A 55,089-nucleotide genomic window follows, 5' to 3' on the forward strand; every position below is an offset into this window, starting at 1 on the left:
GCCGAGATCCCTGACGGCTCTTATGCCAATGCCATTGTAATTGAGGGGCCGGGCCGGCCAATTCAACTGGCCGCCAACGTCAGAGTAAACGGCAGTCATGTCGCCATAGATTTCACCGGCACTGAAGGCCCTGTGCGGGCCTCAATTAACGTGCCGTTCTGTTACACTCGCGCCCAGGCCAACTACGTGATCAAGTGTCTGACGATCCCCAATCTGCCGAACAATGCCGGCGCGGCACGACCGATCGATATCTCGGCACCCGATCATTGCATCCTCAATGCGCAACCGCCGTGGCCGACCGGTGGGCGACATTCGGTGGGTCACTTCGTTGTCCCGCTCTTGATGGGTGCCATGGCGCCGGCCCTGCCGGACCGTGTCCAGGCCGACGCCGCCATGATGAATGTCTTCAGCGTCCAGGGACGTCACCGTGACGGCGAGGAAATCTCCTCACTCTTCTTTCTCGCCGGCGGGCTCGGTGCCATGCTGGGGCAGGATGGCCGCGCCGTCACACCGGCGCCGTCCAACATGACTGTGATCCCCACGGAGGTCTGGGAAAACCGCACGTCCATCACCATCGAAAAGCGTGAGATCCTACCCGACACAGGCGGCGACGGGAAGTGGCGCGGCGGCGACGGCCAGGAAGTGGTCTTTCGTAATGACACAGGTCATCTCCTCGAGATCGCCCTAATGGGTCAGCGAACCGAATTTGCAGCCAAGGGGCTACAAGGCGGCGACGACGGGGCACTTCGCCGGTACGAAGTCAATGGTCAACTGGTCGACCCCAAATCGCGTGTCGAGCTGTCACCCGGTGATCGGATTTCGATGCGCGAGGCCGGCGGCGGCGGCTTTGGCTCAGCCGCCGAACGCAGGGGTTGACCTCTAAGGCGAAGAGTCAACAGCCCGGAAGTTGATTCTCCTGGAGGATATCCATGGGTGAAACCTGAATGTGATGGCCTACAGGTCGTGCAGATTGCGCAGGAGAGCCAGATTTTCTTCGACCAGAACATCGTCGATGTTCTCCGCCAGAATGTACGCGCCGAAGGCTTTGGCCACCCAAACTTCGTACCCGCCGCGGTGCAGCGAATCCCGCGTGGCGAAATAGCCATAGCTGCCACACGAAGTACTGGCGCAAAGCGTATATTGAAAGGGACTGTACTGGCGCAATCGAAGTACGATTTCTGCGAATGGCTCGCCAGGGAAAGGAACAAACGCGATCGGCCCGAGAGCAGTGATCACCTGCCGGTAAGTTGTGCCAGGTAACGGTTCGGTTTTGTGGGCATGGATAACGGCTTCCCAGTGTTTGTACTCGCACATGCCCTTCCCTGGCTCATCCTTTTCGGATTTAGTCAAGGCGAACGTCCGCTCGGCTTCTTCCAGTGGAGGCAGCGACCGGTAGGGCATCATGATGTCCCCGTTGATAATGGACAACGGCAGGTCCTGGAACGTCTTGATGGACCGGTACGCACGCATCGCATCCATTCCGGCTCGCAATCCGACTTCCATGAGCGCCATTTCGCCATCTCCGACGGCGCGGAGGCTATTGGTGCGGGGGGCGATATCACCGACGGCGCCGTTGACAAAGAAAACCGGAGCGCCCGTGAGGTGTTCCACCCGGTCGATCATGACACCCGGCCAATCGCGGGACACTGCCCTGTTAGCACTGGAGAAAACGGTTGGATGCGCGCCGTAGTGGATCAATGAAACAAGCGGCCCATCCTTCCCTTCAAATCGCAAAAGGGTCATCTCGGGATCATAAGGTCCCCAGGGATTGACACCCAGGGCAACCTCGTGGTTTTCAAGGACCTCTCGTCGGTTGACGCCCACGTCACTCTGCGTTGTGCCGATGCCTACAGTTACAGGTATGGGTGATTGAGCAGCGGTGACGGCGGCTTCAATGCTTCTCTCGACGAGCCTATCGATATACGGTTTGTCCTTTTCGCTCCATCCCCAGCAATCAATGGTGCAGGGTCCACTGTGAGTCTGGATAGCACAGATAGTGATATGATCCGAAGGGATGCCTGTTCGATCATAGATTCCCTGGCGAATGGACTCGACTTCGACATCATCTACAATGCACACATCAAGGCTCAAAATGACGGCTCTCACGCTATTTTGTTCCAGGTAGAGCGCATTCGCGTTGAGTCGGTCACGTACGGATTCGGCTCTGCGGTCTGGATCCGGGTAGCCCAGCAGCAGACATCCCAGATCTGGGGTAATATCCGTTCGTGCAAATCCGGCCTGTAATCGAGTTCCCATGCGTTCTCTCCTATAAATGCTCAGACCGGGATCGTCGGCAGAAGTACGCCCGACGGGCGCTGCTTGTCCATATATACCGTGTTGCGTGCGGGTACCGTGTGTGTATGTCTCCCCATCGGTTCGCCCGTATTGGGATTCAGGTCCAGGCGGGGGAAATTGCTACTGGATATATCGATCCGAATCCGATGACCGGCTTGAAACAAATTACTGGTTGGGGGCAAAGGAATCTGAACCCGATAGACTGCACCGGGTTCCATGAGTTCTTCCTGTTCCCAGCTATTTCGATACCGCGTGCGAATCACGGAATCCACGAGGTTCATTGCATATCCATCCGGATAGTCATCATTAGACGGCGCAAGGTCGATGAGCTTCGCGGTGAAATCGGTATCGGGAGCCGAGGAAGAAATCCACAATGTGACGATGGCGGATCCGGTTACTTCCAGATCCTCCTCCAGAGGAGACGTCTGAAAGACCAGCACATCCGGTCGATCCGCCAAAAGCTGGTAGGGGGAATTCGCGCCGAATACATCGGCAGATTCCCTTTGATGGGCCGGCCCGGGAATGACGATGTTGCGCAGTCGCGTGACCGGAGAGAGAAACCGGCTCCACATCTGATCCAGGTCTCCATCATCCTCGGGAAGTTCCATGATACCGCACAGACTGCCTCCAATCGTGGGTACCGGATTGGTGGGATCGTAGGTGAAGGACAAGGGAGAGCTTTCCTCATCAGGCTCATCCGTACTCAGCAGGCCTTGCGAATGAAAGTGGTACTGAATGGAACGGGTACGGGCCAACGGCCACTCCCACTCACGGCGCCATCTTCCTCCGTGATGGTATTTTCCCTCGTCTGTTTTGCACCCTGTTCCTCCGCCCATCACAAATATACTCACAAGTGGACCGTCTTCCTTTTCCGAATCTCTTAGCCACGCGTCAAAAAACCGGCGTTGCTCTTCGAAGTAGCGGCTTACACCCCAAACACTATCAGATCCAAAATCTACATCTCCCGTGAAAGAAGAATCCCCTCTCATCCCCACGTGGTTCCAGGGGCCCATCACCAGTCGCTGCGGCGAAGAGTTTTGTTTGGCCATTGCGGCAAAATAGCCCGTGACGGCTACCGCGTACGGGTCGTACCAGCCACTTGAATAGGTGCCGGGAATGTCCGCGTGGCGTTCGAAATTCCGCTCAAAATCGTTGTATTCCCGCTCCCAGAAACTATCGTATTCTCCCCGACAATAGTAGTCAAAAAGCGTTTTTTCGAGATTGGGAATTGCGGATAGAGCAGTTTGACCGGGCTGAAACGGCATCGAAACGAGAAGCTCGCGAATCCCGCGGAGATCGTTCCAGACAGCGTTCTGCGCTTCAGGGTCATTCTGGATTTCCTGTGCGTCCTGAGCATGGAGGTAAAGCGCCCAGAACATGTGCATCTGCATGGCTCCGCCTTCTCGAGCCTGATGGTGATAGCTGTTAATAGGTGTTACGTCTGGCCAGATAGCGGTGAGATGCGGCGGACGGTGAAACGCCATTCGTGTCTGCACCAGAGCCGCGAAAGAACTGCCAACAGCCCCCACGCGTTTGTTTGACCAGGGTTGGGCAGCGATCCATTCTACCGTGTCATAGCCATCCAGACCATCGTTGATGTTGGCAACGTGGAAGTACTGACCCAAACCTTCGGAGCGGTATCGGCCTCGCAGGTCCTGGAGCACGGTCACATACCCGTGTGGCGTAAAGAAGTCTCCTATTTCTTCATAGCGTGCATCGGATTTGTCATACGGGGTGCGACACAAAATCGTGGGAAAGGGACCCAGCAGTGGGTCTCCATTGCGTGCCGGGCGGTAAATATCTGTAGCCAGACGAGTACCGTCCCGCATGGAGACCATGACGTTTTTCGACAGAATGATTCCGTATTCAGCTTCAGTATGAAGCATCCTTTGCTCCTCTGCCATTAGTGTATTCCAGAAGTCTCGCTCTGCTCTATACCCAGGTCAAAATCAGGTTCCCGTACGTATCTACGGTTCCTCGGTACCCGGGGTGGATAACGGTCGTGGAATCAATTTCTTCAACGATCGCAGGTCCATCCAAAATATTCCCCGCGGCGAGGGTATAGCGGTCGTAAATCGGACAATCCACAAATTCGTTGCGCTCGGAAAAGTAAACGGGCCGGCTGGTTTTGAGAACTGGAGCGTCTGAATTTGAATCGAGGCTACGGAGTCGGGGTTTTGCGATTCGGCCGATTGCTGAAAGACGAAGATTGACAAATTCCGCAGGTTCTTCAGGGGCGCTGTATCCGTAGGCCCGGTCGTGTTCCCGATGAAAGTAGATCAGCAGGGCTTCAATCTCGGCTGGTGTAAATTCAGTTCCAGAAAGCGGCACGGTCAGTTCATAGCTCTGGCCTACATAGCGCATATCTACCTGGCGGAGGAAGGCCTTGTCCCTGTCCTGCACCCCTTCTTCCTCCAGTATCACCCTCCCCTGTTGTTCCATATTGCGGAACGCTGTCGCCACCTCTTTGAGATCCAGCTTATCTACCCGGCATATGAATGTTGTCGAATAATCGTGCTTGAGATCTGTCACGAGCAGGCCCAGCGCCGAAGTGGTTCCCGGACTCATCGGAATCAGGGTAGTCGGAATTTCCATTTCTGCTGCCAGGCGGCAGGCATGTACCGGGCCGGCCCCGCCGAAGGCCACCAGCACGAATCCTCTCGGATCATATCCCCGCTGAACAGAAACCAGCCGAAGGGCGTTGACCATGGCCGCGTTGGCGATTTCCACAATCCCGTGGGCGGCTTCTACGGGATCCAGTCCCAGCGAGTCGGCGCATTTTTGCTGAATCGCCAGTCGAGCGGCTTCTGCGTCCAGTGCGATCTCACCGCCTAAAAAGTAATCCGGGTTGAGGCGCCCCAGCACCAGGTTGGCATCGGTGATCGTGGGATCTTCGCCGCCCTTTCCGTAGCACACCGGACCGGGATCGGCTCCCGCGCTGTGCGGTCCCACCCGCAACACACCACCCGGGTCTATCCAGGCGATTGACCCCCCACCGGCGCCGATTTCCACCAGATCGATGACGGGCGTGCGGATGGGATATCCCCCGCCTCTTGCTGCGCCCGCCTGAGCAATAGCCCCCACCTCGTAATCCTTAGTCACCTGGGGCCGCCCATCCTGTACGAGGCCCGCTTTGGCCGTTGTCCCTCCCATATCAAAAGAGATCACATTGGGATGCCCCAGTGTATCACCCAGATAGGTAGCTGCGATCACGCCAGCCGCGGGACCTGATTCGACGAGAAAAACCGGTTTTTTAGCCGCCGCTCCAAAGGTCAGAACTCCCCCACTGCTTTGCATAACCAAAAGTTGTGCCATTAACCCTTCTTCTCGCAACCGAGTCTGGATATTTTCCAAATAGCGCGCAGCAACAGGCCGGATACAGGCGTTGATGACGGTGGTGCTGGCCCGGAAATACTCTCGGAATTCCGGTGATACTTCCGAAGACAGCGACACCATCGCTTCGGGAAAGTCCCTCCTAAGAATCTCGCCGACTCGCTGCTCATGAACAGGATTGGTGTAGGCGTGAAGTAGGCAGACCGCGATCGATTCCACGCCCTCCCGGCGCAGTTGGCTCGCCGCGGCGGAGACGGCTTTTTCATCGAGAGGCTCGAGAATCTTTCCCCTCGCATCCAGACGCTCCGGCACACCAAAGCAGAGGTAGCGCGGTACCAGCGGCCGGGGCTTTTCAAACTGCAGGTCGTAAAGCGATGGACGGGTCTGGCGCGCGATTTCAAGCAGATCGCGGAAGCCACCTGTGGTGATAAAACCCGTCCGAGCGGTTTTGCCTTCGATAATCGCATTGGTGACCACTGTGGTTCCGTGTACGATATAGCCCACTTCAGCCGGTTCAATTTCTGCTTCGCCCAGAATTCGACGGGTGGCTTCCATAAATCCGAGAGAAGGATCCCGCGGTGTGGACGACACCTTACCGACACGGATGTTTCCAGTTTCTTCATCGATGAGCGTTGCATCCGTGAATGTTCCACCAATGTCAATGCCCAGCCGGTACGCCATTTTTATGTTTCTCCAAAACCGGGTAGATGATCAGGTAATCTCACTCCGCAACCTCATTGTTTCTCCATCGTTCACACGCCAGACCTCCGTATCGATCTCCGTTCGGTAGATCTCCCTTGCTCGCTCCCGGCTGACCATACCGTTTCGAACATCGCGCAACACGCGTTCGGGATCTCGCTCCGCGGGCAGACCGTAGCCACCACCACCGCAGGTACGGTAACTGACAATGTCTCCCGGTTGGAGATGAACGGTAGTTTTCGAACCAAGTCGGATAGTTTTTCCATTCGAATTGAGGAAATAACTGGCAGTGCGGCCAGATTTGCCGCCGAATAGGCCCCCGGGGCCCTTCCTGTCGCGGTCGGCGAGGATGGTGAAGGAGGTTTCATAGTCGGGGAAGAGGTAGTCACGCCGGAGGCCCAATCCGCCCCGGAATTTACCAGGACCTTCGGAGTTTTCGACCAGTTCGTAGCGCGCGATGCGTACCGGGTAATTGATTTCTGTTTCCTCGATAGGTGCGTTTTCGGTATTCTGCCCATGAGTCTGAACAGCATCCGGCCCATCGCTCGCGGCACGACCACCGTAGCCACCGGCCAGGGTTTCCAAAAAGCAGTAATACTCGCCTGTGCTGGCGATAATTCCGCCGAACCCCGCATGACATACCATGGCTTTGCTATCTGCTGGGATATGATCGGGAAATGCGGGTGCCAAAGCCCTTAGCATGACATCTGTCAGCCGCAATTGGGTCTCCCAGCCTCCGACAACTGGTGCGTGGGGTGAACAGTTGACAACCGTTCCCTCGGGCGCGACCATTTGAACCGCATTATAGAAACCCGCATTGACTGGCACATCCGGATCAATGAGACACTTGAGAACATAGGCACAGGCGGAAAAAGTCATCGCCGCGGTTGAATTCACCGGAGCGCTACGCTGAACATCAGAGCCGGTAAAATCGAAGCATATCTGATCATTCTGAATGCTAATTCGTGCGGCAAGGTGTACTGGTCGGTCCGTAAAACCGTCGTTATCCACCTGTCCATCCGCCGAAAAATCGCCATTCGGAAAATTTCCAATTTCCACGCGCGTGCGCCGTTCCGTGTAGGCAATCAATTCGCGAATGTAGAACGACACTGTGTCGCCGCCTATGCGATCGGCGAGAGCACATAAGCGGCGAACGCCTGTGTTATTGGCTGCGATTTGGGCACGCAGATCGCCTGCTATTTCGCGTTTCGCACGAATTTGCGCGAGGATGAGATCGAAGATATTGGGGACGAGTTCGCCCCGCTCAACGAGCTTGACCGGCGGGATGATGACACCCTCTTGAAAGACTTCCCTGAAAGCACCGATGCTCGCTGGGGCCCCTCCACCTACATCTACATGGTGAGCCAGGTTGGCAACATACCCCAGGCAAGTGTTGTTGTGGTACACTGGTGAAATGAGGGTGATGTCATTCAGGTGTACGCCACCCAGATAGGGATCGTTGGCCAGGATGGCGTCACCAGGGCCGAGATTTTCAGCCCCGTATGCTTCCACCATCCTGGGGACAAGCAAGGACAGGGAGCCGAGGTGGACGGGCTGCGCGAAGGCCTGGGCGACGACCCGAACCCGGCTGTCAAAAAGGACACAGGAGAAGTCGGCTCGGGTTTTGATATTGGTGGAGTAGGCACTGCGGCGCAGGGCAATCGCCATTTCTTCCGTAGCTTCAGACAGCGCATTTCGGATGACCTCAAATCGGATGGGGTCGATCTGGTCGGCGTATGGCATAGGCGTTCTTTCTGTATCAGTCCAAATGCTGGATGGAAGCGAAGGTGATCCAATATATGTGTTGGTGATGACATGCCCCATTCAATTCCGACGGAATACATCCGCTGCCGGATAAAATGCCATGACATCATCCAGCGGAAAAATCGGTCGATTACAGATCGTATGTCCGAGGCTCTGTAAGTTCGCGCTCGTCGCTCCGGGAGCGTCAACATTAATCAACTTCGCGCACCAGTCGGCGAACATATGGGGCTCGCAATGAGGCGACTTTACGACAACCAGGTCGAATTTCTTCGGATCCTGTCCATGAGCGTAAAACCACGATCGGTCAAACAGGCTGACTGGCCTTGTACCGACCACAAGAGTATAATTATCCACCTTGAGAACGGCGGTATTTCCCGAATTCCAGTGCCAGCCGAAGGTCTCGCTGCGAAAAACGCCATCTGAAAGCAGGTGAACCCGGGCCTCTATTTCCAGAGGTTCATACCTGGCCCTGTCGAACGCACCGCCTACGGTAGTGCGGATGGTGGCGCCTATGCCCGCGTCGAAAGCTTTCTGGACGGTAGCGGGATCCACGACCGGTGCAAGGACCCGCCTGGGATATTCCTGACACATCAGTTCTCGCACAATGGCATTGCTATCACCCGATGCACCGGAGCTGGTCGCGTCGGCTGCATCCATCATGACGACGGTTCCGGAATCGACTTCTGCAGCGAGCCGGACGCCTTCTCCGAGGCCAGTCAGGGGCACCTGCATCTTTTCGTGATGCTTCCAGAACCGGTTTGCCAGATCCACCGCGTATTGAGCGGCAGCGGCTTCATCGCCATCCATGACAACGATGCTATTTGTTCGAAGCTCCGGAACATCGGTGAACGGGTTTCCCCACATCACGCCCGCAGAAAGACCCGCTTTGCTGGCTTCAATCTGCTTCGCCAGTTGAATACATTCGCGAATCGCCCCGGTCTCAGTAATCATTTCATCGCCACGCACCAGTGCCGGGATCTTGACTCTTGCAGTCACGGGGCGAATATTTCCATCCAGCATCCTGGTCAACAGAAAGGCCGCGCGCTTTCCTGTTTCGACGAAGTCTATATGCGGATAGGTGTGGTACGTGACGACAGCGTCACAATGCTCAAGCATCCGATCGGTGAGGATACCGTGCAGGTCCAGGGATACCACAATCGGAATCTGGTCACCGAGGATGCGACGGGCTTCCTGTAGCAGGTAGCCTTCGGGATCATTTTCGCTCTCGGCCTGCATGGCACCGTGAAGCGAGAAATAAGCTCCATCCACTTCACCAGCATCCCGGATACTTTCGAGAAACTCATCGCTCAAACGGTCAAAGCCTTCTTTTGAAAGCACACCTCCAGACGTGTTCGCACATGCTCCGTATGTGGGCACGAGGTGAAACGATTCTTTCCGGTCCAAAACGCTCAGGGCACCGCCGACTTCGTGACCGACGCCGCGATGGAAATCGAGCATATCAGGCCCACGCACGATTCGAAAATCGTCGTACTGGCTGGATACGGGATTAAACGTCGAGACTTCCTGCTTGCACTCTGCAATGATCACTCTATCCATGATTTTCTCCATAGGCGGCGCAGAGCGAATCAGGACTCGACCCACACCGGGCTGGACCAGGCCATTTGACCGTCTTCTCGCATGAGGCGACCATAATAATAGTCCATGCCTCCCGAGCCTCCGTCTTGCGTCTCCCAGAGAATTTCGCATTCGCCGGGTTCAATCTTCTGGACGGTTTCGCCGTTTCGCACAATTTCAATAAGCGTAAAGGGGGACTCGCTGGCAGCTTCCAGGCGAATATGCCGGGGGCCGTCGTGCCTGACGGTGGATCCCATAAAAGCGCCACAGACTTCGAAGCGGAGGTACACGCGGACATTCATGGTACCAAAAACGCGGCGGTTCCACATGGCTTCGAATGCGGCTTCACGGGTGAGTTCCTTCGCCCAGAAACCCATGATGCCCTGCCGTGCGGTGAGGTGGGATTGCGCCATGTTTTGCAGGCTGGAAAGGTCGTCTCCGGGCCTTCCATCGTGGATGTCTCCGCTACCAATGATGCCGAACCGGTAGCCCAAGTTCAGAGCATCGATGACGTGCTGGCCGTCTGTCTCACCATCCTGAACTCTGATGGGATAGGGGTTGCCCTGGTGTTCGGCCCTTTCGCTGCATGCCCACACAGAGTGAATTTCTACAAGGCGTTCCATTTCGGGATCGTGCCCCGCGTGCCATTTGACGCCCATCTGGGTATTGGCCGAATGGTGCGGGACGAGGAGGGCGCCGTGCTCTCTGGCGGCTCGATAGAGACCTTCCAGGTCCTGATAGGGCGAGTCCGTAGCGCGAAGAATAGGACCGTAGTCTCCCGGGTAGTAAACGTTTCTATGGCCGACTTCGAAATTGGTCCACTCAAGCGCCACGAGTGTGGCAAACCGGCCCGGTTCATAGTGGTCGTTCGCGACGCTGACAAAGTAGTCCCACTGCCGATCAGTCAGGGCTTCGGCGTGATCGGTCATTGAAAACAGGTCCAGAAATCCTTCGTCGCGGGCAAAACCATAGACTTCCTCGGGAGAACGAATAGCGTCGCTAAAAATGGTGTGGGCGTGGGTGTCTCCCCAGAAGAGGCGTTCTACCGGGGGAGCCTGACAGACGCGAATGGGATTGCTGCGGGCCTGCTTTCCATTGGCCGTAACGGTAATATAGTGGAAGCCTTCCTGAGTATAGCGAATTCCCGGTATAGCGGCAATAGGCCGCCGCCCCCCTTCAAATGTATAGGTGGCCGGTCCTTCATAGCCGTCACCACCGGAGAGGTCAATCGAACCCTCGAATTCGGGCAGGACGTTGTCCTTGAAGGCCAATCCCCTTGGAGACAGATTGTACCGGCTGCTCAGTTGTGGTTCGGTCTGGTTGAGAGGGAAGCATTCGGGAGGAATCTCCCGAACCTCTCCGAGCAGCTTGAGCTTCAGCTCAAACGGCTCGCCGATTCCGACCACAGATGGGGCTACGATAAAAAAACCTGATAAGTCCATTGAAACATCTCCTCTCTCAATACCAGTGAATCATGTGGCCTTGACCGGGAAACCAGATGATATCTACCGCAAAAGATATTCCCACACCGACGGCCCAACCGACAACCAGGCCCAGTGCAAAGGGCTGAAATCGCCTGTAGAGGACAACGCCTCCGATCTTCATAACCAGCGCCTTTACCAACCAGGCCAGAAAAATAGTGAAACCGATCCTCCGCATTGGCCAGGAGGTGGAAAGCGGAAAGCCGATCGGAGAAAGGGGCCACCCTGGAAACCTGTAACGCAGAAAGGTCAACAAGGCAGAGACAGCCACTCCGATCCCAAAGAAAAAAAGGCGATTCCAGTCCGTGGAAAAGGGCGTTCGGATCTTCGTGAGTGTGTCGATAAAAGGGACCTGACTTCCCAGACCGAATACCCAGATGTTGAAGTTGTAGGCGCCCTGGCTGTATCCCAGATAGAAGGTAACCACTATGGAAATCACGACTCCAGCAATGATCGCACCACCCAGTGCCGACATCAGTCCTCGTCGAACCTGGGGAATTCGATCCGCGAGTTTGCCCATTTGCGTGAACGAGGGCATGAACATAGCTGCGCCCCGGGTAACGAGCATATAGGTGAATACCATGGCCGTCATGCTTTCTGGAGGCATACCATATGACCCCAGAAGATATATGGTAGCCGACTGACCCGTCACCGGTACGACGACATAAAGAAGGCCCGTCTCCGCTACGATACGGGCAACACCAAGGTATCCGACGAGAGTACAGGAAATCAGGACGATGGCCATCTTATAACTCATCCCCGCATGGTGCAGAAAACCGATCACATAGACGAGCCCGAAGACCAACCCGAAAATAGCTATGCGGTAGGACATCATTTCTTCTGAACGACCAGCCTGGGCGGAACGGAAGGCCTGGTAGAAGACTTGCTTGATGTGATTTCGCCCAACCCAGAGTCCCCAGAAGACGATAAAACACATCGCCCCCCAGCTTTGCCAACCCACTGCGGGATTTAGAGAGGACCAGGGATCACCACGGGTGCCTATGGTGTACCCAAACCGGTTGAAAACGCCGCTTTGTAAAATGAAAAGTAAAAAAAAGAACCAGGTACTGAACAGGGCCTCGAGATTGACGAAGAAGGCGAAGGCAAAGGCGAAAAAGCTGATGTGGAAATCAATTGTTGGAAAACCGGTTGCAAAGGTAAACCACTGAGGCAAGAGTGGGAAAGCGGGAATACCGGGCATGAAGTAGCCTGGGATATTCCAGCAAACGATGCCACAAGAAACCGCGAATCCACCCCAGAAAATGCGGCCGTGCATATATTCCGGTAACCAACCCACAGCCCGCGACCGCATCGCCATATCGATCCCTACCCCGATGATGGGATAATCGAGGCGTTCGTAATCAGTCCATTGTTTTCTCAAGCATACGACAATACATGCCGAGACCAGGGCAATACCCCCGGCAAAACTCAGCCACCAGAGAAGAGGACCAATCCAGACCTGCCAGGGAATCCGCATACCACCGGGCAATCCCTCAAAGAGATACCGCATGGAATCGCCGGAGTTCGATGGTGCCATCCAATCGGGAATGTAGGGATGAAAATAGATACCCCACCCGTTTTCCGGCGTCGCCAGATAATACGGCGTCGCCAGAATACCGAGAACATATCCGATGAATCCATTGGTGGGCACGACACTGCCGACCAGTCCCATACTCATTACTGTTGCCAATTCCGAAGGTGCAAGCGAAAACCGGGGGCCAAACACTCGTCCGGCCACAGCGGAAAAGACGGTCAACAAGAGAAAAAGAATAAAGTTGACCATCGGAAAATGGCTCAGGTTCCAGGTTGAGGAATGTATGATGTAGTCGGACCAGGTCACCCAGAAATTTGCCAGACCAGCAAAGCAAAACCCAATGAGTACCGAGCGAAGGGTCAACCCCCTAACACGAGAAGAGTCGGGCACTTGATCTCGACGGTCGCGTGGAGTTTCTAATGTTTGGGACACGTGATCACACTTAATTTGAATTCACCATCTATCGAAGTTCGATGTCTTCCACATCCGGCACGGCTACAGTGTCTTCGTGTATGGGCTGGACAGCCTGGCCCCATGCCGAAATGGTGCGATAATCCCGATCCAGAATAGCTGTTTCACTGATGATATCTGCGGGATCCCAGTCTTCGTAGAGGCGTTTCAAGAGCTTCTCTCGCACATCCTGGTACCGCGTGTCCAGACCCAGATCATTGAGTTCACCGGGGTCTTCTTCCAGGTTAAAGAGCGCTGGAGGTGTAGGCTCATTGTACTTGTAGAGCTTCCATGCTCCCTTGCGAATCATGCGGGAAGGCACTTCGGTGGCTACCCAGAGATGTTCGCTGAAGGTTTCATCGACCCAGTTCGGATCGTTTTCTCCGCACATTTGGGGCCACAGTGAACGTCCATCGGTAGCAGGCAGGGGAGCGGCACCGGCCATCTCGATCAGAGTCGGTCCAATATCCATGAGGTTGCAGATACTATCGCTGATTCCACCCGCGGGGATGACCCCGGGCAAACGGGCAATGAGGGGCACGGAAACAGATGCTTCGTAGTAATTGCTTTTGGACCACAGTCCGTGTTCTCCGGCCATTTCGCCGTGGTCAGAGCAGTAGATGACCAGCGTGTTTTCAGCCAGCCCCGTCTCATCCAGCTTCTGGAGCATCTGGCCGACGATGCTGTCAAAGTACTCGCACATAGCAAAATAGGCTGCCCGGGCCACGCGAATGCGTTCTTCGGGGAATGTTCTGTCCAGATCGCGCAGGCGTTTCAGCTTGCGGATAGCCGCCGGTGCTCTCTGTGCCTCTTCAGGCGTTGGCTGAGGAACATCTACCCGGTCGTAATAATATTCGAAAAGTTCCTTTGTAGCGGCGATATAGGGGCAGTGCGGAAGAACAAAGCCAGCCACAGCGGCAAAGGGACGGTCTCCCCCATCATGGGCCTTCTCGTCCAGATAATCAAGGGCAGACGCAACGACCATGTCATCATACGCCTGATAGGTACACATCCCATAACCGGCATATTCTACGCTCACGCGGCTCTGCCCAGATACACCCAGAGGCATTTTGCGAAACAGGGGAGCGCCCTGCAAAGAAACACCGGGGTGATGTGCGCCCCATTCGCCAATGGGCCGTCGCTCAAATCCGTGCCGCTGATCCGATCCAACAAAGTGCATGCGTCCAATCAGGGCAGTTTCATAGCCGGCTGCGCCCATGCCATGTGCCCAGGTGGGGATGGCAGAAGAGAGGATCTGGCTATTTGTCCAGACGCGGTTCGCGGTGGGCGTTCTGGATGTCATAAAAGCCATCCGGCTGGGCACGCAAAGCGGTGCTGCGCAATAGGCGTTGTTGAACCGTATGCCTTCGGCGGCAAGCCGGTCCATATGCGGGGTTCGAACCACTTCATCGCCATAACATCCGATGTGAAATTTGCTGTGTTGATCGGACATAATCACCAGAATATTGGGTCTATCTGCCATATGAATCCCTCCGTTATGCCACGACCTGCCGGAGCAGTGCCAGGCAATTCTCATTGATCATACCGCCCGCCTCGGGATCGACCTGGCAGGCGTGGGTGACTTCGTATCCTCCCTCGGGGTAGGCATCCACGGTAGGTACATACCCGATGGAGCCATTCGTATAGCCCACGAAGAAAGTGTGATCAAACGACGATTGATTTTTCACAAGCATGCCGTTTTCGGTAAAAATCTCCGCCGGAGCAGTCACAAAGGCGAGATCGCCGATTCGCCATGCCTGTAATTCCGTCTCAACGGGATCGAGTGGAACCCCTGTCTGATGGCTTCTAATTGCTTCCCGCACCCGACTTTGCCTCAACTCTGTCCAATATCGCTGCCCATCTGAAAGATTTCTCGCTTTCAACTCCTGATCGAATTCCCCATCGAGCTGTTCCGCGCTTTTTAAGTCGCCGTACACGTAGCGGGGCAGGTTTATAGTTTTTGAAGCGAGATTCAAACCTTGAGCCTCACCAACGCTGATGGTTTCCCAAACGCGCACCACTTCGCAGCCCAGTCGAATGCCCAGACTGTCCGATGGCTTGTGAAGATCTTCTGGTCGCTGATCCGGTCCGCGGAATCCCAGAGCGGGATTGATATCGCCCGCCGCCCCTTGTAGAAAGAGACAATACGCGCCGGTAAGACCTTCTACCACCTGGGTCATCTTTCCGGAAAACCCGGCAGAAATAGCGCGTTGCTGAGAAGTCTGTGCAACCGGATGCGTCGCAAAATTGACCAGACAGGCGATAGGGTTTCCCTCTATATCTTCAATCCGCGCCACACCGACCTCGCGGTCAACGGGTCCATCGTAGTTGTTGCCGAGAATGATCCGTCCATCTGGAGTTTTCTCTCTGCGGTTAATACCGATATCGGAACTGCCCCAGCCGATACCCATTCGCGCTGGCTTCAAATTTTGCTGTGCCTCCTGTACCAGGCCTGCCAGTTTGAATCCGAGATGAATTCGATAGGCATCGACCAACTCGGAGGCTTCAGCCGATCCCGGTCCCGGCGATGGGGATTGCTTACCTGCGCGATCGATATCAGGCCCGTAATGGGTGTGGCTGCATGCCAGGGTAATCCGATTGGCGGAGATTCCCGATACGGCCTGGATGAGCTCGCGAAACTCGGCGACTGTTTCCGCCTTAAACTGGAGGAGATCCGAGGCGATCAATACGGCTTGCTCCCCCGCGCAGGAAACTGCCATAGCCGTGGCATATAACGGGTCATTTACGCGCGTCGATGATCCCCGCCCCGCAAATCCGACCATGGGGATGCCCACCGCAGGGGTGATGTCGGTGCGGGCAATGCCGATTTCTATTGCATTTGCCATAGTGCCTCTCTTTCAATACGAGTGAATCCCGTGTCCGTTGCCGGGGAAGTAGAAGATGTCAATCAGAAAAGAGATGCCGACTCCGGCTGCCCAACCGACCAGGAGCCCGACTGCAAAGGGCTGGCACCGACGGTAGAGCACGGCACCCCCCAGTTTCATGATGACGGCCTTGATGAACCAGGCCAGAAAGATAGTGAACCCGACTCTGCGCATGGGCCAGGAAGTGGCCAGGGGAAATCCAATGGGTGAAAGGGGCCACCAGGGAAAGCGATAGCGCAAAGCCACCAGCGCGGCCGAGACCAGCGCCCCGAATAAAAAAAAGGAGATGCGATACCAGTCTGTTGTGAATGGCGACTGCATCTTGACCAGCGTATCGATGAAAGGACGCTGGCTGCCGCCCCCGCCCAACACCCATACGTTGAAGTTGTATGCCCCATGCGTGTAGCCCAGATACAGGGTTACAATGGCGGCAACCAGAACTCCGACCACAATTGAGGCACCAAGCGCGTAGATCAGACGCCTTCGTATCTGGGGAATCTGATCTGCAAGCTTGCCCAGATGGGTCAGCGAAGGCATGAACATACCGGCACCCCTCGTGACGAGGATATAGGTGAATGCCATGGCTGTCATCGAGGATTCCGGCAGGCCACGCGATCCCAGAAAATATACGGTGGAGGACTGACCCGTTACCGGTACGACCACGTAGAGCAACCCGGTTTCCACCAGGATGCGGGATACCCCCAGATAGCCGATGAGCGTGGAAAGCAAGAGCGCGATGGCCATAGTATAACTCATACCCGCACAGTACAGAAATCCAATGGCATAAACCAGTCCACTGATCAGGCCGGTAAGAGCCATCCGGTAAGACATCATTTCTTCAGCTCTGCCTTCACCCGGTACCCCCCAGATGGCCTTTGAAAAAACGTCGCGCAGATGGTGGCGAGCAACCCAGATCCCCCAGGCTACGATGAAGCAGAGAGACCCCCAGCTTTGCCAGCCAACTGCGGGGTTGTGGGAAGACCAGGGATCTCCCGAGGTGCCGATGGTGAACCCAAATCGGTTAAATACCGCGCTCTGGATTAGAAAAATCAGGAAGAAGAACCAGACGCTGAACAGGGCTTCAAGCCTGGCAAAAAATGCAAAAGCCAGTGCAAAAAAGCTGATGTGGAAGTCAATTGTGGGAAAACCAGCGGCCAGCGTAAACCACCTGGGAAGTAGAGGGAATTCGGGCAGGCCGGGTATGAAGTAACTGGGAATATTCCAACAAACGATTCCGCAGGCAACCGAAAAACCACCCCAGAACAGCTTGCCTTTCATGTATTCCGGCAGCCAGTTCCGGGGATTCGAGCGCAGCGCCATGTCGATGCCTACGCTGATGATGGGATAATCGAGCCGTTCGTTCTCCGTCCATTGCTTGCGCAAAATGACAACCGTGCAGGCCGAGATCAGCGTGATCGACGCTGCAAATGTAAGCCACCAGAAAAGCGGGCTTGCCCAGGTTTCCCAGGGGATATGCACACCTTTGGGTAGGCCTTCGAAAAAGTAGCGCACGGCGTCGTTTTCATCTCGCGGCGCCATCCAGTCGGCAAGGTGGGGGTGAAAGTAGAGCGCCCAACCATTCTCGGGGGTGGCCAGGTAATACGGCATGGCCAAAATGCCGAGCACATATCCCATAAATCCGTTGGTCGGCACGACGCTGCCCACCAGCCCCATGGCCAGAACGGTGGCGAGTTCGGCAGATGAAAAAGACCAGCGCGGTCCAAATAATCTGTCTGAAACCGATGATAAGACTGTGAGGATGACAAACGGAATGAAATTCACCATGGGGAAGTGGCTCAGATTCCAGGCCGAGGAATGAATTATGAAATCCGACCACGTGACCCACAGGTTGACCAGACAGACCACACCCAACCCAATCAGAAACGAACGCAACGTGATCCCCCGCTCCTCTGCGGCGGAAGGCACTGGATGGCTAACGATGGGATCTTGCAGAGAGGACAAATCTCTCCTCGCAATCCTTTGAGCGACAGGCCTGTATCAGGCCTATCATTGGCCTGACCCAGGGGGCCTGCCGCCCAGTAATCTCGCAAACTGATCGGGTCTAAAAACTCCCACTCAGAGATACGCGCAGCGGAGCATCGAAGCCACCCTCAATCGCCGAATAGGCAAAATCGACAGAGACCTGCCTACCTCCCACATAGTTCACGCGAACACCGGCACCAAGTGAATAACTCTCGATGTCGTAATTGGTCTTGTATCCAGCTCGAAGCGCGAGCACCCTTGCGACCCAGAGTTCACCGCCAAAATGTAACCGCTCACCGAAATCAGTGGCATAGCTGAAATCGACTGCGGCTGTGAGGTAGGTGGGATCTTCTATCGTTCCGTAAACCTCCATAGCAGCGGCGATATTGAAGACCATTGGCATGGCGAAAGTGACCGCTTCCGGCGTTACGTCTTTGCCGAAATTCTGCAATGTCATCGCCAACCTGCTGGAGCCAAATCCCGTGTAGAACAGCGTGCCGAGTGAGACATCGTAACTGGAAATTTTCTTGTCGTGCAGCGTTTCCTGAATCCAGCGACCGTGAACGCCGAAGGAGAGCCTATCGGTCATTTTCTTCGCGTAAAGAAATCCGATGGCGACATCCCCAGCATTCACCATCTCTCCCGTTCCGAGCGGCTGGAGTATGGTGGTTTCCTTGCTCTTCTCAGGGTAGAAACCGATAAAGGTAACGCCCACCACGCCATACGGCGTATTCGCCGCAACAGCTCCGGAAGCAACCGTGCTGTTTACCAACCATCGGTTGTAAGAGAACACGTACTCAATCCGTTTCATATGGGTCAAACCGGCAGGATTCTTGAATGCCGCATTGATATCATTGGATATGGCCGTGTACGCATCCCCCATTCCCACCGATCGCGCCCCCTGGGAAATCTTCAGAAATGCAAATCCTGTAAGCCCAATTCGCGAAGCAGCGGTTGAGGAGTAAATATCCTCATCCTTGATTTCCACATATCCCTGTCCCTGGGCGGGCGATTGCAGCAAAATCACAATCGCGAATACGCAGATTGATGCGTATATCCTGGTCATCATAGCAAAGCTCCTTGACTATTTGATGATTACAAATGAACCGAACCGCATCTCCCCCTGAGATGAGCCCACAAGAGACTCTACAGAGTAGAAGTAGATGCCTGACTGTACTTCCGGCCTCGCGAAGGATCGCGGCGCCTGATTCCATTCTGCCTCTCCCAGGGGCGAATCGTGATTGATCGTCCAGATCAGGTCTCCAGATGGAGAATAGATCTTGATCTGGGCCTTTCTGGGGATATTTGTAAATCGAATCTTTCTGGATCCCGGATACCTGTGTGTGCCATCATCCCGATAGGGATTGGGCACAACCAGGATTTCATCGCCGAAATTGTCTTTGGTATCCGTTGCGGGGATCTTCAGACTGGTGAAGACCTGCATCCGCTGCTCAGGCGAGGAATGCCCGCTTTCCATGCCACTCTGGACATTCTGCCGCACCTTGTCGGGCAGGTTGGCAAGCGTCTTGGTACCGTCGTTATTGGTCCAGGATGAATGCCCGGAATCGACCGAGCGGACCGAGTACCAGTAGTTGAAGCCGGGAGCGGAAGTCTCATCCTCGAAGGAATAGATGCCGCCACTCAAATGCGCGGCATCTCCCACGGGAATCTCTTTCAGCAACTTGTAAGGCCCCGCTTCCTTGGTCTCTGTACGATAGACCCGGTAGGCTCTTACGTCGGCCTGGCCATAGTCTGGATCCAACGCGCGATCGGCATCATCTGGCCATGTGAGGAGAACCTGCCCACGTTCGCTATTTCCCACTGAAAATCGCACATCCGGAGGCGGGTCGGGCAGATCGTAGCCGCTATCGTAGGCGAATTGAGCACGGCGCACATGATCCACGAGGGCCTCCCTGCCCAGTGAAACCTCGTCTTGATTGCCCGTTTGCGCCCATTCGATGATGCCCGTACCCTTGGCGTCGGCAGCTGTTCCCCCGGCAAAAACCGCCACGATTTTCACTTTTTCACCAGGACCAATATCGTATGGTCCATACGTCTGACTGTGGGCGTAATCACCGATGTCGGTGGGATTGGATTGGAATCCCTGGTCTTCGACGAGTTTGTTCCACAGTTGCTCATCACCATCATTACTGGGATCCGGATATGTGTAGTTATTTCTGCTGAAGATTTCCCACCACTTTACCGACACCGGCTGATCCGCGACTTTTGGCGCAACGTAGTTTTCCGAATCGTTTGTAAAGGGTGGGGTATAATCCAGAGGGGCAAACCCAAAGTACTGGAAGTCTGTCAGTTCTCCATCGACTCGCGCCGTGCCTTTGAACAGTGAATGGTGACGCGCCGAAACGTAGGGTCCACCAACGTCATTCCACAAAGTAGAAGGCGCGTCCCCGTCGTAGTGGTAGCTGAGCTTCAGGTCAGCGTATTCGGCCGGACCGTCGTAGTTAGCTGCACCGGTGTATCTGTAGAAATCGTCCCTCAATTCGGGGAAATCGACCCACCACGCACCCGGGCTTGAAATAAAGCACCCCGCCTGAGAGATGGTCATGATGTTTACGAACGCAAAATAGACGTCGTTGAGTTGCACGGGCATACCGGGATCCGGCTGGCCGTCTCCGTTGGCGTCTCCATTGTTGTGGAAAGTATATTCGTAAATGATGAAGTCGTCAAAGTCGGGATAGCTCCAGGAAAAGGCTTTTTGCGACACACTGATACCCGTTTTGGAGGACCAGGCCGTGATGAGAATTTCCTCACCTTGAGAATCGTCCCCGATATACCGCCCATAGTCGTGGTTGTGGATTTCCACAGGCTCACCCACAATTGGAGGTGCTCCGGGCCAGTAGTTGGACATCGGGCTGAACCCGGTAAAGTGGGAGGCGGTCATAAATCCCAGATCTTTTTCCGGGCTATTGACAATGTCATAGACCTTTTCCCGAATATCCTCGGTTTCCTGACTCGGGCCAACTGCCGAGGTGCCGTGATCTCTTGTTAGAATCATTACACCCTCGCCCCGAGAGGTGTCGTATCGGCGTGTAAACCGCGGATACCAGTGATAGTTGACAAAGCTCCAGTATTGCTCAAACTCGGTGGGTTCCAGCGGAATGATGGAACCCGGATATTGCATACCGGCTATATCCCTCATCACCTGTCGGTGAACCCGACCTGTGAGTCCGTTTCTGTACGTATGCCAGACCTTCCCCCGCGTCATGTGTCGGAATTTCCTCTGGAAGGGACTCGACTGCGCCCACAATTCCGAAGTTAGCAAGAGGGTCGCCAGCAATGGAAAAAGCAGAAACAAGATGCTTCTTCTTTTTATAGTAATCATGTTGTCTTATCCTCTTAGAAGCTGAGTCTCAATCCCAAATGCACCTGCCTTGGGGAGCCCAGAAAGGCCCTGTCGTTCGGATCTCCGAAATCCCTGTAGAGCTGGTCTGTTGGTATGGGTCTTCTCAAACCCCATTGAATATAATCGAAGTTGTTTACCCGCCGATCTTTCTGGTTGAACAGATTGTATGTTTCGACGAACAACGTGGCGTCGAAGCGGTCCCTCAGGCCGTAGAACGTCTTTTGGGCATTCAAATCAACCCAGGTGCGAAGTGGCTCATTTCGTTCCTCCACGCCACCTTCTGGAAGCGAGTATTCAAACCGGCTGCCGGTCTGCATGCGATAAATCATGTTGGCCTGAATATTCCCGAACAAACCCGCTTCGCCAACCTTTGGCCCCCAATCGCTCGGCGTTCGGTAGAGAAACGCCACGCTCCCAAATGCCGTTCTGTCCCTGCCTCGTATGCCGCCAATATTCAACTCGGAAAGAATGGGAGTGATAGCCCAGATGCCGGGTTCCTTTTCAATAGCCGCCAGAAAATGTTCATTCGGTCCTGCCGCCCCCTTGCTGGGACCACCACCTGCCTGGATGTCGCGAAGGAGTTGATTCGCCTTGGATCCGATTTCTCGGAGCTCATCCTGGGTCAGTGGAATTGGAACCTCCTGCCCGTTTCGAATCTCATAGCCAAGCCAGTAATTTCCAGCGGCGACCCACGTTGAATCCGGGAAGAACCGGTCTCCTGCTCCCCCTGCACGCCCTCCCGATAGCCACTGCGCGTTAAAGGAAGTCTGAAACGCGAAGTTATTGCTGAATCGCTTCTGGAAACCCAGTTCAATTCCCTTGATATCCTCATATCTGATACTCAGGTTGACACGGATCTGCTCGGTTCTCCCCGTGCCGGGATCCTGCCAGATCGTCGTCTCGCCGCCCGTTGTACCAGTAGATAACTGATTATCTACCGTTTTGTAGTAGGCGGTTAGCGATAAAGTATAGTCCGAAACCACGTTCCAGTCGGTTCCCACTTCAAAACTGGTGGTTTTCTCGGGCGGTGTCGCCATGTTTCCAACGCCGATCTGGTTTTCCTTTCCGAGATCATTGAACCTCTCCTCGGGATCGATCTGTCCGTTGCTGTTGATGTCGATGTCGGGAAAGCTCCCCACCCAGACCTGCCGATTCATCGTCCAGAGATTCGGAAATTTGTAAAATCTCCCATAGAAAAACCGGATGGTGCTTGCAGCGGTGATGGGATGTGAAACACCCAATCGAGGGCTGAACGCGATTTTGGCATCGGCGTCTGCCCGTGGTGCGTTTCGAAAATGTCGGAGTTTGTTGTACATAGGTGATGTTTCAAAAGATGGAACTGCGGAGCCTTTTTCTCCATTGTGGAATCCATCCAGGCGAACGCCTGCATTGACGATCATGCCGCTGAATTCCATCTTATCTTGCAAATAGAGTCCCCACTGAAAAGGGTTGATTCCCCGCTGAAAGTTTCCATCTGAAGCCCCATCTTTTGAGTAAAAGGCAACGACGCGGCGGGATTCATTTTCTCCAATCTCCCCAAATGCCCAGGCGTCGGAATAGATGAAGTCAACCCCGGCCTTGACCAGATGCCCCCTCGTGATCTGGCTGGAAATATCGAACTTGACGTTGTAACGCGCCCGCGCTGAAATTTCGTAGGCACGCACGTCGCGCGACAGGTTGAAGTACCCAGCCGCATCCCTGCGCAGGGGCTGGGTCGCTGCGGGAATATCGCTGGTATCCTGTTTGGAAAAAGAGCGCGATATTTTGGCTTCATAGAATGTCTTTGGACTCAAGGTATGGGTCAAAGAGACGTAGATCAAACTCTCACTATCCGTGAACCGTCCCGCAGAACTTCCTTCCGGTAGAAAGACGTTTCTCCCACCGTCTCCCAGGCCTCGGATAGCACCGGCCGTAGCGCTTCTGCCCAAACTGGTGCCGTTGTTCCACCCTTTGCTCCAATGGTAGAATCCGCCGAGCTTGAACTTTACATTGTCTGACATATTGTAATTTAGCTTGACTGTATTGCGGGTATTTCCCGGGGTGTGCGAAGAAGAGGAAGGAAACGAACGGGAGGATCGATCAAAGCGCGTGCTGACGAATAGCCCGGCGTCAGGCGTAAGTGGTCCAGATAGATTCGCCTCTATGAAATGGCCTGCTGCATCGGTATAATCGATCCGCTGGTGAATAGTTTGTCCCGTTTCGGGATCCGTCTCATTTTCCCAGGCGGCATCTCCCCACTTCAAGTTATCTCTAAACTGAGGGGCGTCGTAAACGTCGTTGCCCCAGTGTTTTTTGCCCGAAGGATCAAATTTGTACTCCAATCGTCCCGAATAGTTTTCCCCGGCCTCCCGAGTGACCAGATTGATGATACCGGCCTGGGCATTGCCATATTCTGCCTCCCATCCTCCGGTCAATATGGTGAGTTCCTGGACAGCCGATGTGTTTTGAAACTGGAAACGGTCAAATGCACCCACGCCATCGGTGGTCACAATGGGGATTCCATCTATGTAATAGGTCACATCCGCGGCACCAGTTCCGCGAATCATGTCGTTTCCCTCCGGCAAAACGCCGGGCTGTAAAGCGAGGAGTTCAGAGACGCTTCTGATGATGGGAAGTGACTCGATATCCTCTGATCCCATGATGTATTTGCTGGTGGTTTTGTCCGGCTCCACGGGTGGACGCTCGGCAATCACAATCAGTTCTGTGGCCTGTAGAGCTATTTCCTCCAGCGCGAAATCGACCGTCGTAGTCAGGTCAACGGCGACTTTTACATCGGTTTGAGAGATCGTTCCATAGCCCACCAGAGATGCAGTCAGTGTGTGCACCCCAGGTGGTACGGTAAGAATAAAATAAATTCCATCGGCGTCTGTGGTAGCCCCCAAACGCATCCCTTTGACAACCACATTGGCTCCGGGAAGCGGTTGTCCCTGCGCATCTCTGACAGTACCGGAAATCTTTCCCGTAGTGGCAGCGAATGTCAAATCAGCGCCAAACAGAACCAGACTCAGCGTCATGCACCACAGGAGAATTCGTTTTGATTCTCGCATATTGTGTTCCCCCTAAAAGTAGGTCTTCACGCGAATGCCCAGATCCAGCGCATGGAAGGGAAATACCTGCTTCAATCCCCACGCCTCCATGGGGCGCAACTGACCTATGATAATGTGGTATCGACCACGCAAATCAAGGGCGAATCGATCGGATGTATAGAAAGCAACGCCCAGACCGAAATTGATACCGACAGTTGTTCGGACATCCCCGTCGGATTCCAGAACAATGCTGGTGTTCAACGAGTTACCCGTTTGTCCTGGAAAGATCAGCCCTGTTTCAGTAGTACGATAGTGATACATACCGCTCCCGAATGTGAAATAAGGCCGAGCCTTTTGGTCGTTGAGTTGCTTGCCAAAAAAGAAGACGCCGTTGACCAGGAAGCTGTGAAAACGCATTTTGGACTTCGCGTTGGGACTTTTGTAAGACTGAAGATCTGTGGTACCGGTAGGCGCCCACATAAACTCGGCATCCTCCAGAGTCCCACCGTCAAACCGGGCGTGGTGGTATTCGTACTCCACCTCTATCCGCGCATGGCGATGATACACAATATTGACCCCGAATTGCGGGGCCTGTGTAAACCAGGTTCGGAGTCCCAGTACAGGCAGGTTCACGCTAATATTCCCCGCGACGCCCACTCGAGGGGTAAAGTCCTGGGCGAATGAGATTCCCCCCAGGGCCAACACGAGAACTCCGCCAAACAAAATACTTCGGAATCGAATCATAAACGCCTCCTCTCGGATTTGGTGTAATCAGGATGAGTCCACATCTATCGCGACTATTGTAGCTATGTTAAACGCGATATCACCTCCTTTGTCTATGTTTACTCAAAAGGTGTCTGCTTTCTAACGCAATGGCCTGTAGCAAAAACTGGTAGAGGGTATCGTATTCGCCGGGACCGATGATACAGTAGAAAGCCCCAACTCGCCTGGCCTCTATTTCCCGCTGGATAGAATGTTTATAGGTAGCCAGGATGACGATTATATCTGGCACTGTGGATTTGATATTTCTGATTAGATCCACTGCCTGCATATCCTGGAGACGGTCGTCTATCACGGCAATTTCTACAGGAGTACTCACAATCATATCCAGACATGCCTGCCCGGAACGCACTTGAGTCTGTTCCACAGGTTCGCCAGACAGAAGATTTTTCACGTCCCAGACCAACTGGGAATCTTCGGAGACAATCAAGATGCGTCTGTCCAACGTATATCCCTCGTGGCAATCGGGACAGAAATTGAGGCAGTGGATTTGGCAGGGATTGAGTGTGATTTTAAGGTAGCTGAATCAATTCATGAAAATTTATTTCATTTCGTCTAATATGATACATAAGCAAAAAAAGTGCCAGTCGACTAAAAAAATGAAAATCAGATTGTCTGGCACAATTAGACTATTATTTTATATGTATTTATGTGAATGAAATTGAATGGAGAGTTCCTGCAGGGCCCGGGAATTCCAGTTTGGTGAGAAACATCTGGTACGTTCCCTCAGGATACAGTTGTTTCGAAAGGAAGCACTGAAGGATTAAAACCCGGATTCATGATGAAGGGGTGAACTTTCCAACATTTTGTAAACCTTTTTCCGAGAGATACCGAGAAGTCGAGCAGCCTGGGTTTTGTTTCCATCGGCTTTTTGGAGCGCTTCTTGGAGTAAAGCCTGCTCTACATCGTAGAGTTTACCCCGTGTGTCTGTGTGTTCATCCGTCTGCCAGTGTATTCCCAGTTGGTCTGGCAGGTGGTGTTTTTGAATTGTGCCAAAGTTCGCCGAAGTAAGAGCACCCTGGATAACAAAGCGCAGTTCCAGTAGATTGCCCGGCCAGGGATAGGCCATCAGAGATGCCAGTACATCGTCGTGAATTCGGGGAGCCGGACGTTGTTGCTGAGTGGCGAATAATTTGACAAAATAATCTGCGAATTCTGGAATTTTCTCTTTTTGTTCCCGCAAAGTCGGAAGGTGAATGACAAACCCACTCAATCGGGTATATAACCCAACGGATAGGCTTTTCTCTTTCAAAGCCCGATTCAGGTCTTGCGACGTATAGGCAATAACGCGAAGATTTTTTGGAAGGTCCCTGGAAAACCCGGTCGGACGCATCCTGTCTGCTTCGAACAAGCGACACAGCAGTATCTGAATCCGGTACGGTATAGCCGTGACTTCGTAGAGAAAGAGCGTGCCGCTTTCGGCCTGGTGCATATATCCTTCAAAATGTTCTTGCGTATCTTCAAAAATGGAATTCCCAAACAGCTCTTTTTCAAAAAGTTCGGGTGGAATCGTATCGCAGTTGACGATGACAAAGGGACCCTTGGCATAGGAGCTCTGACGGTGGATTTCCCGTCCAATCATATGGGATCCAGTCCCTTCTTCTCCCAGGATCAAAACACCTGCCGGACTTTTTGCTGCGCTCTGAATTTTCCGTCTCAAGGAAGTTGACAGCGCTTTGGACGGCAGATAAAATTCGCTCGGATCCAGGGATGTGCTAATTTCTCCTGTGGATCGCACAAGAGATTGGATATCCTCTTCGAGTTTCACCCCCAGCCGGGTAATCCACTTCCCTTTGGAAAACAAATATGCATTTTCAATGACGTTTTCAAGCTGACGCACATTGCCAGGCCAGGAATAGTTGGTAAGCTGTTCTATTATGGTCGGGTGGACGCCCAGGATGTTGCGTTTAAGGCGTCGATTGAGCTTCTGGATGAAAGCGGCGACCAGTTCCGGGATATCTTCTAAATGTTCCCGCAGGGGTGGGATATAGATGGTGACTGCCCCGAGCCGGTAATAGAGATCTTCCCGGAAGCTCCTATTCCAGAGCACCTGCTCCAGGTCGCGGTTGGTGGCTGCAATGACCTGGACGTCCAGGGAAATTTCTTCCGTGCTGCCGAGGGGTCGAATGCGCTTCTCTTGAAGAACGCGCAAAAGTTTGACCTGGGTTTCGAGCGGGATTTCGGTAATCTCATCCAGAAATATGGTCCCTGTATTAGCAGATCTGAAAAGGCCCGCAGTTTCGTTTACGGCGCCGGTAAAAGAACCTTTTTTGTGTCCAAATAGTTCGCTTTCAAAGAGTTCTTTGGGAATAGCGCCGCAATTCACGGGCACAAAGGGATTCGGGGCGCGACCGCTTTTGTGGTGGATGTACTGAGCGATCAGGTCTTTGCCGGTGCCGCTCTCTCCCGCAATTAGCACGCTTCCCGCCCCTTTAGCAGCCGTTTGCATCTGGCGATAGACTTCCTGAATTTGCGGGCTTTTACCTATTACAAAATTGTATTCGATTTCAGGATTAATCGCATTCATTAGTATTTTTCCTTATTTATTTTCATAGATATACTAATTTATTATGAATGCGATGATGGTGCAAGTTATAATCCGAGACATTTCCCAAACTTCACCCTGTCGAATTCGATTCTTGCAAAGGTGTCCGGCTGTCAGGCGATTCGCATTCTATGACAACCCAACGACCCCGGAGCCAGCGCGCTCAACCGACACACCGCTCGGCTTCCCACCGCTGGGGTTCCAGCCCGACGACGCGCGCTTCCTCGCAGATCATCGACCAGGTCGTATCATCTACCTCGATCCCCTCCATCTTCCGCTGCATCGCGCTGCGGAACTCCGGCTCTCCGGGCAGCAGGATTTCCTCAAATCCAGGGGCCACGCGGCTCGACTTCACGTGCCGGATCAATGCTTCCACCTCGTCGTAGTAGGCCTCCCGGTCGGTAAAGTGCGCAATGTCGTACACCGTCAAAAGCACGCCGTTGCTGATCATCTGGCGCTCGCCGGCAGCGCATCCCTGCCCGCTGAGAGTGCCTCCCAAAAGCTCCACCACCAGGCTCAACGCAAAGCCTTTGTGGGCAACCACGCCGCCCATAGGGAGAATTGCACCCGGCGGATCGGCCGAAAAATCTCCCGGATCCACGGTCGGATTCCCCTCCGAATCGATCAGCCAACCCTCGGGGACCTGGTACCCGCTGTTGGTCGCCACCCGCACCTTTCCTTCTGCCACCACCGAAGTCGTCATGTCCACCAGAATCGGCTCTGCCTCCCGTCGGGGGGCAGCAAATGCGATCGGATTGGTGCTCAGGCGTCCGTCAATTCCCCCAAAAGGGGCGATCTGATAACCCAGGTGCCCGGCATTCACAAAGATCAGACCAATCAATCCTTCCCGGGCGGCCATGAGCGGATACGCACCAGCCCGGCCTATATGGCTGGTATTCCGCAGCGCGACGCAACCGACGCCGTGTATCCGGGCCTTCTCACTGGCCAGCTTTGCTGCAAAGGTCGCGCCCACCTGTCCCATCGCCCCCTTCGCATCCACAACAGCCAGGCAGGGATACTCCTCGACGACCACCGGAACCGCCCGGGGCTGGAACCGCCCTTCCCGGACCGCCCGGGCATACTCGTAGAACCGGATGGCGCCGTGAGAGTCGTGACCGAAGAGATTCGACTCGACAAGGTGGTCCACGACGGTCCTCGTGTCCTCGGGCGTACACCCGGCAGCTTCGAAAAGCTCGTAACCAATCCGGCGCAAAGCCTTCGCTTGAAATTTAGGCACGGCAAACCCTTTCATCTGTTGGTATAGTGCTTCAGGGGGAAAATGCTCTGTCTCCTGTGGTATTGAGCAACCCCAGATCTACACTCAATCATTGGCCAAAAAATCGCAGTCCATAAGAGATCAAGGGACTGGTCGTTTACTGCGGAACAATATCCAATACATAATAGCTGCTGAGACAATGTAGGCAACCGTACCGGACCAAACATTGACCTCCTGTATCATAAAAATGGCGTTGGTAGATAGCGCGGAGCCTTCGTAATTGACGAGGACCGCTGCAAACATGTTATTCGCGGCATGAATGCCAATGGCAAGTTCTGCACCATTATCCTTGAGCGTGACGAGGGCGAGAAATGCACCGACGACAAAGTAGGAAATCAACATGGGTGCTACGCCATACGCCGCGATCTCGGGATTCATCAAATGGAACAGGGCAAAAGGCAAGGCATTGAGAATAACGAGAACAATGGGATGACGCGTGAAGTGCCCGAGCATTTGCAAAAAATAACTGCGCGTGAGCAATTCTTCGGTAGTAGTCTGGAAAGGCGTGAGGAGCAGGACGAGAATGGCGAATTTGTAAAAGCGTTCGGGATCCAGGGAATAAGAGTAGTTATCGGGAAAGAGCAGGGCGTCAATAGCGGCGAAGACAATACCCAGACCCATCTGCAAACCAAAACCCTGAAATATGCGGCCCCAGCGGATGTGATTGCGCGGCGTAATAAGTGTGCGGAAAGAGCGTTTATGTGCGTTGCGAAGGCCAATCCACAGACCGACCAGCACCGTGACAAAGAGCAAGTTGAGGGCAATAAAATCCAGAAAAGGATTTGTGCCATCCATGGGCAACCCTTCGGGTTCAGAGCCATAAACACTGAACAGGACTACACCACTGCCAAAAGTCCAGGTGGCAATAACAATCAGCAGTGTTAAAATATATCGTATCCAGCGCGTTTCACCCCGATTGGCGAGATCGAGAAACGCCTTGCCCATTTTATCGGTTTGTTCTGTTATTTCGTTCATATCACCAATCCGCAACACTGCCATCGTTTTCGTAAAAATATTCCCCGCCGAGTTCTTCTTCGTAAACCCCGATATTTTGTTCGGCTTCTGTGGGAATGAGGTCAAAACCCAGGCCGGGTCTGGTGGGCAAATCAATATGTCCATCTCTGACAACCCAGGGGTCTTGCAGCAGATCCTCACCCAAACCCGCATCGACTTGCTCTTGAATGAGAAAATTGGGCACAACGGCATCAACCTGCATACACGCGGAAAAAGCGACTGGCCCAATAGCACAGTGCGGCATAATATGCATGTAATACACTTCGGCCATGTTCGCAATGCGCTTGAGTTCGGAAATACCGCCTGCATGCGAGCCGTCGGGCTGGATATAGGCAACGGCATTTTTTTCAAACACAGTGCGAAATTCCCAACGCGAAAGCAGGCGCTCACCCGTAGCAATGGGAAAGGGCACATGGTCGGAAACGTGTTTGAGCGCATCGACATTTTCCTGCGGCACGGGTTCTTCGACAAACATGGGACGCATGCCTTTGATCTCGTGGCAGATTTCCACGGCGAGCGCAGGCGTCATCTTGCCGTGAAAATCAAAACAGAGTTCGCAGTCATCGCCAACCCACTCGCGCATGGTATAGGCACATTTGACAAAGCGGTCGATCACCTCAGGAGGTTCATGGGCACGCCACTTGCCGCCTGGTCCCGATTTAAAAGCTTTGTACCCCCCTTTTTCTTGTAGCATTTCGAGACGCTCACGCGCAGCATCCAACCCGCGTTCTGAACTATCGCGAATCCCCCAATGGGCATAAACGCGAATGCGATCGCGCACCGGTCCGCCGAGAAGCTGATAGGTCGGCACATTGAAGTATTTGCCCGCAATATCCCAAAGCGCCTGATCAATACCCGAAAGAGCCGTCATAAGCACATTGCCCCCACGATAGAAAGCGGAGCGGTAAATATGTTGCCAGTGGTGCTCAATGCGCAGAGGGTCTTTCCCAATCAGATAATCCGCGAGTTCTTCTACGGCAGCCCAGGTACTCCTCGGTTTGCCTTCAAGGGTGGTCTCTCCCCAGCCTACAATACCGGTATCGGTCGTAATTTTGATCAAGCGCATCCTTCGGCGGGGAAAGAATTGTTCAATTTTGGCGATTTTCATGATATTTCTCCGGGACTGAAGAACCGAAAAGTATCCACAGATGAACGCAGATGAACGCAGATGAAAATTCAAAAATAGATGAATACAGCGTTAATCTGGGTCGAAGAATCGAAAAGAAAAAAGATCTGCCTCGGTTAGTTCAAATTGCAAGCGAATGGGTTGGTTCGGGGCGACATCGATAGCATTGACATTTTCCCAGCGAACAGTGCGCGCGATTTCATCGCCAAAAATATGGGGACAGTCACCGAGCGCGAATTTTGGAAGGGGATCACCCGCTTCATCGAGCAATGCGATGCGAATCGAACCGGCAACACTCGTAGAATAATTGACTTCCAACCGGGTGCCTGTAAAAGTGAATGGCCTGGTCGTAAGAACACCAGTCCTCGCATCAGCGCGAACAGAAACAAACCCATCTTCGCGCAGGGTGAAACGCCGAATGTGTGCATTGGGCGTGCGATAATTTTGCACAGAATAAAGCGAGAGTTCGCCGGGCGCGGTAGAAACGACACGCGGTCCGATAAAAATGGAGCGCTCGTGCCAGTTATTTTGGTCCAGACCGGGACGCATAAACGCATCGGCATAGGGCTGGGTGAAATTCAGTCCATCTCTGCTGGCGAGAAAGAGAATATCGGAAAGACCTTCGTGACCCCACTCGGGCAGAGCCTGGCGCGTTTGAATAAAGCGTTTGGGAAATGCAAAATAATAGGGCGCACCTGCGTAGGGATGAACGGCATTTGTATAAAGTTGATAATCAAAGCGCGTTTTGCCGTCAATGCGGATATATTGCCATGCATCCCAATGTATAAAATCCCGCGAAGTCGTCATTCGAATGGCGCGCATACGCGGCTCATTGCCATCGGGAAACCAGCCACGCGCGTACAGGACATAACACCCCTGACGCGCATCCCAAAAAGCACTAACCGGACTGTCAAAATTGGGATCGTCTTCAGAGGCGACGACAAGTGGTCCATCTCCTGCATTTTGCCAGTGAATGCCATCGGGTGAGACGAGACCGTAGATCCGAGCGGGCTTGCCACCACTCCAGCGTCCCGCTGCTTTGTACCGCTCGGATTCTGGCACACCGGGACTTTCATCCTTAAAAACCGCAATATTCTTGGTATTGGGATTGTCAACACAGATATTGTTATCGGTTGAACCGTTAAAGTTGAACAAACCGAGATTGGGCCGCTGCCAACAAATGCCGTCTTCGCTCTCGGCATAAGCAGTGAACGTGTGGTTAAAACCACCTGTGTCTTGTTGTTCATCTTGAGATCGGTACCACATTCTGTATTTATCGCCATCTTTGATAACAACGGGACACCAACTCGTCTCACCTTCCCAGGGGCGATTGAGCGTGAGACACGTTTCGCGCGGGATGGGCGTGTGCTGGTGAATATGCACGTGTTCGAAGCTGTCGATGAGATGGTTATCGACAAAGAGTTGGCGATCGTTGGATGCGATAAGTGGATCTGGCAAATTCATCGCTGTGCGCCTCCATTCTCTACATTCACGGTGGGGTGGTCCATAATAGCCGTTTCATTTTATCAAAGCAAGGGGAACCCATGGCCGCTTATCTCGGATTAAGTCATTATTGCTTGCCAAATGATTTATATTCTTAGAGCAAACAACACCAATCACCAATTCAAGGAGATAGAATGAATAGAGAAATCGTAGAAAAAAAGGTAGAAGCACTGGAAAAAAGAGTGCGCTGGCAAATGCGGGCGATTATCGGATTAATCATTGTATTTCTATTCAACACATCGCCCGCTTTTACGTCAAAGTGGTTTCACCAGCTACTCCCTCCCAAATTGACCTCTGTAAATTTGTCACCTGACAAAAGCAATGGCAATACTGGTTTTCGCCATAACTGGTCGCATCGGGAAGAAATTCTGGCACGCCGAATACAGGCACCAGAGCTTGGCCCGGGTAGAGATAAGATAGAATTCATCAATAATATTCTCTCGCACCAGAATGGGACGCCGAGATTGGGTAAACAAGCGCAAGCAGGAGAACTGCAGATTTTATCCGACACATTGCGGGTACAAACACTACAGACAAGAACACTGCAGATTGTAAATGCAGCGGGGGGCGTCGTCGCCATAATCGGATCGGATCCCGCAGGAAACGGTATTTTGCTCGTAGGGAACGTAGCAGGTGCGGCAGTTGCGGCTATATCAGCCGATCAAGCTGGCAATGGAGATATTAGTGTGATAGAAAATAATGCCTCTGTTGCGGGGATGGGTGTAGATCAAGCTGGCAATGGTGTGGTAGCTGCATCAAATGCATCGGGTTCGAGCTTTACGCTTCTCGGTGCCGATGATTCTGGAAATGCGGGACTGATCGTGAGCGGTAGTTCCGAATCGGGCACAGGTGCGGTCATTCTGGGCTTAGATGAAACTGGTAATGGGCTGGTGAGTACTGTCAGTAGCTCGGGTTCTCTCACGCTTCTCGGTGCCGATGATTCTGGAAATGCGGGACTGATCGTAGGCACTGCATCTGAATCGGGTACAGGCGTAGTCATTCTGGGTGTAGATGATGTTGGCAATGGCTCAGTCAGTGCCGTCAGTGCCTCGGGTTCAATAGTTGATTTGGGAATTGATGAGGCTGGCGATGCAGCAGTACTGTTAACAAATAGAGAGGGTGTTTTGGCTTCCGTATTGGGTGTCGATGAAAATGGGCACGGTATAATGGGCATTCTCAACGCCTCTGGGCGGCCCATTGCAGCTATGGCAGCCGATGAAGCGGGCAACGGTGTATTGGGAATTGAAGGCGGCAAATTCCGTGCTTATATAGATTCTACGGGCAACGGAGTCGCAGAGACCCGGGGACAAAATCAGATCCTTCGATGGTCTTCTGAAATAAGACCGACCGGAGGTGGTGGCACGCCAAGCGGTTTAATCGGTGATCTGGATCAGGATGGCGACGTGGATTTTAACGACTTTTTGATATTTACCTCAAACTTTGGCAAGACAAGTGGATAGGTAAATCAGGCACATATTACAGGTGGCATTTCTGACGCCAGGACTTTCTTTTAGCTTTTCAGACAATAGCTCACAAAACGCGCTTGACGCACAAGAGGATTCGCGTATCTTGATCACTGATAGGGTTTTAATATTCGGATCGTTTGCGTATCAAACAAAATTCAAACAAAACTCGTTTTAGAGGAATATGTTATATGCACTGGTCTGAGATATGCAAAAGTTATCCCAATAAATGGCTGATTGTTGAGGCATTAGAAGCCCATACAACCTCTGATTATCAGCGGTATCTCAATCGTCTAACAGTTGTAGAGGAATGTCCTGATGGCAAAACAGCAATGAAACGGTATCAGATCCTTCACCAGCAATATCCCGAACGGGAATTATATTTTTTTCATACCAGTCGTGATTCACTTGACGTTCAAGTAAGACAATGGTTGGGAATTCGTGCTCCATATGCAACTGATACGAAGGTATGACCTTCCATTTACATCGGTGTCTATTGCTTATCGGGAATCAACTATTGAGATCCCGCAAGTCCTTGTTGATACTGGATCAGCTAGCACAGTGATATCTGCTGACTTGGTTGATTCTATCGGTATATTTCCTTTGCCCGATGACCGGATAGTAACAATTCGAGGCGTGGGTGGGAGCGAAGTTGTATTTAGGCGACGAGTTGATTTTTTGCAGGTTGGAGAGAAGAAGTTGACTAATTTTGAACTTGAAGTAGGAGGCATGGATTATGGCTTTGAAATCAATGGGATTTTGGGGATGGATTTCCTGGTAGAAGCCAAAGCCATTATCAATCTGCATACAATGAGTCTTACATTCGATAGCTGAAGGCAGATCATAAACCTTGAACACACAAACTGAAAACACCGACCAAAACGCGCTCTCTGATCGAGACGTGTTCACAGAAGGCCCAAAATACAATAAACCGCCCAGAAAGACGCGCATCAAATGGTACCGCTGCCGCGTCTCCCGCGAGACATTGCGCGAACTCAACAAGCGAAGTGATTTCCTTGGCTTTGCTCAGACACTCGGTTTCCTGGGCGTGCTAACTGTTGCGGCGGGAGCGGCCATTTACTCATCGCACCACTGGCCCTGGTATATCACTGCGCTACTGGTCTTCATCAACGGACACTTCTGGCATTTTCTGGTCAACGGCTTTCACGAACTGGTACACGATTCGGTCTTCAAGACCCGATGGCTCAATCGCTTCTTCCTCCGCATTTTGTCCTTCCTCGGCTGGCACAACCACCATCTATTCTGGGCCAGCCATACCGAGCACCACAAATACACCCTGCACGCACCCGACGACCAGGAAGTCGTACTCCCTCAAAAAATCGACCTCAAAGGCCTGTGGAAGCGAGCCATTGTAAACCACAAGTATCCCTACACACTGCTCAAAGAAAAGTTTCGAAACTTTACCGGCCATATAAACAGGAAAAATTCCTGGATTGGAATGCTCTTTCCCGAAAGCGATCCAGAGCGGTGTCGCGCCTACACCAGATGGGAGCGCACCTTGCTCATCGGCCATCTCTCGATCGCGGGTATATCTCTGGCATATGGGTACTGGATTGTTCCGCTGGTCATCACATTTCCGAAAATGTTCGGATCGTGGTTGCAATCCCTCTGCAACTCCGCACAGCACGTTGGGCTGCAAGACGAAGTACCGGATTTTCGCCTCTGCTGCCGCACGATTTACCTCAATCCCCTGCTCCAATTTCTCTACTGGCATATGAATTACCACACCGAGCACCACATGTACGCTGCGGTTCCATGCTACAAACTCGGTCGGCTACACAGGCTGATCAAACACGAAATGCCCCACTGCACCCGGGGCTTGCGCGAAACGTGGAAACAGATTGCCGAGATTTTGGACAGACAGGCGCGTGACTCCAATTACCAGTACATTGCCGAACTGCCCACAGACGGCAACCGGCGCGATATAGAACAACATACAGCGGACACTCGCGATTAAAATGCGTGTTTTATATGCAAAACAAAGTAGATAATAATGTACAGTTTATATGAGCAAAACTTATTGCTTGACTCGCATGTGGATTCGTGTATATTAAGCCCTTCGTAGGCTCGACCTGATCTCATTTTGTCTCATCTCACTTCACAGGATTCATAAATGGCGCAGCTTTTTCCGCGTGGCAGTAACGCGTATGCCAGAATCAGTATTGTCGTGGTTCTGGTTGTTGTTGGAACGGGCCTCACCATTCTGCTCAACACCAACCGATTACACTACACATCCGATGTCCTGGTCGCAAAAAAACAGCCGGTTCCCTTCAGTCACAAACACCACGTGGCCGGCGTGGGCCTCGACTGTCGCTATTGTCACACTTCTGTAGAAGAATCTTCCTTCGCCAATATCCCCCCTGTTGAAACCTGCATGACCTGCCATTCTCAGATCTGGACAGAAAGCCCCCTTCTCGAACCCATCCGCGAAAGTTATCGCACGGGTAATCCCATAGAGTGGGTTCGCATTCACGATCTCCCCGATTTTGTCTATTTCAATCACAGCATTCACGTTCACAAAGGCATCGGATGTCAAACCTGTCACGGGCAGGTCGATCAAATGCCGCTGATGTGGAAAGTGAACACCCTCAATATGGAATGGTGTCTGGAATGTCACCGGGCACCCGAAAAATATGTGCGTCCCCGCGAAGAAGTTTTCAATATGGCCTGGAAACCAATGGATGAACGCGGACATGCGGTCTCTCAAGCCCTGCTGGGCGCACAACTGGTTCAAGACTACGATATTAACCCTTCCACGGATTGCTCGACATGTCATCGATGACACGCACAGCACATAAAGACGGTTTGGACCTCTCTGCGATTCGCGAACGCCTATCTAAGCGCGAGGGGCAGGATTATTGGCGCAGCCTGAATGAATTGGCCGATACGGAAGAATTTCGCGACTATTTGCACCGCGAATTTCCCGAAGGGGCTTCCGAATGGAGCGACAAAGTCGGTCGCCGCAAGTTTCTACAGGTAATGGGCGCGTCTCTGGCGTTTGCCGGCTTGACATCGTGCACGCGCCAGCCGCCGGAAAAAATCGTCCCCTATATACGTGCGCCCGAGCAGATCATACCCGGTAAACCCCTGTTCTTTGCTTCGGCTCTCTCTCAAGGCGGATTCGCCCGGGGCGTACTGGTCGAAAGTCATGCTGGGCGTCCGACCAAAATAGAGGGCAATCCCGCACATCCTGCAAATCCTCGATCGGGAAATGCGACTTTTGGGCCCACAGATGCAATTACACAGGCTCAAATACTCGATCTCTACGACCCGGACCGCTCGCAGGTACCCATAGCAAATGGGCGGGCGAGTACATGGACGAGATTTTCTGCTACCCTTGCCACCGAAGTGGCAAAACTCGATTTGGATCAGGGGCAGGGATTGCGTCTGTTGACGGAAACAGTGACCTCGCCAGTTTTGGTTAGCCAGATCCGCGCACTATTGGAAAAATATCCCAACGCAAGGTGGCATCAATTTGAGCCAGGTACGCGCGACAACGTGCGTGAAGGTGCCAGAATGGCTTTTGGCGAAGTGGTCGAAACGCAGTATCATTTCGAAAAAGCCAAACGCATCTTGTCTTTGGACGCCGATTTTATGGAAAGCGGCGCGGCAAGTATTCGACACGCTCGCCACGTTGCCCTCGGTCGCAAGGTTATCGACGGCCAAAAGGCCGATATGAATCGGCTCTACGTCATTGAATCCACCCCCTCCAATACGGGGTCTTTTGCCGATCACCGCCTGCCATTGAAAGCCAGTCAGATCGAGGGATTTGCCCGAGCAGTGGCTGCGGCACTGGGAATAAACGCGATGGGGGGCAATAGCGCCGGACACGATACATGGCTCAATGCACTGGTCAAAGACCTGGCGGCACATCGCGGCACATCGCTGGTGATTGCCGGCGATCATCAACCGCCTGCTGTTCACGCACTTGCACACGCCATCAACAGTGCGTTAGGCAATGTGGGTAATACCGTGACGTACACAGATCCAGTAGAAGCCGAGCCGACCAACCAATACGCTTCCCTCAAAGATTTAACCGTTGATATGTCAGAGGGCAGAGTTTCACTGCTGATGGTTTTGGGTGGCAATCCCGTTTACAATGCGCCAGCAGACCTCAATTTTGCCGCCGCTTACCAGGAAGTGACAACGCGCATTCACCTGGGCCAATCTCAAGATGAAACCGCGCGATTATCTCACTGGCATTTGCCCGAAGCACACGCATTAGAAGCCTGGGGCGATATACGCGCATTCGACGGTACCGTGTCTATTCTCCAGCCATTGATTGAGCCGCTCTACGGCGGCAAATCCGCCGCGGAACTGGTAGCTATGATGCTGGGGGATGGGCGCGCGGATTATGATCGGGTCAAAGAATATTGGCAAGAACAATACAAAGGCACCGATTTTGAAACAATCTGGCAAACCTATTTGCACGACGGATTGGTTCCCGATACGGCTTTGCCCGAGCGTTCTGTGAGCATGACCGAAAATTACGGCACGCCATCGCAGGCGGGTGAGGGACTCGAAGTGAACTTCCGGTTAGATCCCACAATTGGCGATGGGCGATATGCCAACAATGGCTGGTTGCAAGAATTGCCAAAACCCCATACGCGCCTCACCTGGGACAATGCGGTTTTGATCGCACCGGCAACTGCCGAGGCGATGGGGCTTCAAAATGGCGATGTGGTCGCGTTGAGTGCAAATGATCGCTCTGTGGAAGCACCTGTTTGGATCGCACCCGGACATCCCGCAAATGCCGTCACTGTACATCTCGGCTTTGGGCGCACCGCCGCCGGGCGCGTGGGTAATGGCGTTGGCTTTAACGCTTATGCTCTTCAGACATCTGATTCGCCGTGGGTTGCATCGAATGCGTCAATGACAAAGACGGGACAGACGTATCCCCTGGCCTGCACGCAAGATCACCACAGCATGGAAGGCCGCGCGCTGGTGCGATCTGGCACAGTCGATGAATATGAAAAACACCCGCATTTTGTACACGAAATGGGGCATGACCCCGGTCCCGATGCAAACTTTTTTGATGGGATTCACGACAACGACGGCATAGCCTGGGGCATGGCAATTGATCTGAATTCATGCAATGGCTGCAATGCCTGCACAGTCGCCTGTCAGTCGGAAAATAATATTCCGGTAGTGGGCAAAGATGAAGTACTCAACGGACGCGAAATGCACTGGATTCGCATCGACCGCTACTACAAAGGCGATCTGGACAACCCCGAACTTTACAACCAGCCCGTACCCTGTATGCAGTGCGAGAATGCGCCCTGTGAACTCGTATGCCCCGTTGGCGCAACAGTACACAGTGCCGAGGGCTTGAACGATATGGCCTATAACCGCTGTGTGGGCACGAGATATTGTTCAAATAACTGCCCTTATAAGGTGCGGCGCTTCAATTTCCTCCACTATGCCGATGAAGAAACACCGAGTTTCAAATTGCAGCGCAATCCCAATGTGACAGTGCGCGGTCGCGGCGTGATGGAAAAATGCACCTATTGCGTGCAGCGCATTAGTGCAGCGCGAATTGAGGCCAAGGTCGAGGATCGCGAATTGAAAGATGGCGATATTACAACCGCCTGTCAGGGAGCGTGTCCTTCAGATGCCATTGTATTTGGCGATATCAAAGACCCCAATAGCCGCGTGGCCAAGCTCAAAGCCCAACAGAGAAATTACGGCATTTTGACAGAGTTAAATACCAAACCGCGCACCACGTATCTCGCGCGGTTGACCAATCCCAATCCGGAGATTTCACAGCATGGGTAGTCCTGCACCTATAAAAGATCCGACGATGCCGGCGCCGGTGCTCGGTCCGGGGCAGACCTATACAACGGTGACACAAAGACTCAGTGCGCTCATCACCAATCGCACGCCTTTGGGGTGGATTGCGGCACTGTTGATTGCAGGTGGTATTTTGCAGTTGTTGATGTTATCTGCGACCTGGCTGCTGATCAAAGGGACTGGCATCTGGGGCTTAAATATTCCCGTTGGCTGGGGCTGGGCAATTATCAACTTTGTCTGGTGGATCGGTATTGGGCACGCGGGCACATTGATTTCGGCTATTTTGTTACTCATGCGTCAGCAATGGCGCAATTCGATCAACCGATTTGCCGAAGCCATGACCATTTTTGCCGTCATGTGCGCCGGTATGTTTCCACTGTTGCACACGGGGCGTCCCTGGGTAGCGGCTTACTGGCTGTTGCCCTATCCCAATACAATGTCTGTGTGGCCGCAGTTCCGCAGTCCGCTAATATGGGATGTATTTGCCGTTGGCACCTACTTTACAGTATCTCTGATCTTCTGGTATCTGGGCTTAATTCCCGATTTTGCCACCCTGCGCGACAAGGCCAAACACAAAATTTCACAGATCATATACGGCGTATTGTCAATGGGATGGCGCGGATCCGCCAAGCACTGGTTCAACTATGAAATGGCCGCGCTGCTCTTAGCGGGTGTATCGACGCCGCTGGTACTATCCGTACACTCCATCGTGAGTTTGGACTTTTCCGTAGGCCTGATTCCCGGCTGGCATGCAACCATCTTTCCACCCTATTTTGTGGCGGGTGCTGTATATGCCGGTTTTGCAATGGTGCTGACGCTGGGGCTGCCCATTCGCTACTTTTACGGATTGCACGATTATATCACCGACCGTCACCTGAACAATATGGGCAAGGTGATGCTCGCCACCGGACTCATTGTGGCTTATGGCTATGCGATGGAGCAGTTTTTTGCCTGGTATAGTGCCAGCCCCTATGAAGGCTATATGATGAAAAATCGCACATTTGGCCCTTATTCCGGTACTTACTGGTCATTGATCTTGTGCAATGTGGCTATCCCACAATTATTGTGGATTAAAAAGGTGCGCCTGAGTCCGATATGGCTGTTCATCATTTCGATGTTCATCAATGTGGGAATGTGGCTCGAGCGATTTATCATTGTGGTGACGAGTCTCCACCGCGACTTTATGCCTTCGTCCTGGGATATGTATCACTCGACGCCGTGGGACTGGGGATTGTACGCAGGCACAATTGGATTTTTCCTCTTTATGATGATCCTGTTTATTCGGGTGATGCCCGTCATTAACATTTTTGAAATCCGCCAGTTGGTGGCAAATAAAAGCAAACATGCGGAAGCGGCTTCTGCCGATGATTAAACGGGTGTGATTATGGCTGAAAATTTATACGGTCTTTTGGCCGAATTTGACGGTCCCGACGAATTGCTCAAAGCTGCGAAAGATTCATATGCAGAAGGGTATCGCAAGATGGATGCTTATTCTCCAATGCCGATACACGATTTGTCGGAATCAATGGGTTATGACAAGCACCGCGTGCCCATCATTGTATTGATCTGCGCGATTCTCGGTGCCTGTTCAGGCTTTGGGCTTCAGTACTGGGTATCTGTAATCGACTATCCGCTCAATGTGGGTGGTCGGCCCCTTTTGAGCTGGCCCTCTTTTATTCCCGTGACATTTGAACTCGGCGTGCTATTTTCCGCTTTTGGTGCATTGATTGGCATGCTCATCCTCAATGGTTTGCCGCGTCCCTATCACCCGGTTTTCAATGTTCCCAATTTTGAACGCGCCTCTGGTGATGGTTTCTTTTTGTGTATCGAAGCCGAAGATCCCAAATTTGACACTTCCGAAACCCGTGCATTTCTCGAGAGCCTGAAAGCAAAAAAGGTAGATGATGTCGAACCGTAAATTAGCTAATTGGCTAAAAATTGCCCATCCCGTGAGACTGGTGCTCGCACTCTTTATGGCAATGGGGTGTGAGGGCACGACAGATATCGAGCGTTTGCGGCAAGAAATGTACAACCAATCGAGATTTGAACCGCTGGAAAAAAATACTTTTTTCGCGGATCAAAGGTCCTCTCGGCCCTGGATAAAAGGCACGGTTGCACGCGGGCATTTGCGTACAGACGCGCATTTATATACCGGGATGATAGATGGTAAACCAGCGGAAACTTTTCCCTTTCCCATTACGCGCGATGTGATTCTCCGCGGCAGAGAACGCTACAATATCTATTGCTCCCCCTGCCATGGACAGGAAGGCGATGGGCGTGGGATGGTGGTGCGCCGCGGCATGAAGCAACCCCCATCATACCATATTGAGCGGCTGCAAAATGAGACACCGGGTTACTTTTTTGATGTCATGACCAATGGTTTTGGCGCAATGTATAGCTATGCATCGCGTATCAAACCGCGAGATCGATGGGCTATTATAGCCTATATTCAGGCGTTGCAACTGAGCCAAAACGCCACACTGGACGATGTCCCTGCCGATGTGCGTCAGCGGCTTGAAAATGAGTAGGATATTATGGCTACTAAATCCTTTGACCATCCATTTGTAGATAAAGTACAGCAACGAGGCCTTCTGACAGGTGCCTGCGGTATAGTGGTTTTATTTATTGGTGCCTTTGCTGATTCTCAGCAATTTTTCCAATCGTATCTCGTTGGCTATATCTACTGGTTAGTCATTTCTCTGGGCTGTCTGGGGTTGTTGATGTTGCACCATCTGGTCAGCGGACGGTGGGGATTTGTCATTCGGCGGTTATTGGAATCGGGCGCGCGCACACTGTGGCTCATGGCCGTCCTGTTTATTCCCATTGTGGTTCTGGGTATGCATCATTTGTACGAATGGACGCATACAGATGTCGTAGCTAAAGATCCAATTTTGACCTTTAAGAAACCGTATTTGAATGAGACCGGATTTTATATTCGCGCAGTCGTTTATTTTGCCCTGTGGTTGCTCTGGATGTTTTTGCTGACAAAATGGTCGCGCGAGCAAGATGAAACCGGCGAACCGGGCCTAAAAAGCCGGATGATTAACCTGAGCGGTCCCGGAATTCCCATGTTTATCTTAACCGTTACCTTTGCGGCAACCGATTGGGTCATGTCTTTGGAACCGCACTGGTTTTCGACGATCTATGGCTTAATTTTTGTGGTGGGCGGCGCATTGGGTGCCATGGCACTGTGCATCTTGTGGGTGATTAAATTAAAGGATGTCGAGGTCTATCGAGAAGTTGATGCATTTAAGTATTTGAGCGATCTGGGCACCCTGATGTTTGCATTTACATGTCTGTGGGCTTATGTGAGTTTTTCCCAGTTTTTGATTACGTGGTCTGGCAACCTGGCCGAAGAAGCCCCCTGGTACATCCGCCGATCACATGGCGGTTGGCAATATGTGGGAACTGCGTTGATTGTTTTTCACTTTTTCGTGCCATTCTTTTTGCTATTGCAGCGGGCGATCAAACGCCGCGCCGCGCTGATGACGGTTATTGCAATTTTTATGTTGATTATGCGCTATGTCGATCTTTATTATTTTATTACACCGGCTTTTGGGCACGGTGGTTCTGACGGTATGTGGTATGGTTTTCTGCTGGATATGCTGGTCCTCGTCAGTATTGGCGGCTTGTGGTTGGGATTTTTTGCGATGCAGCTAAAAGGTGTGCCGCTGATCCCATTGCACGATCCGCGCATGGAAGAAACCTTTGCCGGAGAAGGTCACTGATATGGCAGAAAAGCACAATGCCCGCGAAAAGGGCTACGAAGACTATCATCTCAAAATTGGCCCAATTCTCGCTGCCACTGCGGGAATCATAGCCGTAGCCATTCTGTCTTTTATCGCTATGTGGGCCATGTTTCTCGGTCTGGAACAAGCCGTGATTTATATGACAGATGATCCGCCGCCCATGGCTGCTCATCAAAAACCTTATCAGGGACCGCTGATCCAGACTGTACCTTCTGCTGAACTGACACAAGTGCGTGCCGAAACCAATCGCACGCTTACCGAATACGGCTGGATAGATAGGGATGCCGGGGTTGTGCATCTTCCAATTGAGCGGGCAATAGACCTGGTTCTCGAACGCGGGTTCCCGGTGCGAGAGTAAAACATGCGCGTCTTATTCGCTTGTATCACGCTAATGTGCTTCACCAGGATCGCGTGGGCACAAGACTTCACGCCGAATCCCACAGTGCTGGATTCCGTTGGGATTGACCAGAAATTGGGCGCATCTGTGCCAGTAAATTTGAAGTTCCGCGATGAATCGGGCACAGATATTATGCTGGCGCGATATTTGGATGAACATCCCGTTATTTTAGTGCCCGCATATTATGAATGCCCCATGTTGTGTACGCAAATTTTGAATGGTTTGTTGTCGGGATTGCGTCCCGTATCGCTCAATGCCGGACGAGATTTTGTGGTGGTGACATTTAGCATTGATCCCGACGAATATCCAGAATTGGCAGCGGCAAAAAAGGTGAATTACGTCGATGGATACGGTCGAGAAGGTGGAGAAAATGGATGGCATTTTCTCACTGGACACCCGGCATCAATAGACGCATTGACCAGGGCCATTGGATATCGCTACATATACGATCCCGAAACAGACGAATACGTTCACGCCAGCGGGATTGCCATTTTGACTCCCAATGGGAAAATCGCCCGGTATCTGTTTGGGGTCGAATTTGCGCCGCGGGATTTGCAACTGGGGCTTTTGGAAGCCGCACAAGATCAGATCAGCTCTCCGATTGATGCGATTTTGCTCTATTGCTTTCAGTACAATCCGTTGACTGGCAAATATACACTGGCAATTTATCGGTTGGTTCGCATTGCTGGTGTAATTACTGTAATTTGTATCTTATCATTTATTTTTATTATGGTGCGCCGAGAGCGGTCACCATTGCAGGCAAATTAACGCTTCAAAAAAAGTCCATCGGACCTCTAACTTTTGAGTTGGCACATGCAGACTGATTTTCCTCTTTTTCCAGATCAAGCTTCGAGTTTTGCCTTTCAAGTTGACGCGCTTTACTTTGGCATTTTGGCACTGTGCGTATTTTTCGCGCTCATAGTTGTCATTTTGGTAGTTATTTTTGCGATTAAGTATCAGCGCAAATCGGACGACGAAGTGCCGCGACAAATTGCGGGACATCTCGGCCTCGAAATATTTTGGACCGCCGTTCCGGCGGTGCTCGCACTGGGTGTATTTGTGTGGGCAACCGTCTTATACTTCCATCTAATTACACCCCCGCCAAACGCCATGGAAATATATGTGGTGGGCAAACAGTGGATGTGGAAATTGCAACATCCAGAAGGCAAAAAGGAGATTAACGAATTACACGTGCCACTGGGTGAATCGGTACGCCTGACCATGACAGCGGAAGATGTGTTGCACAGTTTTTATATTCCCGCTTTTCGCGTCAAAAAGGATGTGGTGCCCGGGCGATATACCAATTTGTGGTTTAAAGCGACGCAGGTCGGTTCGTATCATCTGTTTTGCGCCGAATTTTGCGGTACCGAGCACTCGCGTATGATTGGCACAGTACACGTCCTGGAACCTCAAGATTACGAAGCCTGGTTGACTGGCGGAACTGCGAATGAGCCAATGGAAGTAGCCGGAGAAAGATTATTTGAACAATACGCCTGTCATACCTGCCACAAGATGGACGGGACGGGACGAGGGCCATCTCTGTCGGGTCTTTTTGGCAAAACAGTGGCTCTGGAAGGCGGCGGTACTGCATTGGTTGACGAAGCCTATATTCGAGAATCGATTCTGAACCCTTCCGCCAAGATCATGGCCGGATACAAACCCATTATGCCAACTTTCAAAGGTCAGATCAGCGAAGAAGGGATCATTCAAATAATCGCCTATATCAAATCCCTGAAAGCCCCCGAACTCACGAGTATGGAGTGATGCGCTATGGCAATCACCGAGCAAGATGTTCAAGCGTCTGAAGATGCGCCGAGCGTCAATTATCTGAATAACGGTTATGGCTTGAAGTCCTGGTTGTTGACCAGAGACCACAAGCGCATTGCCGTTTTGTACATTATTTCAATTTCCATCTTTTTTGCCCTGGGTGGGTTATTTGCCAGTCTGGTTCGCTTTGAACTGATGACCCCCGAAGGCGATTTGATGTCTTCAGATACTTATAACAAAGTTTTCTCAATGCACGGCATCATCATGGTCTTTTTCTTTCTGGTGCCATCTATCCCCGCAACCATTGGCAACTTTTTAGTCCCCATAATGGTCGGCGCAAAAGACCTGGCTTTTCCGCGCGTCAATCTTTTGAGCTGGTATGTTTATGTGGTTGCAGGTATTTTGGGAACAATTGCCGTGGTCGGAGGCGGCGTTGATACGGGTTGGACTTTTTATACGCCGTATAGTAGCACCTATTCAAACTCAAATGTGATTCTGGCCGCTATGGCCGCTTTTATGGCGGGTTTCTCGTCCATTCTGACGGGCCTCAACTTTGTGGTGACAATCCACACCATGCGCGCGCCGGGGATGACCTGGTTCCGCCTGCCGCTATTTGTCTGGTCGCATTATGCCACCAGCTTGATTATGCTATTGGGCACACCCGTTATCGCAATTACGCTGGTGTTGCTAATGCTCGAGCGCGGATTTGGGTTCGGGTTTTTCGATCCGAATCTCGGTGGTGATCCCGTTTTGTTCCAGCATTTGTTCTGGTTCTATTCGCATCCAGCCGTTTATATCATGATCTTGCCTTCAATGGGCGTGATGAGCGAAATGGTCGCCGCTGTTGCGCGCAAGCGCGTCTTTGGATATGAATTTGTCGCGTTCTCAAGTGTAGCCATTGCAATTTTGGGATTCCTGGTATGGGGCCACCACATGTTTGTGAGCAGCCAATCGACTTATGCCGGCATGGTATTCTCCATTATCACATTTCTGGTAGCAGTGCCCTCTGCGATCAAAACATTCAACTGGACAGCGACCTTATACAAAGGGTCAATTATATATGATACTTCAATGTTTTACGTGTATGGGTATCTGGGCTTATTTTTAGTCGGTGGTTTGACCGGACTGTTTTTGTCGAGTATGGGCCTGGATATTCACCTGCACGACACGTATTTTGTGGTGGCGCACTTCCATTATATTATGGTTGGCGGTCAGGTGATGGGATATCTGGGGGGCATGCACTTCTGGTGGCCCAAAATTACGGGTAAAATGTTTCCCGATATTTGGGGACGCGTATCAGCCCTGCTGGTATTTCTCGGTTTTAATCTGACGTTTTTCCCGCAGTTCATTCTGGGGTATATGGGCATGCCGAGGCGTTATCACGTCTATCCCGACGAATTTCAGGTCTTGAATGTGGCATCGTCTATGGGTGCGTCAATTCTGGCTCTGGGGTATGTGGTTCCCGGCGCGTATTTGACCTGGTCGATCTTTAAGGGCCCAAAAGCACCTGATAACCCCTGGGGCGCCAAAGGACTGGAGTGGGAAACGACCTCCCCACCGCCCACATTTAATTTTGAAGAAACGCCTGTCGTGACAGAAGAAGCCTATGAGTACGGACCGATTGAGGAGCACTAATGGCCGATCACGCATTACATCACGATCACCCGCACGGACTGGCCCACCAGTTCGAAGATATGCCGCAGCAGAAGGAATCCGCCGTCATTGGCATGTGGAGCTTCCTGATTACAGAAATTTTGTTTTTTGGAGGCTTTTTTGCGACGTATCTAATCTACCGATCCTATTATCCCGAGGCATTTTTTGAAGGCAGTAGTCACCTGGATATTCCTCTGGGAGCATTTAATACCATAGTATTGATTGTCAGCAGCCTGACAATGGCGATGGCTGTACACAAGTCGCACGAAGGCAATAAAAGAGGGATATTGGTCTATCTGACTCTGACTGGTATCTTAGGTCTTACCTTTTTGGTGGTCAAATATTTTGAATACTCCGCAAAGATCGAGTACGGTTTGGTCCCCGGCCTGGTATGGCATCCGCACGGTGAAAACTCGCCCCAACTGGCTCTCTTCTATTCTCTGTATTTCGGAATGACCGGAATGCATGCCCTGCATATGATTATTGGTATTGGCCTGTTGATCTGGGTATTTGTTAAAACTGCACAGGGGACGTACACGGCAGAATACAATGCCCCTGTTGAAATTTTTGGCCTGTATTGGCACTTTGTCGATATTGTCTGGATTTTCCTATTTCCATTGCTCTACCTTCTGGGCACACAGGGGGGAGGACACTGATGGCTGATGATCACCACGGCCCGACTGTACGCATTTATCTGGCGGTATTTGCCTCCCTGATGTTTTTAACCGCGTTAACGGTTTGGGTGGCATTCCAGGATCTGGGCATGTTTAACGACGTGGTAGCACTCGGTATCGCATGCACAAAAGCCACGATTGTGATTCTGTTTTTTATGCACGTCAAATACGCCAGCCGACTGACCTGGTTGCTCGCGGGTGCAGGCATCCTGTTTTTGCTGATCCTATTTGCCTTTGCAATGGCAGATTACGTCAGTCGCGGTTGGTTGGGCATGCCAGCGAGCCACTATTTGCAGTAACAAGATGAACAAAAAAAGAGAGCGGAGAAATCTACTGGATTTCTCCGCTTTTTTTATAGAAAGACCAATAACATGTCCGGTTTTGGATACACCGCAGCGCAGCTTTGTGACAATCTAAAAACCCTTGGTGTCGAAATCGGCGATACACTCTTCGTCCATTCATCATTCAAGAGCCTGGGTATGGTCCATGGTGGAGCGGAAACAGTGATCGCCGCGCTTGAGAACGCACTGGGTACCAATGGCTTACTCTTGATGCCATCGTTCAATCTGATCGGCGACCGAGAACAGCGGACGGGGTCCTGGGACCTGAAAAAAACAGAATCCTCAGTCGGCTGGTTGACCGAGTATTTCAGATTGATGCCGAGGACACACAGATCCGATCACTACTCCCACTCCGTGGCAGCACGCGGACAAGGCGCAAAAAATTTCGTTGCGGATCATCTATCAGAGGAAGGCATGGCATCTCCCTGGGACCGTTCACCCTGGGGCAAGACGTACGGCACAAATTCCCCCATGATCCGAGCCTACGAACAGAACGGCAAAATCCTGATGCTCGGCGTTGACTACCACTCATCCACGTATATCCACGTCGTAGAAGTGATGTTCTGGAATGATCGCCTGAAAGAGAACCCCGATGCCGAATTCATCTGGCTCGATCGGATCCGACTCGGTGAAGTCTGGGATCGTTCGGGCATTTTAGAGACCGGCAAGGTTGGGGACGCCTCGTGTCGCCTGTTCCAAATTCGCGCGTATGTTGATCAGTTGCTCGATATTGTCCGAAATGACCCCGATTCATACGACCGCGTCAAACTGGATCAAAGATCGACATAGGCTTGTTATTACAGCGGTGGTGTATGCATGCGGTGGCCCTGGCCCATAAAAAAGAAAATATCCAGAACAAAAGAAACCAGAACACCCAGCGTATAGCCCATGAGGACGCCAAAAATAAAAACACGAGAGCGGTTAAAAAGCTCAATACCGCCGACTTTGAGCACAATTATTTTCATCAGCCAGGCGATAAATACCGAAAAAAAGGACGCGCGGGTGGGATACTGGAGGGAAACTGTAAATCCCACTGGGTGCAGAGGCCACCAGGGAAACCGCTGGTTCAGAAAAATCAACAGCAGGGTCATCGCCGCGCCAAAGGTTCCGAAGCCCAGGTCCCACCATTGCCGTTCTGTATCTGGACGCCCTTTGATATCCGAAACAGTATAATTGAAAAAGGCCCGGTTGCCCCGCGTATAACTGTAGTCTCCAAAATTCTCAGCTCCCGGCCCGTAATAACCCAGAATAAGGGTGGTGATCACAAAGGCGAGGATTGAGAGGATTCCGCCAATGAGAATTGCGCCACCCAGTCGGCGCCTTTGAGGATCGGTGTGGTCGCCTGATCTGGCGGCATTGGCCGCACCTGGCATGGCAAATCCCTTTGCGTTGCCGTAAAGCGTACCCATCTGGTTCAGAGCCGCAATCGTCGTATCATCCATATTCCAGATACCGATCAATCCTTTGACGGGTCCGGTAGGTCCTGACCCCCGTAAAGACACCAACCCGCTGAGCGCCACGATCTTGGCCATCCCCAAATAGAGAATCAAAGAAAAAAACATAAATGCCGCGGCCACCCCCGGATTCATCTGGGTTTTGCAGAGCCAAAAAAAAATGAAAAGGCTGGCAAGGATGAAACCGAAGGTTGCTGTGCGATAGGAGAGCAATTCGGTCGAATCATCTACCTCGGGGTCTTTTCCAATTGCTTTGCGCCAGACATTGCGGATGTGCCCGCGTGCGATCCAGAGGCTCCACAGTACAAAAACCATCAGGCCGTAATTGTTCTGAGAGATCACCCCCGAACCATAGCCTCTTGGACCAAACCCGATACGGTTGGAAATGCCTGCCTGCAACATGCCCAAAATGTGGAAAAACCACATCGACAGGAGAATTTCCAGGGTAGTGAAATAGGCGAAACAAATGACGTAGAAATCGAACTGGAGAAAGAAAGGCATAAATCCACGTCCGATGGGGAGCAGTGTTCTAATATTGAGAAATGCGAATGTGGGAAGGCCTGGAAAGAAGTGGCCTGCTGTATTCCAAAAAAGCATGATTGCCGGAATTGCAAACCCGATCCAGAAAAGGGGCAGGCCAAAAAATTGGGGCAGATTTCGTCTGGGACCGGGATTCTCTACCAGCATCAGTGAAAGCTCGACAAAGGGAAATGCCAAACGCTCGCTTTCCGACCACTGTTTTCTCAAAATGACTGAGAGACAAAAACAGGCCAGCATGATCGCGATGAGCAGACTGAACCACCAGAAGAGCGGACCAACCCATATCTCCCAGGGCAAAGGCGTACCGGGAACCAGCCCGCGATAGAACATCCCAACGCCATCTCCGGCATTGCTGGGGAACAACCAGCGCTGCAGGTTGGGCAGTGTGTAGGTAGGCCATTCATTTTCCGGAGAAGCGTAGTAATCCGGAGCCGAAATAACGGCTACAAATCTCTGGGCCAGAGTGGGTACTGTTGTGCCGAGAAATCCAATGGCGAGCACGGCAGCCATATCCCGCCGCGTCAAAGCGAAGCGGGGAAACCGCCTTCGAACGAGGGGATTGTAGAGATAGCCCAGGAGCAGAAGCCCTACCAGCAAGGCAAAGGGCATTTGGCTGTGCGTGAATGAGGAAGAGTGGATCAAGTAACGGGAGACAGGGTCGAAGCCATTGATGCAAAATGTGAGCACTACCCCCAGGACAATAGCGCCCGGGCGCACCGACGACTCTTGCTCTCTCGCCGACAAATGGTGTGCTTGTAAAGGATTGCTCATTGTTTGCACACAGGGTAAGAAGTCATAAAAAATGGCCCCCAGCGAAAACTGAGGGCCTCCGTATTCGACGCGTTCAGCCTATTCCTGGTGAAGTGTAGGCGAACGTCTCGGCGCAGAAAATTGCTCTTCGGTAAGCGGGACGGCCTGCTTCTGATAGACCTGCACCCGATAGGAGCCATTGTCCGCTACAAACATCAGTCCATCTCCATTGACAGCTACCCCTCCCGGACGTCGAAAGTACTTTTGCGGCTCGAGGTCTGCCATATCCCTCAGGCGATTTGGACCGGCATTTGTCATCATATATTCAATTGCGACCGTTGACAGGGTTGCATCCCCCAAGAATTTCTGCACGTACCTCGACTCGGAATTGAACAATTGTACCCGATCATTTCCCGAGTCCGCAACATAAATATCGCCGTGCTCATCTACGGCCACATCCGTCGGTCTATTTAGCTCGCCATTTCCGCTACCCGACTTCCCAAACGCGAAGATAAACTCTCCGTCAGCAGTGAACTTCTGAATTCTGTCATTTCGCCAATCTGCGGCATAAACATCGCCCAGTTCATCCACTGTAAGCCCCCAGGGCATGTTAAACTCGCCCTCCCCATCGCCAAATCTGCCCCATTTTGAGATAAATTCACCATCTTTGGTAAACTTCTGGACTCTGTGGTTCAGGCTGTCAGCAACATAGATATTCTCTTCTGCATCGAAGGCGATACCCGCCGGACCGTTCAGTTGTCCATCTCCGTCGCCGTACTCACCCCATTTCTCCAACTCTTTGCCATCTTTGTCAAAGGACAAAATACAATGCACGGCCTCGTCGGAGACATAGAGATTCTCCTCGCTATCGGCAATAATTGCAACCGCCCACGTAAGCCCACGGCCAACGGCACCCAGATCTTTGTCATCAATATGGTACTTCCTGATCGTCGATGCATCTCTATTCCGACACAATATGTAGAGACAGCCTTCCTCGCCCAGGGCAATATCAATCGGAAAATTCGTCAGCCGCCTCATACCCAGAGTCTTGTAAAATGGGAACCCTGCCCGCAACAGGCCATAAGGTCTGCCCATAATTCACCTCCCTTTTTCAAAATACACAACGAATAGACGAATAGACGAACCCCACCCAACCACCCCTACCCACTACAAGCTTCGCTGATTCGTTGATTCGTTGATTCGTTGATTCGTGATCACACGGCCTCTTTGAAAGGCTGGATCTGTTCAAATGTCCCATCCACAATCGGAGTGGCATCCATTCCCATCCATTGCTCCAAGAGCGTTGCGTATATGCCGCGGAAGTCAATTGTATGCTCAAGGTCTTCGCCGTTGGCCCATCGAGAGGGATCAAGAGAGGGATATTCTGCGTATAACCCGCCATTCACACCATCACCGATGATAAATGCACCGCCACCTGTGCCGTGGTCAGTGCCACTGGCATTATCCCTCATGCGTCGTCCAAACTCTGAGAAAACGAGCATAACTATCTCTTCAGAAGCATTGTGGTGTCGCAAATCCCGGAAGAAATCGCGGATTGCTTCCGACAACTCTGTCAGCAACTTGGGATGTGACGGCATTTCATTTGCATGGTGGTCATAGCCCCCGTGCTGTGTGTAAAAGATCCTTGTGCCGAGACCGGCAAGGTGAACGCGCGCGACATCCCTCAGTGCCTTCGCAATCGAATTGCTTCCGTACTCCACGTCGGACTGATACATTGCCGGAGCCTTCTTCAACTCATCGGAACCTCTGATGACATCCAGACCCGTCTGCGAAAGATAATCCATCACCACACCCGTGCCAATCGCGGGTTCGTACATAGTCTTGAATATCTCAATAGCCTGCATTCGCTTTGGGTCTTCTTTGATGCTGGTCATCAATCCGTAATTGTCGAGATCGTCAACAGATGTCACGGGAACGCCAGAAACGGCCAACGCTCGAGAAAGTCCTTTTCCAAAGTTAATGCCCGTCAGGACATTTTCCCCCTTCGGATCCAGATCCCGAACCACTCTACCCAGCCAGCCTTCAGTGCCGATATCTATGGGTTCACAGGTATGCCAGACATCCATAGCCCTGAAATGCGACCTGCTCGAGTTGGGATACCCGATACCCTGCACAATCGCCACATCACCCTGCTCAAACATCTCCTTCAGGGGCACCGTATTGGGATGCCAGGCCAGAGTGTCGTTCATCGGCAAAACCTCATCCTGACGAAGCCCCACAATGGGCCGGCAATCGTGGTATATGCCGTTGGTATAAGGGATAATAGTATTCATGAAGTCATTGCCGCCCTTCAATTCAACAATGACGAGGATTGGGTCTTTAGAAGCCATTTTATTCCTCCTTTCAGAACGCTACGCAAATTGATATTCTCTCGAAGCGACAATGAGTTGCAGCATCTGTATTACGCGATCCGTACTCTCCTCAGATCCGTTGTCCGCGGATAGATCGAGATCGCCACCTGATTCCGCAAATTTGCTCAAAGATTCGCGGGTCGTATCACTCACGGTCATAGGACCTGCGAGATCCAGACATTTCTCCACGAACTCATCAGGAGCGAGTGCCCGCCCCTCGGCTTTGAGCCGATCAATGATTCCACGTATGCCAGGCTTGGACGCATCACTTACCTCGCGAACGGCAAAATTCACGCGCTCGGTCAGTGTGCCGCCATCAATCCATTCCCTACCGGTATGCCAGCCTTCCACAGTCGGAGGATCCAGCAATTTCTGCCCCATTAACGTGGTAGCACCCGAATATCTTCCCATACCCGGATCGGGACGTTGATAAGTGCCGATCAGCTTCAGGATGCCCGTGACGAGTTCGGTAGGACTTTTCACCTTTTTCCCTCGCGCGTCCTTGAAGAAGTCGGAGTTAAAGAGCGTTCTCAGGATGTGGCGCATATCGCCTTTCGACTCCATGAAAGCGTTTGACAGGATTTCAATCGCATCGGGATCCTGCGGCGGGGTCACATGCCAGGATGGAACCTGCGGCTCGTCCGTGACAAAAAAGTTATAGAGATGTCTGGATATGAATTTGGCACAGGCGGGTTGTTCGACTATGATGTCGATAATATCATCGCCATTGAAATTGCCCGTATGCCCCAAAAACGTCTTCTCGCCATCGTCGTGGTCTTCTTCGAGGAAAACGAACTTCGCATCGTAATAACCTTGCGGATACAGGGGCGGCGGCTGCGCAAATGTCCATCCCGTAAAGGCGCGGGCACAATTCTTAATATCGTCTTCTGTATAATTGCCAACGCCCATCGAGAAGAGTTCCAACAGCTCCCTGCCGTAGTTCTCATTAGGCTCGCCCTTGCGGTTTTCATTGTTATCCAGCCAGAAGATCATGGCCGGATCTTTGGACAGCTCGATCAAAATTTCCCGCATATTTGAAAGCCCCACGCGCCGGAAGGTATCGATCTGGCGAGCAGAGGCGAGGAGGTGCTGATTCTTTCCCACCCCGGTGGCGAATACGTGATGCCAGAAAAGAGCCATCTTTTCTTCGAGTGGGCGCTTGCTGCGGATCATTCGATACATCCATTTCTCCACATATCCCGCTTCAAAACTGCCAAAATAGCGGCTTAAAATATCCTCATCAACCGGATCACAGCGCTCCGGCTCGACCAGATCTTCCACGACGTTTTCATAGCCCCTTTCGGCATAGTCCTCCAATTCTGTTCTCGTGGCCCCAAACCCGGCTCGACGCATCAGGTGGGCCATTAACGCAATATCGGTGTTCGACATTATTTCCCCCTTTGCTGAAATACCTCATTGGTTGCGCTTGCTCTGTCCCTATCGCCAGAATAACAAGACGATGTTTTTCAACAATTTATCTTAAAT

The 55,089-nt window shown here is 52.3% G+C and carries 42 protein-coding genes (1 of these 42 cut by a window edge); 18 read left to right on the forward strand and 24 right to left on the reverse strand.

The genetic code is table 11. The features are described from left to right. Nucleotides 1-876, forward strand: partial view of a hydantoinase B/oxoprolinase family protein gene (locus F4Y39_24360; GenBank protein ID MYC16869.1) — the 3' portion only. Its footprint begins 681 nt before the window's first position; 876 of the gene's 1,557 nt are visible here — the last part of the coding sequence; its start codon lies off the left edge, out of view; it ends in the stop codon at nt 874-876. Nucleotides 877-954: 78 nt separating this feature from the next. Here F4Y39_24360 and F4Y39_24365 read toward each other — a convergent pair whose 3' ends face one another. From F4Y39_24365 to F4Y39_24460, 20 genes are all read right to left on the reverse strand, one after another. Next, nucleotides 955-2,256: a hypothetical protein gene (locus F4Y39_24365; GenBank protein MYC16870.1), complete on the reverse strand. Its 1,302-nt coding sequence runs from the start codon at nt 2,254-2,256 to the stop codon at nt 955-957. A 20-nt stretch (nt 2,257-2,276) separates the two neighbouring features. Then, complete coding sequence (locus tag F4Y39_24370; protein ID MYC16871.1) at nt 2,277-4,199, reverse strand: CocE/NonD family hydrolase; 1,923 nt, start codon at nt 4,197-4,199, stop codon at nt 2,277-2,279. Nucleotides 4,200-4,227: 28 nt separating this feature from the next. Then, nucleotides 4,228-6,309, reverse strand: coding sequence for a hydantoinase/oxoprolinase family protein (locus tag F4Y39_24375; protein MYC16872.1), 2,082 nt, complete (start codon nt 6,307-6,309; stop codon nt 4,228-4,230). Between the two features lie 30 nt (nt 6,310-6,339). Beyond that, nucleotides 6,340-8,151 carry a hydantoinase B/oxoprolinase family protein gene (locus F4Y39_24380; protein MYC16873.1) on the reverse strand — a complete coding sequence of 604 codons (1,812 nt, stop codon included), beginning with the start codon at nt 8,149-8,151 and terminating at the stop codon, nt 6,340-6,342. After that, the gene (locus F4Y39_24385; GenBank protein MYC16874.1) at nt 8,152-9,648 is read right to left on the reverse strand and encodes a M81 family metallopeptidase; all 1,497 of its coding nucleotides are present in this window, start codon (nt 9,646-9,648) and stop codon (nt 8,152-8,154) included. Nucleotides 9,649-9,677: 29 nt separating this feature from the next. Next, on the reverse strand, nt 9,678-11,108 hold the full coding sequence (locus tag F4Y39_24390; protein MYC16875.1) for a DUF3604 domain-containing protein: 1,431 nt from the start codon (nt 11,106-11,108) through the stop codon (nt 9,678-9,680). A gap of 16 nt (nt 11,109-11,124) precedes the next feature. Next, nucleotides 11,125-13,113: a hypothetical protein gene (locus F4Y39_24395; protein ID MYC16876.1), complete on the reverse strand. Its 1,989-nt coding sequence runs from the start codon at nt 13,111-13,113 to the stop codon at nt 11,125-11,127. 28 nt (nt 13,114-13,141) lie between these two features. Continuing rightward, nucleotides 13,142-14,668 (reverse strand): sulfatase-like hydrolase/transferase, encoded by a 1,527-nt coding sequence (locus F4Y39_24400; GenBank protein ID MYC16877.1) that lies wholly within the window; start codon nt 14,666-14,668, stop codon nt 13,142-13,144. Then, on the reverse strand, nt 14,628-15,977 hold the full coding sequence (locus F4Y39_24405) for a hypothetical protein (protein ID MYC16878.1): 1,350 nt from the start codon (nt 15,975-15,977) through the stop codon (nt 14,628-14,630). The genes F4Y39_24400 and F4Y39_24405 overlap by 41 nt, the downstream gene beginning before the upstream one ends. A gap of 12 nt (nt 15,978-15,989) precedes the next feature. Beyond that, nucleotides 15,990-17,978 carry a hypothetical protein gene (locus tag F4Y39_24410; GenBank protein MYC16879.1) on the reverse strand — a complete coding sequence of 663 codons (1,989 nt, stop codon included), beginning with the start codon at nt 17,976-17,978 and terminating at the stop codon, nt 15,990-15,992. A gap of 100 nt (nt 17,979-18,078) precedes the next feature. Continuing rightward, a complete protein-coding gene (locus F4Y39_24415; protein MYC16880.1) occupies nt 18,079-19,068 on the reverse strand; it encodes a UPF0164 family protein in 990 nt (329 codons plus the stop codon). 15 nt (nt 19,069-19,083) lie between these two features. Beyond that, nucleotides 19,084-21,342: a hypothetical protein gene (locus F4Y39_24420; protein ID MYC16881.1), complete on the reverse strand. Its 2,259-nt coding sequence runs from the start codon at nt 21,340-21,342 to the stop codon at nt 19,084-19,086. A 14-nt stretch (nt 21,343-21,356) separates the two neighbouring features. Continuing rightward, nucleotides 21,357-24,410, reverse strand: coding sequence for a TonB-dependent receptor (locus tag F4Y39_24425; protein ID MYC16882.1), 3,054 nt, complete (start codon nt 24,408-24,410; stop codon nt 21,357-21,359). A 12-nt stretch (nt 24,411-24,422) separates the two neighbouring features. Then, nucleotides 24,423-25,133 (reverse strand): outer membrane beta-barrel protein, encoded by a 711-nt coding sequence (locus F4Y39_24430; protein MYC16883.1) that lies wholly within the window; start codon nt 25,131-25,133, stop codon nt 24,423-24,425. Between the two features lie 79 nt (nt 25,134-25,212). Beyond that, nucleotides 25,213-25,680, reverse strand: coding sequence for a response regulator (locus F4Y39_24435; protein ID MYC16884.1), 468 nt, complete (start codon nt 25,678-25,680; stop codon nt 25,213-25,215). Nucleotides 25,681-25,932: 252 nt separating this feature from the next. After that, nucleotides 25,933-27,696: an AAA domain-containing protein gene (locus tag F4Y39_24440; GenBank protein ID MYC16885.1), complete on the reverse strand. Its 1,764-nt coding sequence runs from the start codon at nt 27,694-27,696 to the stop codon at nt 25,933-25,935. Between the two features lie 181 nt (nt 27,697-27,877). Next, nucleotides 27,878-28,966 (reverse strand): Ldh family oxidoreductase, encoded by a 1,089-nt coding sequence (locus F4Y39_24445; GenBank protein ID MYC16886.1) that lies wholly within the window; start codon nt 28,964-28,966, stop codon nt 27,878-27,880. 105 nt (nt 28,967-29,071) lie between these two features. Beyond that, nucleotides 29,072-29,989, reverse strand: a complete 918-nt coding sequence (locus F4Y39_24450; protein ID MYC16887.1) for a CPBP family intramembrane metalloprotease — start codon at nt 29,987-29,989, stop codon at nt 29,072-29,074. Beyond that, nucleotides 29,967-31,112: a galactonate dehydratase gene (gene dgoD / locus F4Y39_24455; GenBank protein MYC16888.1), complete on the reverse strand. Its 1,146-nt coding sequence runs from the start codon at nt 31,110-31,112 to the stop codon at nt 29,967-29,969. Before dgoD ends, F4Y39_24450 begins: the two co-directional genes overlap by 23 nt. A 90-nt stretch (nt 31,113-31,202) precedes the next feature. Continuing rightward, a complete protein-coding gene (locus tag F4Y39_24460; GenBank protein ID MYC16889.1) occupies nt 31,203-32,594 on the reverse strand; it encodes a hypothetical protein in 1,392 nt (463 codons plus the stop codon). 173 nt (nt 32,595-32,767) lie between these two features. Between F4Y39_24460 and F4Y39_24465 the strand changes: the two genes are divergently transcribed. The 17 genes from F4Y39_24465 (at nt 32,768) to F4Y39_24545 (ending at nt 49,277) form a co-directional block, all read left to right on the forward strand. Continuing rightward, on the forward strand, nt 32,768-34,093 hold the full coding sequence (locus F4Y39_24465; protein ID MYC16890.1) for a hypothetical protein: 1,326 nt from the start codon (nt 32,768-32,770) through the stop codon (nt 34,091-34,093). A 194-nt stretch (nt 34,094-34,287) separates the two neighbouring features. After that, entirely contained in the window at nt 34,288-34,569 is a 282-nt protein-coding gene (locus tag F4Y39_24470; protein MYC16891.1) for a hypothetical protein, read from the forward strand. Then, nucleotides 34,547-34,930, forward strand: coding sequence for a hypothetical protein (locus F4Y39_24475; protein MYC16892.1), 384 nt, complete (start codon nt 34,547-34,549; stop codon nt 34,928-34,930). Before F4Y39_24470 ends, F4Y39_24475 begins: the two co-directional genes overlap by 23 nt. Before the next feature lie 16 nt (nt 34,931-34,946). Then, the gene (locus F4Y39_24480; GenBank protein MYC16893.1) at nt 34,947-36,074 is read left to right on the forward strand and encodes a hypothetical protein; all 1,128 of its coding nucleotides are present in this window, start codon (nt 34,947-34,949) and stop codon (nt 36,072-36,074) included. Nucleotides 36,075-36,230: 156 nt separating this feature from the next. Further along, nucleotides 36,231-36,899: a cytochrome c3 family protein gene (locus F4Y39_24485; protein MYC16894.1), complete on the forward strand. Its 669-nt coding sequence runs from the start codon at nt 36,231-36,233 to the stop codon at nt 36,897-36,899. Beyond that, complete coding sequence (locus F4Y39_24490) at nt 36,896-39,892, forward strand: 4Fe-4S dicluster domain-containing protein (protein MYC16895.1); 2,997 nt, start codon at nt 36,896-36,898, stop codon at nt 39,890-39,892. Before F4Y39_24485 ends, F4Y39_24490 begins: the two co-directional genes overlap by 4 nt. Continuing rightward, nucleotides 39,885-41,279 carry a hydrogenase gene (locus F4Y39_24495; protein ID MYC16896.1) on the forward strand — a complete coding sequence of 465 codons (1,395 nt, stop codon included), beginning with the start codon at nt 39,885-39,887 and terminating at the stop codon, nt 41,277-41,279. The genes F4Y39_24490 and F4Y39_24495 overlap by 8 nt, the downstream gene beginning before the upstream one ends. 12 nt (nt 41,280-41,291) lie before the next feature. Next, nucleotides 41,292-41,825 carry a DUF3341 domain-containing protein gene (locus F4Y39_24500; protein ID MYC16897.1) on the forward strand — a complete coding sequence of 178 codons (534 nt, stop codon included), beginning with the start codon at nt 41,292-41,294 and terminating at the stop codon, nt 41,823-41,825. Between the two features lie 55 nt (nt 41,826-41,880). Next, nucleotides 41,881-42,435, forward strand: coding sequence for a cytochrome c (locus F4Y39_24505; GenBank protein ID MYC16898.1), 555 nt, complete (start codon nt 41,881-41,883; stop codon nt 42,433-42,435). A gap of 6 nt (nt 42,436-42,441) precedes the next feature. Then, nucleotides 42,442-43,635, forward strand: a complete 1,194-nt coding sequence (locus F4Y39_24510; protein ID MYC16899.1) for a hypothetical protein — start codon at nt 42,442-42,444, stop codon at nt 43,633-43,635. Nucleotide 43,636: 1 nt separating this feature from the next. After that, nucleotides 43,637-44,014, forward strand: coding sequence for a hypothetical protein (locus tag F4Y39_24515; protein ID MYC16900.1), 378 nt, complete (start codon nt 43,637-43,639; stop codon nt 44,012-44,014). Between the two features lie 3 nt (nt 44,015-44,017). After that, nucleotides 44,018-44,821, forward strand: a complete 804-nt coding sequence (locus F4Y39_24520) for an SCO family protein (GenBank protein MYC16901.1) — start codon at nt 44,018-44,020, stop codon at nt 44,819-44,821. Between the two features lie 45 nt (nt 44,822-44,866). Continuing rightward, nucleotides 44,867-45,817: a cytochrome c oxidase subunit II gene (gene coxB, locus F4Y39_24525; GenBank protein ID MYC16902.1), complete on the forward strand. Its 951-nt coding sequence runs from the start codon at nt 44,867-44,869 to the stop codon at nt 45,815-45,817. Between the two features lie 6 nt (nt 45,818-45,823). Continuing rightward, nucleotides 45,824-47,455 carry a cytochrome c oxidase subunit I gene (locus tag F4Y39_24530; protein MYC16903.1) on the forward strand — a complete coding sequence of 544 codons (1,632 nt, stop codon included), beginning with the start codon at nt 45,824-45,826 and terminating at the stop codon, nt 47,453-47,455. Beyond that, nucleotides 47,455-48,129, forward strand: coding sequence for a cytochrome c oxidase subunit 3 family protein (locus tag F4Y39_24535; protein MYC16904.1), 675 nt, complete (start codon nt 47,455-47,457; stop codon nt 48,127-48,129). Before F4Y39_24530 ends, F4Y39_24535 begins: the two co-directional genes overlap by 1 nt. After that, nucleotides 48,129-48,446, forward strand: a complete 318-nt coding sequence (locus F4Y39_24540) for an oxidase (protein ID MYC16905.1) — start codon at nt 48,129-48,131, stop codon at nt 48,444-48,446. Before F4Y39_24535 ends, F4Y39_24540 begins: the two co-directional genes overlap by 1 nt. 72 nt (nt 48,447-48,518) lie before the next feature. After that, nucleotides 48,519-49,277, forward strand: a complete 759-nt coding sequence (locus F4Y39_24545) for an AAC(3) family N-acetyltransferase (GenBank protein MYC16906.1) — start codon at nt 48,519-48,521, stop codon at nt 49,275-49,277. 8 nt (nt 49,278-49,285) lie between these two features. Here the strand turns inward: F4Y39_24545 and F4Y39_24550 are convergent, their stop codons facing one another. From F4Y39_24550 to F4Y39_24565, 4 genes are all read right to left on the reverse strand, one after another. Then, on the reverse strand, nt 49,286-51,253 hold the full coding sequence (locus tag F4Y39_24550; protein ID MYC16907.1) for a hypothetical protein: 1,968 nt from the start codon (nt 51,251-51,253) through the stop codon (nt 49,286-49,288). Nucleotides 51,254-51,331: 78 nt separating this feature from the next. Then, nucleotides 51,332-52,327 (reverse strand): hypothetical protein, encoded by a 996-nt coding sequence (locus F4Y39_24555; protein ID MYC16908.1) that lies wholly within the window; start codon nt 52,325-52,327, stop codon nt 51,332-51,334. Between the two features lie 119 nt (nt 52,328-52,446). Further along, nucleotides 52,447-53,583 (reverse strand): DUF1501 domain-containing protein, encoded by a 1,137-nt coding sequence (locus F4Y39_24560; GenBank protein MYC16909.1) that lies wholly within the window; start codon nt 53,581-53,583, stop codon nt 52,447-52,449. Nucleotides 53,584-53,604: 21 nt separating this feature from the next. Continuing rightward, nucleotides 53,605-54,993, reverse strand: coding sequence for a DUF1800 domain-containing protein (locus tag F4Y39_24565; GenBank protein ID MYC16910.1), 1,389 nt, complete (start codon nt 54,991-54,993; stop codon nt 53,605-53,607). Nucleotides 54,994-55,089: the final 96 nt, after the last annotated feature.

Source organism: Gemmatimonadota bacterium (genome assembly GCA_009838845.1).
GTDB lineage: Bacteria > Latescibacterota > UBA2968 > UBA2968 > UBA2968 > VXRD01.

Excerpts from the sequence above, each read along its gene's own strand:
- F4Y39_24520 (MYC16901.1), top strand. The coding sequence starts at position 44,018 with ATGCGCGTCTTATTCGCTTGTATCACGCTAATGTGCTTCACCAGGATC.
- F4Y39_24550 (MYC16907.1), bottom strand. The coding sequence starts at position 51,253 with ATGAGCAATCCTTTACAAGCACACCATTTGTCGGCGAGAGAGCAAGAG.
- F4Y39_24535 (MYC16904.1), top strand. The coding sequence starts at position 47,455 with ATGGCCGATCACGCATTACATCACGATCACCCGCACGGACTGGCCCAC.
- F4Y39_24430 (MYC16883.1), bottom strand. The coding sequence starts at position 25,133 with ATGATTCGATTCCGAAGTATTTTGTTTGGCGGAGTTCTCGTGTTGGCC.
- F4Y39_24370 (MYC16871.1), bottom strand. The coding sequence starts at position 4,199 with ATGGCAGAGGAGCAAAGGATGCTTCATACTGAAGCTGAATACGGAATC.
- F4Y39_24530 (MYC16903.1), top strand. The coding sequence starts at position 45,824 with ATGGCAATCACCGAGCAAGATGTTCAAGCGTCTGAAGATGCGCCGAGC.
- F4Y39_24400 (MYC16877.1), bottom strand. The coding sequence starts at position 14,668 with ATGAGAATTGCCTGGCACTGCTCCGGCAGGTCGTGGCATAACGGAGGG.
- F4Y39_24445 (MYC16886.1), bottom strand. The coding sequence starts at position 28,966 with ATGAAAGGGTTTGCCGTGCCTAAATTTCAAGCGAAGGCTTTGCGCCGG.
- F4Y39_24460 (MYC16889.1), bottom strand. The coding sequence starts at position 32,594 with ATGAATTTGCCAGATCCACTTATCGCATCCAACGATCGCCAACTCTTT.
- F4Y39_24515 (MYC16900.1), top strand. The coding sequence starts at position 43,637 with ATGGCAGAAAAGCACAATGCCCGCGAAAAGGGCTACGAAGACTATCAT.
- F4Y39_24505 (MYC16898.1), top strand. The coding sequence starts at position 41,881 with ATGGCAATGGGGTGTGAGGGCACGACAGATATCGAGCGTTTGCGGCAA.
- F4Y39_24555 (MYC16908.1), bottom strand. The coding sequence starts at position 52,327 with ATGGGCAGACCTTATGGCCTGTTGCGGGCAGGGTTCCCATTTTACAAG.
- F4Y39_24425 (MYC16882.1), bottom strand. The coding sequence starts at position 24,410 with ATGCGAGAATCAAAACGAATTCTCCTGTGGTGCATGACGCTGAGTCTG.
- dgoD (MYC16888.1), bottom strand. The coding sequence starts at position 31,112 with ATGAAAATCGCCAAAATTGAACAATTCTTTCCCCGCCGAAGGATGCGC.
- F4Y39_24510 (MYC16899.1), top strand. The coding sequence starts at position 42,442 with ATGGCTACTAAATCCTTTGACCATCCATTTGTAGATAAAGTACAGCAA.
- F4Y39_24450 (MYC16887.1), bottom strand. The coding sequence starts at position 29,989 with ATGGCAGTGTTGCGGATTGGTGATATGAACGAAATAACAGAACAAACC.
- F4Y39_24390 (MYC16875.1), bottom strand. The coding sequence starts at position 11,108 with ATGGACTTATCAGGTTTTTTTATCGTAGCCCCATCTGTGGTCGGAATC.
- F4Y39_24475 (MYC16892.1), top strand. The coding sequence starts at position 34,547 with ATGCAACTGATACGAAGGTATGACCTTCCATTTACATCGGTGTCTATT.
- coxB (MYC16902.1), top strand. The coding sequence starts at position 44,867 with ATGCAGACTGATTTTCCTCTTTTTCCAGATCAAGCTTCGAGTTTTGCC.
- F4Y39_24500 (MYC16897.1), top strand. The coding sequence starts at position 41,292 with ATGGCTGAAAATTTATACGGTCTTTTGGCCGAATTTGACGGTCCCGAC.
- F4Y39_24375 (MYC16872.1), bottom strand. The coding sequence starts at position 6,309 with ATGGCGTACCGGCTGGGCATTGACATTGGTGGAACATTCACGGATGCA.
- F4Y39_24545 (MYC16906.1), top strand. The coding sequence starts at position 48,519 with ATGTCCGGTTTTGGATACACCGCAGCGCAGCTTTGTGACAATCTAAAA.
- F4Y39_24495 (MYC16896.1), top strand. The coding sequence starts at position 39,885 with ATGGGTAGTCCTGCACCTATAAAAGATCCGACGATGCCGGCGCCGGTG.
- F4Y39_24540 (MYC16905.1), top strand. The coding sequence starts at position 48,129 with ATGGCTGATGATCACCACGGCCCGACTGTACGCATTTATCTGGCGGTA.
- F4Y39_24485 (MYC16894.1), top strand. The coding sequence starts at position 36,231 with ATGGCGCAGCTTTTTCCGCGTGGCAGTAACGCGTATGCCAGAATCAGT.
- F4Y39_24405 (MYC16878.1), bottom strand. The coding sequence starts at position 15,977 with ATGGCAAATGCAATAGAAATCGGCATTGCCCGCACCGACATCACCCCT.
- F4Y39_24465 (MYC16890.1), top strand. The coding sequence starts at position 32,768 with ATGAATAGAGAAATCGTAGAAAAAAAGGTAGAAGCACTGGAAAAAAGA.
- F4Y39_24470 (MYC16891.1), top strand. The coding sequence starts at position 34,288 with ATGCACTGGTCTGAGATATGCAAAAGTTATCCCAATAAATGGCTGATT.
- F4Y39_24415 (MYC16880.1), bottom strand. The coding sequence starts at position 19,068 with ATGATGACCAGGATATACGCATCAATCTGCGTATTCGCGATTGTGATT.
- F4Y39_24420 (MYC16881.1), bottom strand. The coding sequence starts at position 21,342 with ATGATTACTATAAAAAGAAGAAGCATCTTGTTTCTGCTTTTTCCATTG.
- F4Y39_24440 (MYC16885.1), bottom strand. The coding sequence starts at position 27,696 with ATGAATGCGATTAATCCTGAAATCGAATACAATTTTGTAATAGGTAAA.
- F4Y39_24560 (MYC16909.1), bottom strand. The coding sequence starts at position 53,583 with ATGGCTTCTAAAGACCCAATCCTCGTCATTGTTGAATTGAAGGGCGGC.
- F4Y39_24380 (MYC16873.1), bottom strand. The coding sequence starts at position 8,151 with ATGGGGCATGTCATCACCAACACATATATTGGATCACCTTCGCTTCCA.
- F4Y39_24565 (MYC16910.1), bottom strand. The coding sequence starts at position 54,993 with ATGTCGAACACCGATATTGCGTTAATGGCCCACCTGATGCGTCGAGCC.
- F4Y39_24490 (MYC16895.1), top strand. The coding sequence starts at position 36,896 with ATGACACGCACAGCACATAAAGACGGTTTGGACCTCTCTGCGATTCGC.
- F4Y39_24385 (MYC16874.1), bottom strand. The coding sequence starts at position 9,648 with ATGGATAGAGTGATCATTGCAGAGTGCAAGCAGGAAGTCTCGACGTTT.
- F4Y39_24365 (MYC16870.1), bottom strand. The coding sequence starts at position 2,256 with ATGGGAACTCGATTACAGGCCGGATTTGCACGAACGGATATTACCCCA.